51 protein-coding genes and 3 pseudogenes (2 of these 54 only partly in view) are annotated in these 56,618 nt (G+C 60.7%); 23 read left to right on the forward strand and 31 right to left on the reverse strand.

What is annotated here, in order from left to right; translation table 11 throughout:
• Positions 1-345, reverse strand: partial view of a trimethylamine methyltransferase family protein gene (locus K3555_RS15800; protein WP_260006186.1) — the start only. Its footprint begins 1,200 nt before the window's first position; only the first 345 of its 1,545 coding nucleotides appear in the window; its start codon is at positions 343-345; its stop codon lies off the left edge, out of view.
• A gap of 108 nt (positions 346-453) precedes the next feature.
• On the opposite strand from K3555_RS15800, the gene K3555_RS15805 reads away from it, so the two are divergent.
• On the forward strand, positions 454-1,347 hold the full coding sequence (locus K3555_RS15805) for a LysR substrate-binding domain-containing protein (RefSeq protein ID WP_260006187.1): 894 nt from the start codon (positions 454-456) through the stop codon (positions 1,345-1,347).
• Between the two features lie 9 nt (positions 1,348-1,356).
• On the opposite strand, the gene K3555_RS15810 is transcribed toward K3555_RS15805, so the two are convergent.
• Both K3555_RS15810 and K3555_RS15815 read right to left on the reverse strand, forming a co-directional pair.
• Positions 1,357-2,025 carry a GntR family transcriptional regulator gene (locus K3555_RS15810; protein WP_260006189.1) on the reverse strand — a complete coding sequence of 223 codons (669 nt, stop codon included), beginning with the start codon at positions 2,023-2,025 and terminating at the stop codon, positions 1,357-1,359.
• Positions 2,026-2,128: 103 nt separating this feature from the next.
• Positions 2,129-2,743, reverse strand: a complete 615-nt coding sequence (locus K3555_RS15815) for a helix-turn-helix domain-containing protein (RefSeq protein WP_129371891.1) — start codon at positions 2,741-2,743, stop codon at positions 2,129-2,131.
• A gap of 173 nt (positions 2,744-2,916) precedes the next feature.
• Between K3555_RS15815 and lpdA the strand changes: the two genes are divergently transcribed.
• The 8 genes from lpdA (at position 2,917) to K3555_RS15855 (ending at position 12,649) form a co-directional block, all read left to right on the forward strand.
• Entirely contained in the window at positions 2,917-4,299 is a 1,383-nt protein-coding gene (gene lpdA, locus K3555_RS15820) for a dihydrolipoyl dehydrogenase (protein WP_260006192.1), read from the forward strand.
• Between the two features lie 18 nt (positions 4,300-4,317).
• Entirely contained in the window at positions 4,318-5,262 is a 945-nt protein-coding gene (lipA, locus tag K3555_RS15825) for a lipoyl synthase (protein WP_260006194.1), read from the forward strand.
• A gap of 25 nt (positions 5,263-5,287) precedes the next feature.
• Complete coding sequence (locus tag K3555_RS15830) at positions 5,288-6,658, forward strand: sodium:alanine symporter family protein (protein WP_260006196.1); 1,371 nt, start codon at positions 5,288-5,290, stop codon at positions 6,656-6,658.
• A gap of 71 nt (positions 6,659-6,729) precedes the next feature.
• Positions 6,730-7,143, forward strand: coding sequence for a universal stress protein (locus tag K3555_RS15835; RefSeq protein WP_260006198.1), 414 nt, complete (start codon positions 6,730-6,732; stop codon positions 7,141-7,143).
• Positions 7,144-7,166: 23 nt separating this feature from the next.
• On the forward strand, positions 7,167-8,264 hold the full coding sequence (gene gcvT, locus K3555_RS15840; RefSeq protein WP_260006200.1) for a glycine cleavage system aminomethyltransferase GcvT: 1,098 nt from the start codon (positions 7,167-7,169) through the stop codon (positions 8,262-8,264).
• 21 nt (positions 8,265-8,285) lie between these two features.
• Complete coding sequence (gene gcvH, locus K3555_RS15845; protein WP_129371897.1) at positions 8,286-8,651, forward strand: glycine cleavage system protein GcvH; 366 nt, start codon at positions 8,286-8,288, stop codon at positions 8,649-8,651.
• Between the two features lie 60 nt (positions 8,652-8,711).
• Positions 8,712-11,570: an aminomethyl-transferring glycine dehydrogenase gene (gcvP, locus tag K3555_RS15850; protein WP_260006202.1), complete on the forward strand. Its 2,859-nt coding sequence runs from the start codon at positions 8,712-8,714 to the stop codon at positions 11,568-11,570.
• A gap of 74 nt (positions 11,571-11,644) precedes the next feature.
• Positions 11,645-12,649 carry a GlxA family transcriptional regulator gene (locus tag K3555_RS15855; protein WP_259997421.1) on the forward strand — a complete coding sequence of 335 codons (1,005 nt, stop codon included), beginning with the start codon at positions 11,645-11,647 and terminating at the stop codon, positions 12,647-12,649.
• A 66-nt stretch (positions 12,650-12,715) separates the two neighbouring features.
• Here the strand turns inward: K3555_RS15855 and K3555_RS15860 are convergent, their stop codons facing one another.
• From K3555_RS15860 to K3555_RS15875, 4 genes are all read right to left on the reverse strand, one after another.
• A complete protein-coding gene (locus K3555_RS15860) occupies positions 12,716-14,002 on the reverse strand; it encodes an ABC transporter permease (protein WP_260006204.1) in 1,287 nt (428 codons plus the stop codon).
• Entirely contained in the window at positions 13,999-14,919 is a 921-nt protein-coding gene (locus K3555_RS15865) for an ABC transporter permease (protein ID WP_259987056.1), read from the reverse strand. Before K3555_RS15865 ends, K3555_RS15860 begins: the two co-directional genes overlap by 4 nt.
• 13 nt (positions 14,920-14,932) lie before the next feature.
• A complete protein-coding gene (locus K3555_RS15870; protein WP_260006206.1) occupies positions 14,933-16,045 on the reverse strand; it encodes an ABC transporter ATP-binding protein in 1,113 nt (370 codons plus the stop codon).
• Between the two features lie 169 nt (positions 16,046-16,214).
• Positions 16,215-17,339 carry an extracellular solute-binding protein gene (locus K3555_RS15875; protein WP_259987060.1) on the reverse strand — a complete coding sequence of 375 codons (1,125 nt, stop codon included), beginning with the start codon at positions 17,337-17,339 and terminating at the stop codon, positions 16,215-16,217.
• 431 nt (positions 17,340-17,770) lie between these two features.
• Between K3555_RS15875 and K3555_RS15880 the strand changes: the two genes are divergently transcribed.
• Positions 17,771-18,745: a LysR family transcriptional regulator gene (locus tag K3555_RS15880; RefSeq protein WP_260006208.1), complete on the forward strand. Its 975-nt coding sequence runs from the start codon at positions 17,771-17,773 to the stop codon at positions 18,743-18,745.
• A gap of 12 nt (positions 18,746-18,757) precedes the next feature.
• On the opposite strand, the gene K3555_RS15885 is transcribed toward K3555_RS15880, so the two are convergent.
• Complete coding sequence (locus K3555_RS15885; protein WP_260006210.1) at positions 18,758-20,275, reverse strand: trimethylamine methyltransferase family protein; 1,518 nt, start codon at positions 20,273-20,275, stop codon at positions 18,758-18,760.
• Between the two features lie 187 nt (positions 20,276-20,462).
• Here K3555_RS15885 and K3555_RS15890 point away from each other — a divergent pair, with 187 nt between their 5' ends.
• Positions 20,463-22,898, forward strand: coding sequence for an FAD-dependent oxidoreductase (locus tag K3555_RS15890; protein ID WP_260006211.1), 2,436 nt, complete (start codon positions 20,463-20,465; stop codon positions 22,896-22,898).
• 85 nt (positions 22,899-22,983) lie between these two features.
• Here K3555_RS15890 and K3555_RS15895 read toward each other — a convergent pair whose 3' ends face one another.
• From K3555_RS15895 to K3555_RS15905, 3 genes are all read right to left on the reverse strand, one after another.
• The gene (locus K3555_RS15895; protein WP_260006212.1) at positions 22,984-24,249 is read right to left on the reverse strand and encodes an ABC transporter permease; all 1,266 of its coding nucleotides are present in this window, start codon (positions 24,247-24,249) and stop codon (positions 22,984-22,986) included.
• Complete coding sequence (locus K3555_RS15900; protein WP_134830455.1) at positions 24,246-25,052, reverse strand: taurine ABC transporter ATP-binding protein; 807 nt, start codon at positions 25,050-25,052, stop codon at positions 24,246-24,248. Before K3555_RS15900 ends, K3555_RS15895 begins: the two co-directional genes overlap by 4 nt.
• A gap of 78 nt (positions 25,053-25,130) precedes the next feature.
• Entirely contained in the window at positions 25,131-26,126 is a 996-nt protein-coding gene (locus K3555_RS15905) for an ABC transporter substrate-binding protein (protein WP_260006214.1), read from the reverse strand.
• 207 nt (positions 26,127-26,333) lie between these two features.
• Between K3555_RS15905 and K3555_RS15910 the strand changes: the two genes are divergently transcribed.
• Both K3555_RS15910 and hisD read left to right on the forward strand, forming a co-directional pair.
• Entirely contained in the window at positions 26,334-27,305 is a 972-nt protein-coding gene (locus tag K3555_RS15910; RefSeq protein WP_260006216.1) for a LysR family transcriptional regulator, read from the forward strand.
• 153 nt (positions 27,306-27,458) lie between these two features.
• Positions 27,459-28,736 (forward strand): histidinol dehydrogenase, encoded by a 1,278-nt coding sequence (gene hisD, locus K3555_RS15915; protein WP_260006219.1) that lies wholly within the window; start codon positions 27,459-27,461, stop codon positions 28,734-28,736.
• A 28-nt stretch (positions 28,737-28,764) separates the two neighbouring features.
• Here hisD and K3555_RS15920 read toward each other — a convergent pair whose 3' ends face one another.
• The 11 genes from K3555_RS15920 to K3555_RS15970 form a co-directional block, all read right to left on the reverse strand.
• Positions 28,765-29,283: a nitrous oxide reductase accessory protein NosL gene (locus K3555_RS15920; protein WP_260006220.1), complete on the reverse strand. Its 519-nt coding sequence runs from the start codon at positions 29,281-29,283 to the stop codon at positions 28,765-28,767.
• Complete coding sequence (locus K3555_RS15925) at positions 29,280-30,101, reverse strand: ABC transporter permease (RefSeq protein ID WP_259987095.1); 822 nt, start codon at positions 30,099-30,101, stop codon at positions 29,280-29,282. The genes K3555_RS15920 and K3555_RS15925 overlap by 4 nt, the downstream gene beginning before the upstream one ends.
• Positions 30,098-31,000: an ABC transporter ATP-binding protein gene (locus K3555_RS15930; protein WP_260006221.1), complete on the reverse strand. Its 903-nt coding sequence runs from the start codon at positions 30,998-31,000 to the stop codon at positions 30,098-30,100. The genes K3555_RS15925 and K3555_RS15930 overlap by 4 nt, the downstream gene beginning before the upstream one ends.
• Complete coding sequence (locus K3555_RS15935; RefSeq protein WP_260006223.1) at positions 30,993-32,261, reverse strand: nitrous oxide reductase family maturation protein NosD; 1,269 nt, start codon at positions 32,259-32,261, stop codon at positions 30,993-30,995. The genes K3555_RS15930 and K3555_RS15935 overlap by 8 nt, the downstream gene beginning before the upstream one ends.
• 3 nt (positions 32,262-32,264) lie before the next feature.
• A complete protein-coding gene (nosZ, locus tag K3555_RS15940) occupies positions 32,265-34,175 on the reverse strand; it encodes a TAT-dependent nitrous-oxide reductase (RefSeq protein WP_260006225.1) in 1,911 nt (636 codons plus the stop codon).
• 11 nt (positions 34,176-34,186) lie between these two features.
• Positions 34,187-36,379: a NosR/NirI family protein gene (locus tag K3555_RS15945; protein WP_260006227.1), complete on the reverse strand. Its 2,193-nt coding sequence runs from the start codon at positions 36,377-36,379 to the stop codon at positions 34,187-34,189.
• Positions 36,370-36,834 (reverse strand): hypothetical protein, encoded by a 465-nt coding sequence (locus K3555_RS15950; protein WP_260006229.1) that lies wholly within the window; start codon positions 36,832-36,834, stop codon positions 36,370-36,372. Before K3555_RS15950 ends, K3555_RS15945 begins: the two co-directional genes overlap by 10 nt.
• Before the next feature lie 138 nt (positions 36,835-36,972).
• Positions 36,973-37,734 (reverse strand): ABC transporter permease, encoded by a 762-nt coding sequence (locus K3555_RS15955; protein ID WP_259997403.1) that lies wholly within the window; start codon positions 37,732-37,734, stop codon positions 36,973-36,975.
• Positions 37,731-38,477 carry an ABC transporter permease gene (locus tag K3555_RS15960; protein ID WP_259997402.1) on the reverse strand — a complete coding sequence of 249 codons (747 nt, stop codon included), beginning with the start codon at positions 38,475-38,477 and terminating at the stop codon, positions 37,731-37,733. Before K3555_RS15960 ends, K3555_RS15955 begins: the two co-directional genes overlap by 4 nt.
• Before the next feature lie 9 nt (positions 38,478-38,486).
• Positions 38,487-39,251, reverse strand: coding sequence for a transporter substrate-binding domain-containing protein (locus K3555_RS15965; protein WP_259987122.1), 765 nt, complete (start codon positions 39,249-39,251; stop codon positions 38,487-38,489).
• 39 nt (positions 39,252-39,290) lie between these two features.
• Positions 39,291-40,088, reverse strand: a complete 798-nt coding sequence (locus tag K3555_RS15970; RefSeq protein ID WP_260006231.1) for an ABC transporter ATP-binding protein — start codon at positions 40,086-40,088, stop codon at positions 39,291-39,293.
• Positions 40,089-40,185: 97 nt separating this feature from the next.
• Here K3555_RS15970 and K3555_RS15975 point away from each other — a divergent pair, with 97 nt between their 5' ends.
• The 5 genes and pseudogenes from K3555_RS15975 to K3555_RS15995 all read left to right on the forward strand — a co-directional run.
• Complete coding sequence (locus K3555_RS15975; protein ID WP_260006234.1) at positions 40,186-40,833, forward strand: TetR/AcrR family transcriptional regulator; 648 nt, start codon at positions 40,186-40,188, stop codon at positions 40,831-40,833.
• Positions 40,830-42,014 (forward strand): pyridoxal phosphate-dependent aminotransferase, encoded by a 1,185-nt coding sequence (locus tag K3555_RS15980; RefSeq protein WP_260006236.1) that lies wholly within the window; start codon positions 40,830-40,832, stop codon positions 42,012-42,014. Before K3555_RS15975 ends, K3555_RS15980 begins: the two co-directional genes overlap by 4 nt.
• Complete coding sequence (locus tag K3555_RS15985) at positions 42,011-43,615, forward strand: 5-guanidino-2-oxopentanoate decarboxylase (RefSeq protein WP_260006237.1); 1,605 nt, start codon at positions 42,011-42,013, stop codon at positions 43,613-43,615. Before K3555_RS15980 ends, K3555_RS15985 begins: the two co-directional genes overlap by 4 nt.
• A 5-nt stretch (positions 43,616-43,620) precedes the next feature.
• Positions 43,621-44,403, forward strand: coding sequence for an arginine deiminase family protein (locus K3555_RS15990; protein WP_260006238.1), 783 nt, complete (start codon positions 43,621-43,623; stop codon positions 44,401-44,403).
• Positions 44,404-44,710: 307 nt separating this feature from the next.
• Positions 44,711-45,520: pseudogene (locus K3555_RS15995) on the forward strand (transposase); the annotation flags it as partial.
• A 14-nt stretch (positions 45,521-45,534) separates the two neighbouring features.
• Here K3555_RS15995 and K3555_RS16000 read toward each other — a convergent pair.
• The 4 genes from K3555_RS16000 to K3555_RS16015 form a co-directional block, all read right to left on the reverse strand.
• A complete protein-coding gene (locus K3555_RS16000; protein WP_259987154.1) occupies positions 45,535-45,831 on the reverse strand; it encodes a hypothetical protein in 297 nt (98 codons plus the stop codon).
• The gene (gene tnpC, locus K3555_RS16005; RefSeq protein ID WP_260008485.1) at positions 45,831-47,468 is read right to left on the reverse strand and encodes an IS66 family transposase; all 1,638 of its coding nucleotides are present in this window, start codon (positions 47,466-47,468) and stop codon (positions 45,831-45,833) included. The genes K3555_RS16000 and tnpC overlap by 1 nt, the downstream gene beginning before the upstream one ends.
• A gap of 62 nt (positions 47,469-47,530) precedes the next feature.
• Positions 47,531-47,878 (reverse strand): IS66 family insertion sequence element accessory protein TnpB, encoded by a 348-nt coding sequence (gene tnpB / locus K3555_RS16010; protein WP_260006239.1) that lies wholly within the window; start codon positions 47,876-47,878, stop codon positions 47,531-47,533.
• Positions 47,875-48,186, reverse strand: coding sequence for a transposase (locus K3555_RS16015; protein WP_260006240.1), 312 nt, complete (start codon positions 48,184-48,186; stop codon positions 47,875-47,877). The genes tnpB and K3555_RS16015 overlap by 4 nt, the downstream gene beginning before the upstream one ends.
• A gap of 170 nt (positions 48,187-48,356) precedes the next feature.
• Here K3555_RS16015 and K3555_RS16020 point away from each other — a divergent pair.
• A pseudogene (locus K3555_RS16020) lies at positions 48,357-48,727 on the forward strand (hypothetical protein); the annotation flags it as partial.
• On the opposite strand, the gene K3555_RS16025 reads toward K3555_RS16020, so the two are convergent.
• Positions 48,649-49,224, reverse strand: a complete 576-nt coding sequence (locus K3555_RS16025) for a tyrosine-type recombinase/integrase (RefSeq protein WP_409201660.1) — start codon at positions 49,222-49,224, stop codon at positions 48,649-48,651. The pseudogene K3555_RS16020 and the gene K3555_RS16025 sit on opposite strands and share 79 nt — an antisense overlap.
• 199 nt (positions 49,225-49,423) lie before the next feature.
• The gene (gene soxR / locus K3555_RS16030) at positions 49,424-49,885 is read right to left on the reverse strand and encodes a redox-sensitive transcriptional activator SoxR (protein WP_260006241.1); all 462 of its coding nucleotides are present in this window, start codon (positions 49,883-49,885) and stop codon (positions 49,424-49,426) included.
• 109 nt (positions 49,886-49,994) lie between these two features.
• On the opposite strand from soxR, the pseudogene K3555_RS16035 reads away from it, so the two are divergent.
• Positions 49,995-50,312 (forward strand): annotated as a pseudogene (locus tag K3555_RS16035) (mandelate racemase); the annotation flags it as partial.
• Between the two features lie 97 nt (positions 50,313-50,409).
• Here the strand turns inward: K3555_RS16035 and K3555_RS16040 are convergent.
• Entirely contained in the window at positions 50,410-50,898 is a 489-nt protein-coding gene (locus K3555_RS16040) for a transposase (protein ID WP_260008552.1), read from the reverse strand.
• 542 nt (positions 50,899-51,440) lie between these two features.
• A complete protein-coding gene (locus tag K3555_RS16045) occupies positions 51,441-51,788 on the reverse strand; it encodes a hypothetical protein (protein ID WP_260006242.1) in 348 nt (115 codons plus the stop codon).
• A 211-nt stretch (positions 51,789-51,999) separates the two neighbouring features.
• On the opposite strand from K3555_RS16045, the gene K3555_RS16050 reads away from it, so the two are divergent.
• A complete protein-coding gene (locus K3555_RS16050; RefSeq protein ID WP_260008553.1) occupies positions 52,000-52,170 on the forward strand; it encodes a helix-turn-helix domain-containing protein in 171 nt (56 codons plus the stop codon).
• A gap of 437 nt (positions 52,171-52,607) precedes the next feature.
• Here the strand turns inward: K3555_RS16050 and K3555_RS16055 are convergent.
• Positions 52,608-53,364 (reverse strand): IS5 family transposase gene (locus K3555_RS16055; RefSeq protein WP_260006243.1). Its coding sequence is split into 2 segments (ribosomal slippage): positions 52,608-53,034 and positions 53,033-53,364, totalling 759 coding nucleotides; the frame shifts between segments, so codons are not numbered across the junction.
• Positions 53,365-53,522: 158 nt separating this feature from the next.
• Between K3555_RS16055 and K3555_RS16060 the strand changes: the two genes are divergently transcribed.
• Together K3555_RS16060 and K3555_RS16065 are read left to right on the forward strand one after the other, a co-directional pair.
• Positions 53,523-54,740, forward strand: a complete 1,218-nt coding sequence (locus tag K3555_RS16060; RefSeq protein ID WP_260006244.1) for an ATP-binding protein — start codon at positions 53,523-53,525, stop codon at positions 54,738-54,740.
• Between the two features lie 15 nt (positions 54,741-54,755).
• On the forward strand, positions 54,756-56,618 hold the 5' portion of the coding sequence (locus tag K3555_RS16065) for a S8 family peptidase (RefSeq protein WP_260006245.1). The gene runs 681 nt beyond the window's last position; the window shows 1,863 of its 2,544 coding nt (coding positions 1-1,863); the start codon lies at positions 54,756-54,758; its stop codon lies beyond the right edge, outside the window.

Below are 56,618 nucleotides of genomic sequence, written 5' to 3' on the forward strand. Positions count from 1 at the left end.
CAGGTTCAGATCATGGCGCGGATCCTGGCCATAGAGCACCACATCGCGGCGGGCTTCCTTGATGGTTTTCAGAACCAGCGCCCGCGGGAACAGCAGCCGCTTGTCTTGCGTATAGCTGCCACCCGCAGCGCAGACTTTCTCGATCATCGAAGGTGTTGCCTGGCTCAGCCCCAGCGTTTCCAGCAGCGACAGCACCGCCTCGTTGATCTCAGCCTCATCTGCGTCGCTGAGAGGCCGGAACCGGCCGCCCTCAATGCCGCCCCAGACCGGCGGGTTGTCTTCTGCCGGTGCGCTTTCGGCTTCGATCCGGGCTTCTCTGCCGCGGCGGCGCGCTCTTGCAGCCATTGTCTTCCCCTGGCGGAATTCCTTTGCGCTTAGGCTACGCAGCCGCCGCCCGCGGCACAAAAACAAGTTTCTCTTGCTACTGATGAGAAAAACTCATTCAACTCAAGCATGGTCAATCTTCCCTCCCTCCCCGCCCTGCGCGCGTTTGAGGCCGCGGCCCGTCTCGGCAGCTTCCGCGCGGCGGCTGAGGCGATTGGCGTCTCGCCCACCGCTGTCAGCCATCACATTCGCGGGCTGGAGGCCTATTTGAACATCCGGCTTTTCACCCGTGATGGCCGCCAGGTGCATCTGACGGACGAAGGCGCGCGGCTGGCGGATGGCGCCTCGCAGGCGTTCAGGATCCTGGAGACCACAGTGAACTCAGCGGCCCGGTGGCCCGAGAAAACCACGATCCGCATTGCCTTGGGCCCCAGCTTTGCCACCCGCTGGCTGCTGCCCCGCTTTGCCGATTTCTGTGCAAGATTCCCGGATGTAGAACTGAAGCTGGTGCAGACCCCGCTGATGGTCTCGCCGCAGAATGTGGACGCCGATATCTTTATCACCTGGGGCGACGGGCGCTTTCCCGGCATGATTTCCGAACCATTGGTCAGCGTGCTATCGGCACCGGTTGCCAGCCCGGCCCTGCTGGACCGGCTGGGGCATCCGCAGTCACCCGCCGACCTGATGCGCTTTCCTCTGATCCACCAGCGTGACACCCTGGGCTGGAACGCCTGGTTCATGCAGGCCGGGGTCCGGCTGGACGGCCCGTTGCCCGGTCCGGTCATTGAAGACACAAATGTGGTACTGCAGGCCGCTGCGTCCGGGCAGGGTATCGTGATGGGGTGGATCCCGCTGATCGACACCGATCTGCAAAGCGGGGTGCTGGTGCAGTTGTTCGATACAACCGTCAGCGAGAACCGCGCCTATTACCTGGTCCGGCCGGAAGCAGGCCCGAATGAAAATGCCACCAGCGCTATCAGCGACTGGCTGCTTGCCCAGACATCACCAGCAACGGCACTCTGAGAACAGGTGTCAGGACCGGATCAGAACGGGGAAATGCGCCAGCAACGAGGTTTTGGCCGCTTGAACATGCGCTTTGGTCAGTTCTGCAGCACGAGTGGCATCGCCCTCTTCGCAGGCCGTCAGGATCGCAACATGCTCCCGCTCGGCGCGCTCCATACCGTCGCTCATGACCAGCTGCGCACGGATGTAGCGGTCGATCCGGTCCATCGCGCTGCGGGCTGCTTCGCGAAAATAGGTCAGCGCACCGGCACTGTAGAGCGCGTCGTGGAACTCCCGGTTCAGAACACCCCACTCCATCGGGTTCTTGCAGCCGGCAAAGGCCTCGCAATGCAACCGCGCACTGGCAAGCAGTTCCTGTGACATCCGCGGGACCGCATCACGGATGATCTCCGGCTCCAGCAGCGCGCGGAAATCAAAGATCTCTGCCGCCTCATCCGCCGACAGCCCGGCAACAACCGCGCCCTTGAAGCGCTGTGTCTTGACCAGCCCGTATTCCTCCAGCCGCGAGATTGCCTCCCGCACCGGGATCCGGCTGGTGTTGAAGCGGCGTGCGATTTCCTCCTGGCGCAGCGGTTCGCCCTCTTCCAGCCGGCCATCGATGATCGCACTGCGCAACGCCTCAAACACTGCAGCGGAAGCCGAAGCTGCTGTTGAGGTATCAATCGGGTCCAGTTTCATCGCAATGCCTCTCCTTTCGGACAGGTGTATGCGAACCTGCCCGTCCGGAAAAGCGGCTTAGCTGCCAGCAGAGGGGTTTGCACCACTTCCGTCGTCTTGGCCGTCACACTTCCAGCGACACCCACAGCACCCTGGCGTCTTCTTTGCTGACCGACACACAGCCGTGGCCCATACCGCTGTCATAATAGACTGAGTCCCCCGCCCCCATGCGAAGCGGCCGGTAGTGTTCCGTGTAAAGGATCAGCTCGCCGCTCAGCACAAACATAAACTCTTCACCCTGGTGGCGGACCCAATTGTCGAACTCCGTCACGTCGCGCGCCTTGATGGTGCTGATGTACGGCACCATGCGCTTGCTGGTCAGCTCGCTGCACAGCAGTTCGTGATCATAGGTCGAAGTTTCCTTGTGCTCACCCAGGCCCGTGCGGGTGAAATCCCGGCGCCCGGTGACGCCGCTTTGCCCGGACTGCACAAACAACTGCGGCGTTTCCAGTTCCAGCGTCTGCATCAGGCGGCGGATGATCTCGAAACTGGGGCGGGTCTGGTTGTTCTCGATCTTCGACAAAGTCGACCGACCAATGGCCGCAGCGCGCGCTGCTTCCTCCAGCGTCAGCCCCTTTTCCTTGCGGGCATCGCGAATCATTTTCCCCAGGACTTCACCGTCCGGAGCCTCCATCGCCTCCGGGCCCAGCCCTGTTTCTTCTGAGGGAATTGGTTCCATTCGTGTAAATTCTCCTGTTCCGCAAACAGCTTAGCTTTGATGTATTCAGGGGTCAAAATTTCCGTGATGGAACTTTTTGTTTGCAAGAGGGAAAAAGTTTCCTATAGGAGACGAAACGTCGTATACGGAAGCGTACGTGCCGGTCCTGAACCGCATTTCGGAGGAGAATCCACATGAGCGCATATGATCTGATTGTGATCGGGGCCGGGCCGGGCGGTTATGTCGCAGCAATCCGTGCTGCACAACTGGGTCTTAAGGTCGCCTGCGTCGAAGGCCGCGGGTCGCTGGGCGGCACCTGCCTTAATGTTGGCTGCATCCCCTCCAAAGCGCTGCTGACCTCCTCTGGCAAGTATGCCGAACTGTCCCATCTTGCTGCGCATGGCATTGCCGTCGAGGGCACCAACCTGGACCTGGGGGCGCTGATGGCACGCAAGGACAAGATTGTCGGCGACCTGACCAAGGGCATCGCCTTCCTGTTCAAAAAGAACGGTGTCGACCATATCGAAGGCTGGGCCAGCATCCCCGCCCCCGGCCAGGTGCAGGTTGGCGGCGACGCTTACACAGCAAAGAACATCCTGATTGCCACTGGTTCGGAACCCGCCGCCCTCCCCGGCGTGGACATCGACGAGGTGGACGTGCTGAGCAGCACCGGTGCTCTGGCGCTTGAAGCCGCGCCAGAGCACTTGGTGGTGATTGGCGCCGGCGTGATCGGGCTTGAACTCGGTCAGGTCTGGTCACGCCTCGGATCCAAAGTGACGGTTGTGGAGTATCTCGACCGTATCCTGCCCGGCATCGACGGCGAGATCGCCAAGCTGTCCCAGCGGGCGCTGTCCAAGCGCGGGCTGAAGTTCCAGCTGGGCCGCGCGCTGAAATCAATTGAGAAGGGCGAGACCGGCCTGACCCTGACCCTCGACCGTGTCGGCAAGGACAAGGAAGAACAGGTTGAGGCGGACAAAGTACTGATCGCCATCGGCCGCCGCCCGGTGACCCGCGGCATGGGTCTGGAAGACCTTGGTGTCTCGATCAACGCCCGCGGCTTTGTCGAGGTGGATGAAACGTTCCAGACCTCAGTGCCCGGCATCTTTGCCATCGGCGACTGCGTGCCCGGCCCGATGCTGGCCCACAAGGCTGAGGAAGACGGCATTGCCTGCGTCGAAATCATCGCGGGCGAGCATGGCCATGTGGATTACAACACCGTCCCCGGCGTTGTGTACACCGATCCCGAAGTTGCCTCGGTCGGTCTGACTGAAGAGGCCTTGAAAGAGGCCGGCACCAACTACATCACAGGCAAGTTTGCCTTCATGGCCAACTCCCGCGCGCGCTCCACCGGCGAGACCGACGGCGCAGTCAAAGTGCTGGCCACACCCGATGGCAAGATCCTGGGCGCACATATCTGCGGCGCGCATGGCGGTGATTTAATTGCCGAATTGGTGCTTGCGATGACAAAAGGTGCTACTATCGAGGAGGTTGCACGGACTTGCCATGCGCATCCTGCGATGGGTGAGGCGGTGAAAGAAGCCTGCCTTGATGCACTTGGCCGCGCCATCCACGCCTGATCCGGAGGGATATGCCAGATGACGATCCAGCTAAGACCCCGCCACCCGGAAAAGGCCCATAAGGCCGACAGCGCGATCCCGCGCAAACCGAAGTGGATCCGCAAGAAGAAGATCGAAAGCGCCGAGTACTATGAAACCCGCAAGCTGATGCGGGAGCACGATCTGGCAACCGTCTGCGAAGAGGCCGCCTGCCCCAATATCGGCGAGTGCTGGTCCAAGCGCCACGCCACCATGATGATCATGGGCGAGGTCTGCACCCGCGGCTGCTCTTTCTGCAATGTGACCACCGGCAGGCCGGACACGCTGGACGCGTTTGAACCGGGCCGGGTGGCGGCGGCCGTCAAAAAGCTGGGCCTGCGCCATGTGGTGATCACCTCAGTTGACCGGGATGATCTGGAGGACGGCGGCGCTGAACATATCGCCCAGACCATCCGCGCCACCCGCCACCAGAACCCGGGCACCACGATTGAGGTGCTGACCCCGGATTTCCTGGGCAAGGGTGAAGCGGCGGATGCGGTCTTTGAAGCAGCGCCTGATGTGTTCAACCACAACCTGGAAACCGTGCCGCGCCTCTACCCGCGCGTGCGTCCCGGTGCACGCTACTATACCTCGCTGCGGCTGCTGGACGACGCCAAACGCGCCAACCCGCAGCTGTTCACCAAGTCGGGCATCATGGTCGGCCTTGGCGAGACGCTGGACGACGTGCGTCAGGTGATGGATGATCTGCGTGCGGCACAGGTCGATTTCCTGACCGTGGGCCAGTACTTGCAGCCCACCCCCAAGCATCACCCGATCGACCGCTTCTGGTCGCCGGAAGAATTCGCGCAGCTGGAACAGATTGCCCGGTCCAAGGGCTTTCTTCACGTGTCGGCCACGCCGCTGACCCGTTCCTCGTTCCACGCGGATGAAGACTTTGCCGCCCTGAAAGAGGCCCGTCAGATGGCCTTGGCGAAGGGCATTTAACCAAGACGTTATCGGGAGGAGACCCATGGAAGCGTTAAGTAATGCAGTAGGCTGGATCAACGGGATTGTTTGGGGGCCGCTTATGCTGGTTCTCATTCTGGGCGTTGGCTTTTTCCTGCAGGTCGGCCTGAAATTCATGCCGATCCTCAAACTGGGCATGGGCTTCAGCCTGCTGTTCAAAGGCCGTGAAGCAAGCGGTGAAGGCCAGATCAGCCCGTTCAACGCGCTGATGACTTCGCTGTCGGCCACAATCGGCACCGGCAACATTGCCGGTGTTGCAACCGCCGTTTTCCTGGGCGGTCCCGGTGCTTTGTTCTGGATGTGGATGACCGCTCTGGTCGGCATGGCCACCAAATACGCCGAAGCTGTTCTGGCGGTGAAATACCGTGAGCAGGACGAGCTGGGCAACTACGTCGGCGGCCCGATGTACTACATCAAGAACGGCCTTGGCGCCAAATGGGCCTGGCTTGGCGGTGCATTTGCGCTGTTTGGCGCCATCGCAGCCTTCGGCATCGGTAACGGTGTGCAGGCCAACGGCGTGGCGCAGGTTCTGGACTCGAACTTTGGCGTGAACACCTCGGTGACCGGCGTCATCCTGATGGTTCTGACCGCAGCCGTGATCCTGGGCGGCATCACCCGCATCGGTGCTGTGGCTGGTAAACTGGTGCCCTTCATGGCCGTCAGCTACATCATCGCCGGCCTGCTGGTTCTGCTGATCAACGCAGGCGCTATCGGCGACGCGCTGAGCCTGGTCTTCACCCATGCCTTCACCCCCTCTGCTGCCGAAGGCGGTTTTGCAGGCGCGGCGGTCTGGGCGGCGATCCGCTTTGGTGTGGCCCGCGGCGTGTTCTCGAACGAAGCCGGTCTGGGCTCTGCTCCGATTGCGCATGCTGCAGCCTCGACTGCCGGCCCAGTGAACCAGGGTCTGGTTGCCATGCTCGGCACCTTCATCGACACCATCATCGTTTGCTCGATCACCGGTCTGGCGATCATCGCATCCGGTGCCTGGACGTCCGGTGAATCCGGTGCGGCGCTGACCTCGCTGGCCTTTGAGACCTCCCTGCCCGGTCTGGGCGGAGCATTGATCGCAGTTGCCCTGTCGATCTTTGCCTTCACCACCATCCTCGGTTGGTCTTTCTACGGCGAGAAATGCGTGGGCTTCTTCTTCGGTGCCAAAGCGCTGATGCCCTACCGCGTGCTGTGGATTGTTGCGATCTACTTTGGCGCAACTGCGAACCTCGGTTTTGTCTGGCTGCTGGCGGATACGCTGAACGCCATGATGGCCATTCCGAACCTGATCGCCCTGGCCCTGCTGAGCCCGATCGTCTTCAAACTGACGAAAGCGTTCTTTGCCTCGGGCGGCGCGTCCGAAGGTACTGGCACAGCTGCCAAGTAACCGACCTCCTTGGGGGGCTGTAACGGCCCCCCAGCCCCTTGCACTCATTTTACCACCTGAGGTGATGACAGATGGCCACGAAAATCCTGCTGACACTTGATCACAACGATGACCGGTCCTGGAAAAAGGCGCTTCCGCTTGCTCTGGAGCAGGCCAATTTCTACGGCGCGGAGCTGCACGCTGTTTCGGTCATCCCCGAGATCATTCAACTGCCCAACCTGCCCGCCAACTATGGCGCCGGCGCTAAGGACCATGTGCGCAAGGCCGTGCAGGCGATCCTGGACAACGCCAGCGCTTCCAATGTGCCGGTGCATATCGAAGAAGGCAGCGTTTACCGTGAAATTCTCAAGCTTGCCCACAAAGAAGGCTTTGACATGATCGTCATGGCCTCGGCCAAGGGCGACTTCCCGAACTATGAAATCGGCCCGAACCTGGCTCGTGTGGTGCGCAACGCGCATTGCACCGTTATGGTTGTCCGCGACTGATCCCGCTTGAAAGGCTCAAGACTATGACCGATGCACCCAAACGCACCCCGCTTTATGACCTGCACGTCGAGCTTGGCGGCAAGATCGTCGATTTCGCCGGCTGGGAAATGCCGGTTCAGTACCCCATGGGCATCATGGGTGAGCACAAGCAGTGCCGCGAAAAGGCCGCGCTGTTTGACGTCTCCCACATGGGCCAGGTGATCCTGCGCGGCGAAGGCGTGGGCGAAAAGCTGGAAACGCTCTGCCCGCAGGCTTTTGCCACATTGAAAGAGGGCAAGGCGCGCTACGGCTTCTTCACCAATGATGATGGCGGCATCATGGACGACCTGATCGTCTCCAATGCCGGTGACCACTACTTTGTCGTGGTGAACGCCGCCCTGCGCCACCAGGACATCCCGCATATGCAGGCCAACCTGGACGGCATTGAAGTAACCGAGATCTTCGACCGCGCGCTGGTTGCCGTCCAAGGCCCCAAGGCCGAGGACGTGGTGGGCGAACTGTGCCCCGCTGCCCGCGCGCTGAAGTTCATGGAAACCGCCATCGCCGACATCGGCGGTGTTGAATGCCGCATCTCGCGCCTCGGCTACACCGGTGAAGACGGCTACGAGATTTCGATCCCCGAAGCAGACGCCATCCGTGTGTCCAAACTGTTCCTGGCCCATGACGACTGCGAACCTGCAGGCCTGGGCGCCCGCGACAGCTTGCGCCTGGAAGCCGGCCTTTGCCTCTATGGCAACGACATCGACCAGTCCACCTCCCCGATCGAGGCCTCGCTGAACTGGGCCATCCAAAAGCGCCGCCGCGAAGAAGGCGGCTTTCCCGGTGCGGCCCGCATCCAGAAAGAACTGGCCGAAGGCACGGCCAAAAAGCTGGTCGGCATCAAGCCCGAAGGCCGGGCACCGGCCCGCCAGGGCGTGGAAGTCCAGAGCGAAGGCGGTGATACTCTTGGCGCCATCACCTCGGGCAGCTTCGGCCCCACCGTCGGCGGCCCGGTTGCCATGGGCTATGTTGCGGCAGATCATAGCGCAGCAGGCACCAAGGTGAACCTCATCATCCGCGGCAAGGCACAGCCGGCTGAAATCGTCGCCCTGCCCTTCGTCACACAGAACTACAAACGCTAAGACATCATCAGGAGAGTCAAAATGGCCACCTATTATTCCGAAGACCATGAATGGATCACCGTTGAAGGCGATGTGGCGACCCTGGGTATCACCCAGCACGCCGCCGATCAGCTGGGCGAAGTCGTCTTTGTCGAGCAGCGCGAAACCGGCGACGAGTTCGAAAAAGGCGGCGAAATCGGTGTGATCGAGTCGGTGAAAGCAGCCTCCGAAATCTACGCGCCGCTGGACGGTGAAGTGGTCGAGGTGAACGAAACCCTGGCCGACAACCCCGGCGCTCTGAACGAAAGCCCGGAAGGCGACGCCTGGATTTACAAGATCAAACTGTCGGACGCGTCCCAGCTGGACGACCTGATGGATCTGGACGGCTACAAAGCCCTGATCGGTTAAGCACCCCCTCCCCGCCGGCACCCCCGGCGGGGTCCATTGCCCCAGACAAGGACCTATGAAATGGCCTTCAAACTTACCGATTACGAAGCCTATGACTTCGCCAACCGGCGCCACATCGGCCCGTCTCCGCAAGAGATGGCCGACATGCTGCAGGTGATCGGCTTCAAAACCCTGGACGAGCTGATCGACGCCACTGTGCCGCCCGCCATCCGCCAGAAAGAGGCGCTGGACTGGGGCCCGGCAATGACCGAGCGCGACGCCCTCTTCCACATGAAAGAGATCGCCTCCAAAAACAAGGTTCTGACCACGCTGATCGGCCAAGGCTATTATGGCACCACCACTCCGGCGCCGATCCTGCGCAACATCCTGGAAAACCCGGCCTGGTACACCGCCTATACTCCCTATCAGCCGGAAATCTCCCAGGGCCGTCTCGAAGCGCTCTTGAACTTCCAGACCATGGTCAGCGACCTGACCGGCCTGGACATCGCCAACGCCTCGCTGCTGGACGAAGCCACCGCCGCCGCTGAAGCCATGTCGATGGCACACCGCGGCTCGCGCTCCAAGGCCAACAACGCCGCCTTCTTCGTCGACAAGAACTGCCACCCGCAGACCGTCGCCGTGATCCAGACCCGCGCCGAGCCTCTGGGCATCGACGTGGTGGTTGCCGATCCCGATGATCTGGATCCCGGCGCAGTCTTTGGCGCCATCTTCCAGTATCCCGGCACCTACGGCCATGTGCGCGATTTCACATCGGAAATCGAAGCCATCCACGAGCACAAGGGCATCGCCGTTGTCGCCGCCGACATTCTGTCTCTGGCGCTGCTGAAGTCGCCCGGTGAAATGGGTGCGGATATCGCCATCGGCTCGACCCAGCGTTTTGGCGTTCCGATGGGTTACGGCGGCCCGCACGCGGCCTATATGGCGACCACCGACAAGCTGAAGCGTGCCATGCCCGGCCGCATCATCGGTGTCTCCGTCGACGCCCGCGGCAACAAGGCTTACCGCCTGGCGCTGCAGACCCGTGAACAGCACATCCGCCGCGAAAAAGCCAACTCCAACGTCTGTACTGCACAGGCTTTGCTGGCAGTCATCGCGTCAATGTACGCGGTCTACCATGGTCCCGACGGCATCAAGGCGATTGCACAGTCAGTACACCGCAAGACCTCGCGCCTGGCGGCTGGTCTGGAAGAAAACGGTTTCAAGGTAGAGCCTGAAGTCTTCTTCGACACCATTACTGTCGACGTCGGCCCGCTGCAGAAAACCGTCATGGAAGCAGCTGTTGCCCGTGGTGTGAATCTGCGCAAAGTGGGTGAAGACCGGATCGGCGTCTCGCTGGATGAACAGACCCGCGCCGAGACAATCGAAGCCGTCTGGGCAGCCTTCGGCATCGACAAGAAAGACGATAGCGTCGCAAACCGCGCCTACCGCCTGCCCGATTATGCGCTGCGCGAAAGCGAGTATCTGACCCACCCGATCTTCCACAAGAACCGGGCCGAAGCAGAAATCACCCGCTACATGCGCCGTCTGGCCGACCGCGACCTGGCGCTGGACCGTGCGATGATCCCGCTGGGTTCTTGCACCATGAAGCTCAATGCGACCATCGAGATGATCCCGGTCACCTGGCCGGAATTCGGCAACCTGCACCCCTTCTGCCCGGAAGATCAGGCGCAGGGCTACCACCAGATGATCGACGATCTGAACGACAAACTGTGCCAGATCACCGGCTATGACGCGATCTCCCAGCAGCCGAACTCCGGGGCGCAGGGCGAATATGCGGGCCTTTTGACCATCCGCAGCTACCACGCGTCGCGCGGCGAAGCGCACCGCAACATCTGCCTGATCCCGACCTCCGCACACGGCACCAACCCGGCGTCGGCGCAGATGGTGGGCTACAAGGTGATCCCGGTCAAAGCGGACGACAGCGGCAACATCGATGTCGCCGACTTCCGTGCCAAGGCCGAGCAGCACAGCGACAATCTCGCGGCTTGCATGATCACCTACCCGTCGACCCACGGTGTGTTCGAGGAAACCGTGCAGGAGGTCTGCCAGATCACCCATGATCACGGCGGCCAGGTCTATATCGACGGCGCCAACATGAATGCCATGGTGGGCCTTGCCCAGCCGGGCAAGATCGGCGGCGACGTTTCGCACCTGAACCTGCACAAGACCTTCTGCATTCCGCACGGTGGCGGCGGCCCCGGCATGGGTCCGATCGGCGTCAAGGCGCACCTGACCGAGCACCTGCCAGGCCACCCGGAATATGGCACTGCCGTGGGGCCGGTTTCGGCAGCACCGTTCGGTTCGCCCTCGATCCTGCCGGTCAGCTGGGCCTACTGCCTGCTGATGGGCGGTTCGGGCCTGACCCAGGCGACCAAGGTTGCGATCCTGAACGCCAACTACATCGCAGCGCGCCTCAAGGATGCCTACAAGATCCTCTACACCTCGGAAACGGGCCGTGTGGCGCATGAATGCATCCTGGACACCCGCCCGCTGGATGAGGAAGGCCACGTCACCGTGGACGATATCGCCAAGCGTCTGGTCGACTCGGGCTTCCACGCCCCGACTATGTCCTGGCCGGTGGCCGGCACGCTGATGGTAGAGCCGACTGAATCCGAGCCCAAGGATGAGCTGGACCGCTTCTGCGAGGCCATGCTGTCGATCCGCTCGGAGGCGCAGGACATCATCGACGGCAAGATCGATCCTGAAAACAACCCGCTTAAGCACGCGCCGCACACGGTGCGCGACCTGGTGGGTGAATGGGACCGTCCCTACAGCCGCGAACAGGCCTGTTTCCCTCCGGGCAACCTTGGTGTCGACAAATACTGGCCGGCTGTGAACCGGGTGGACAACGCCTATGGCGACCGCCACCTGATCTGCACCTGCCCGCCGATGTCGGACTACGAAGAAAACGAAGCCTGATCTTTTCAGGCTCCGTGCCCTGCCGGCCCCGCCCGGCAGGGCACCCCCGCATGACCCGCTCAGAGGAGAGAATGATGTCCCGTCTCGAACCGCTGACCGTGCCAGCTTTCCAGCGCTCTGCTGACAGCGCGGCACACGCCCGCTTCCACGACGTCGAAATCATCCTGCCGCAGTCAGAACCCCCTGCCGCGGCGCAAATGATTTGCGAAGTTTTCCGCGCCGCCAATGATCTGTTTCCCGACAGCGGATACCGAACAGCCGTGCGCAATCTCAGCTCGCAAATGCGCGCCGTGCCCGCGGGGTGGAAACCGCAGACGGTCATCTTCCTCGGCGGCATCTCCAGCCGCTGGCCGCTGAACTCAGGTGAAAAGGCCAGCCTGCAGCGGATCTGCCGCCAAGCCCAGCGCTGCCTGTTTGCCGGCAGTGCCATCTTTCTGCTGGCCGAGTCCGGTTTGCAGGCGGCCTTCGAGACTGCCGTGCATTCGAATTTCGCTGCCGCCGCAGAGGAAGAGCAGCTGACCTGCGCCCCGGCAGGCACGCTGACAACTGCGGCCGGCCGCATCAACACCGCCGTCAGCAGCTTTGCCGCCCTGCGCCTGCTGGCCGGTTTCCTGCGCGCCGACCGCGGACCGTTCATCGCCGATGCGGTCTGTGATTACCTCGGCCTGGCCTTTGGCCCGGCATCGGAACAGTCAAAAATATCGCTGCAACTGCGCCAGACCGCCGGGGGCGACGCGCTGATTGTCAAGATTCTTGACCTGATGCAACAGAACCTGGAAGAGCCGCTGCTGATCCGCGACATTGCCCAGCAGGCCGGCGTCTCTCCGCGCAAACTGGAGCGCCGCTTTCAGCAAAAGACCCGCACCAGTCCGCTGGCTGCCTATCGTAAACTGCGGATTGAGAAGGCCCGTCAGCTGCTGCTGCACACCACCCTGCCACTGGCCGAGATTGTCGCCGCCACCGGGTTTGGCTCGCGCAGCAACCTCACCGAATGGTTCAAGCGGGAATACAAGACCAGCCCGCAGGCCTTCCGCAAACAATACTACGCGGACAGCCACCCGGCAGGTTCCGCCGCCTGAAGACAAACTGGGTCATTCATGAAAAAAGGCGGCCCTAAAGCCGCCTTTTGTTTGTTTGGAGCCGGTTCAGTTATCTGATCCGCTGTCCTCGCCGTCGTTGGAGAGGGCACCGGGGTCAAAAACATTGCCGAAACCGGAGCTGTTGCCCTGCGGCTCCTGCTCTGCCTCCGCGCCATCTTCTTCATCCCCCGACAGGCTGCCCGGCGCAAAGACGCCGCCAAAGCCGGAGTTGTTGCCACCTGAAGGCGCAGTTTGTGCAGGGGCTTCGCCCTGCTGCTCTTGCTGCTGCTGACGGCGCAGATCCCGCTGGCGGCGCAGCTCCTGGATGCGTTCCTGGGCTTCCAGCTGCTTCTGCTCCTGAACGTTCGCGATACATTGCGCCGGACTGTAGACCGTCGCGGTGCCGACCACCGCCACCGTTGCACAGGCCACAACCACCAGCGCAACCGCTGCAGCGTTAGAGCTGAGGAAACCCGGCAGCCGCAGCTTGCCGCTTTCCAGTTCCTCCACCGTGGCCTGTTTGCGCGCAGCCGCCACCAGTTCGCGGCGGCGGATGCCGGCCTCGTTGAACAGCGCCGCAATCACCGTCAGCACCACGATGATAAAGGCCAGCGCCGAGATCGCCGGGGTGATGCCATAGCGCACCTTTTGCGCCAGCTCGATGGTCAGCGTCGGGTATTCGCCGAAGGTGAAGGTGGTGGTGTTGTAGTTCTCGAAACTGGCCAGGAACGCCAGCACCGCGGCCGAAGCGATGGCAGGCCGCATGAACGGCAGCAGCACCTTGCGGAAGGCCTGGGCATGGGTGGCGCCCAAATCTAGCGCTGCCTCGGTCAGCGCGATATCATAACGCTGCAGGCGCGCCACCAAGACCAGCATGCAGTAGCTGGCGATAAAGGTGGACTGGCCGATGATGGTCAGGAACAGACCGTTCGACAGCCAGCTGTCCGCGCCCAGTCCCAGCATCCGGTTGATCCGGTCCCAGAACACCAGGGTCGAGATGCCAATGACCACGCCGGGGATCAGGATCGGCGCGATGATGATGGTGTAATAGGTCGCGCGCAGTTTCGGCCAGATCTGGGTCAGCATCAGCGCCCCTGCCAGCCCCATCGACACCGACAGCACAATCGTGCCCGCCCCGACCAGGACCGAGTTCCAGATCCCGTTCAGGATCCGCTCGTCCTGGAACAGAGCCGAGAACCACTCGAACGTCAGGCATTCCCAAGGGGTCATCCGCGGGAACGATGGCGAGTTGAATGCGGTCGCCGACATGATCACCAGCGGTCCCAGCAGGTAGGCAAAGAAGATCGCCAGATAGACCCAAAGGCTTACGCGCATAAAGGAGAAGTTCTTCATTTGCCGATATCCCCCATGTTCACCTTGAACAGGCGCATGATCGCCAAAACAAGCAGGATACAGGTGACCAGAAGAACCACCGCATAAGCGGCGCCCTGCGGCCAGTCGGAGTTGTCATTGAACTGCTGATAGATTAGCTGGGTGAACCACAGGGAAGACGGTCCGCCAAGGATCTGCGGCGCCGCCAGCGCGCCAGCCGACAGCATGAACACCATTGTGCAGCCCGAGGAAATGCCCGGCTTGGCATAAGGAATGACCACCCGCTGATGAATCTTGGCCCAGCTGGCGCCCATGTCCCGCGCCGCCTCGATCTGGTTGCGGTCGAGGCTTTCGATCACGTTGTAGATCGGGAAGATCATCAAGAGGATGTAGGCATAGCCCAGACCCGCATAAAGCGCGATGTCATTGCGGATAAAGTCAAACGGAGTGTCGAAAACCCCAAGTCCCACCAAAAAGTTGTTGAGGACCCCGGTCTCGCCGAAGATGATGCGCAGCGCAAAGGCCCGCAGGATCTCGTTGATCCAGTAGGGGATGATCAGCATCAGCGCGAAGATGCGGATGTGATTGCCTTTGGTCTGGGCCAGATAATAGGCGATCGGGTAGCACAGGATCAGGTTGAAGATGGTGACGCAGACCGCTGCCACCAGGGTACGGAAAAACACATTGAGGTCGACGGCGTTGTAGCTTTGGCTGCCGCCCTCCGGTCCGAACACCAGATATTTGTAGTTTTCGACCGTATAGACGTCCTTGGGGCCGCCGATCTCTGGCGGCGGCAGGTTGGGACGGAAGGAAAAGTCGAGCATCGACAGCTGCGGCAGGATGATCAGGCCGATGGTCCAGAACAGGACCAGGCCCAGCATCAGGCTGCCCATGCCGACACCGTTGCGTTTAAAGAACTCCCTCAGGAAGCTTGGCATAGCGTGGGCCTCCTCATTCTGCGGCCAGGTCACCAGCCGGAACACAGACGGCGTTTTTCGTCTCGTATTCCAGGGTGATGTTCTGACCGGTGTGGTCATCAAAAGACTGGCCCAGATTGGGGATCGAGACCTTCAGCTCCTTACCGCCGTCGCCTTCCATGAAGATGTTGAAGCTATTGCCCTCGAACTCCTCGTGGTTGACGCGTGCGGTCACGAAATGGTCGCCCGCCGCGCCCTCGGGCGCCAGCGCAAAGGCCTCGGGACGGATGAACATCATCGCCTCGTCGCCTTCTTTCATGCGGCCCTGATTTGCGGTGGAAACCCGCGCCACCAGATCGCCTGACCGGTTGGTGGCGATCAGGGCCTCGTCGCCCATCACCCGCTTCACCTTGCCGCGAAAGACATTGTTTTCGCCCACGAAAGACGCCGCAAAGGCAGTAGCCGGATCGTTATAGATGGTTTTGCCATCACCGATCTGGTCAATCACCCCGGCCTTCATAACCGCGATATTGTCGGACATGGTCAGCGCCTCGCCCTGGTCGTGGGTGATGTAGATAAAGGTGATGCCGACCCGTTGCTGGATTTCGCGCAGCTCGGTGCGCATGTGCTGGCGCAGCTTGAGGTCGAGCGCCGACAGCGGTTCATCAAGCAGCAGCACATCCGGTTCGGCGCACAAGGCACGCGCAATGGCCACCCGCTGACGCTGGCCGCCTGACAGTTCCGACGGCAGCTTGTCGCCCTGCCCCGGCAGCGCGATCATGTCCAACAGCTCATCCGCGCGCTTGCGCCGTTCCCTGGCCGAGGCGCCCTTGATCTCCATGGAAAACGTTATGTTTTCCCAGACCTTCATCAGCGGGAACAGCGCCAGGTTCTGAAAGATCAGCGCAGTCGGGCGCTTGTTCGGACCAATCCCTTTCATGTTGTTGCCGCCAATCAGCACCCGGCCATCGCTTGGCTCAAGAAAGCCTGAGACCGCCCGCAGGATGGTGGTTTTGCCGCAGCCCGAGGGCCCCAGGAAGGAGAAGAAATCCCCTCCATTGATGTTCACATTGGCATCGCGCACGGCAACAAAGTCACCGAACCGGATCCAAAGATTCTCGAGATCAACGCCGACCCCAGCACTCATTTGGCTTCTCCCCAGGGTGCAGATCCCCATTCCGGTGGCGCTCCACCGGCCCCGCAAGACCTGCTTCCCTTGTATTATTGTTGATTGCGCCGTTCCGGCTGGCTGCCAGCGGCACGAAACCGGCCCCCGGGATAGATCTCCCGGAGGCCCGCATGATCAGGCGCTTCGCTTAGGCGCTTTTGAACTTGTTGACGAACTCGGTCCGCACATCCGCATACCACGGCGCCTCGGCCGGCCATGGGTTCAGATTGGCCAGCGAGTTGCCCGGATAGGCTTCGGCAAAGTTCTTCTTGTAGACATCGCCCGAGTGGCTGTCGGCGCCCAGAACCGGCGAGTTGTAGCCATGGCTGTCGATTGCCTTGCCTGCCGGCTCTTGCTCGTAAGCGTAAGAGACAAAGGCATAAACCTGCTCTTCGTTCTTGGCGCCAACCGGCATCGAGATGCCGTCGACCCAAGCCATCGAGCCTTCGACCGGTGCCTGATAGTGCACAGGTTCGCCAGCAGACTTAAGCGCCAGCGGCGGGCCGTCCCAAGTCTGGCCAACCACAACACCCTCGTTCAACAGGCCGTTTTTCTGGGTGTCCGCATCGTTCCAGATCAGCTTGATCCGATTCTTGCGCGCCACGCACCAGTCGGTGACCTGGCCCCAGACCTTGCGCATGGTTTCCTCGTCGTCATAGGCCGCCCAGATCGAGCCTGGCTCCATCTCGCCCGAGGCTTCCATGTAAAGACCCGCGCCCAGCATCATCGAATGCGCCCGGCCCATGGTCTTGCCGGCATTTTCTTCCGACCAGACGTCGCCATAAGACGGCGCGTCACCCGCCGGCAGCCATTTGTCAGTGCGGTATGCAATGCCCTCGGTGCCCCAGATATGCGGCAGCCAATGCACGCCCGAACCGCCAAAGTTCCAGGCGTCGGTGCCGATCTTGGCCATCGCCGGGTTCACCGCGTCAATGTTGACTTTGTTCATGTCGAACGGCTTCAGCAGTTCCAGCGGCCCCCACTGCAGCGAGCGGTTGTTGGTCGGTGAAACGATGTCAAAGCCTTGGCCTTTGGTGGCCTTCATCTTGTTGATGATTTCTTCGTTGGAACCGATACCGGTGTAATTCACCTTGATGCCGGTCTTGGCCTCGAAACCCGAAATGAACTCCGGCGGCAGATAGTCCGACCACATCAGAATGTTCACTTCGCCAGAAGACGCCAGCGCGCTTTTTGAATAAAGCGGCGCTGCCAGTGCCGCAGCGCCTGCGCTTTTGAGCACCGTGCGGCGGCTGATTGAAGTCTTTGCTGTCATATCCAGTTATCTCCCTTTGGACTGTTGTTTGTTGTTCTTATTGTTTCAACCGTGAAACCTTGCGGAGTCATGCGCCCCGCCTACAGTGACAGTTTCCAAAACTGATAAGGCCAGAACTTTCGCAATCCGGCTTTGCATAACGCCAGTTTCGGTGCAGTTAAATATCCTCCACGACAATGCATCGGCTGAAAAACCATCGCTGTGGCTGCAGTGTGCGCCCGTCGGCGCGAGGCGTCAATGTTCATAAACCCTTTACAAGGCAGCGGCATTTCCCGCGCGGGCGCACGAAGCAGCTGCGCAAGGAGCGGATTGCCCGTGTAACAACCCAACCGTATCCGGCCCGGCCATGGTGTCCAGCTTATTGGCAAGAATTGACGGAAATCTGAAAAACGCCTCATGACGCAGCCGCGGAATTGTGGGAGACATATTCGATGCCCAGCCACTCCACCCGCAAAGATCTGAGCCTGAAAGGGCTGGAACTGTTCCAGATCACCGCCCGCAAAGGGTCTTTGCAGGAAGTCTCCGAGGAGACCGGCCTGTCGGTCAGCACCATCTCGCACCATCTGCGCAATCTTGAGGATCATCTGGGTGTGGAGCTGTTCAACCACAGCCGCCGCCCCATGGTTCTGACACCCAAAGGCCAGGTTTTCCTGCGCAGCATCGGCGATGCGCTGCACACGATCCGCAAGGCCAAGGCCGAGGCTTCGGCCGGAAACATTTCCGAGGCCAGCTATCTTCGGCTTGGCACGATCGAGGATTTTGACAGCGACATCATCCCTGAGCTGGCCGTATTCCTGTCCACCAGCATGCCGCGCTGCGATTTCATGTATCAGACCGATTCCAGCCATGCGATCCTGGCCATGCTGCGCGACCGGCAGCTGGATCTGGGCATCACTACCACCCCGTCTGAGCGATTGCGCGATCTTCAAGACAGGCCGCTGCTGCGCGATCCCTTTGTTGCGGTGCTGCCCAAATCAGACGAACCCATGCTGCAGGAGGTTATCGAAGGCCGCAGCACGCTGCCCTTCCTGCGCTTTGCCAGCAACCAGATCATTTCCCGCCAGATCGAAACCCAGTTGCGGCGGATGGGCCTGTCGCTGCCGCACCGGTTCGAATGCGCCAGCAATCAGACATTGATGGCCATGGTGGCAGCGGGTGCCGGCTGGACGATCACCACGCCGTTGCTGTTTTCCCGCGCCAAGCTGTTCCAGCCCAAGCTGAGCATGGTCGCTTTTCCGGGCAAAAGCTTCTCGCGCACTTTGGCCATCGTTTCGACGCCGGATTGCTCGCGCTCGATCCTTGATCTGGTCGACAACCGGATGCGCACACTGATTGCCGACCACGCGATAAAACCGTTCCAGCAAAGCGCGCCCTGGCTTGCGGACAGTTTCACCCTGATCTCTTGACCGCCCGGCCTCTTAATAGATCTTGAACCGCGCCCGGATCTCCCGGTCCTGCTCTGCAGTCAGATACACGGGCTGATGGGTCCGCAGAATTTCCTGCGCCCGCAACCGTGCCTGTGCCCAGGCATCCAACCCGCCCTTTTCCGCCCAGGTGCGCGGCTCGTCCCGGTCCGCTATCACCGGGTAGAAATAATCCCGCTCCATCGCCGCCAAAGTATGCTGACCGCCCAGGAAATGCCCCTCGCCCAGCACCGCCGCGCAGATCGCCTCGAACCCGAGGTTTTCCTCGCTCACCTCAATCCCGCGCAGGGCACGGTAGGTGTGGGAATGCATCTCGTCATCCAGCACGAAACCTTCAAAACTTACCCCCAGAAGCGACGCCGTCATGCCCGAGCTTTCATAGATCAGATTGCCCCCGGCCAGCGCTGCCGCCAGCGATGTCAGCCCCTTTTCAGCCCCGTATTGCGCGTCAATCGCTTTGGCGTCGGTCATTGAGCATGCCACGCCCGAGGGCAGACCCAGCCAGTTCGACAGCTGCGCCGAGGCCGCATTCAGCACCGCTGTCTCGCCGCTGCCGCCAGAGAACGCGCCTGTGCGCAGGTCAATCACCAAAGGCCAGTTGGAGAACACCATCGGGAAACCCGGCTGGATCGCGTGGACCATCACCAGGCTGGCCAGGGTCTCGGCCAGCGATTGCGCGAGAAATCCCGCCAATGTAGCAGGCGCCGTTGCCCCCGCCTGGGCCGCAGTTATGCAGGACATTGGAATGTTGTGCCTGATGCATTCATAGACAACGTCCACCGCATCCTCGCCATACCGCATAGGAGAGATGACCGGGCTGATATGCGCCTTGACGAAGGGGCGTTTGGAGAACTCCCCCGGACCGCCTGCAGCTATATCCAGCATCTCCACAATCGGTGCCACATGCTCAGCCAGCGTAAACGACGTCGCCACCGGTTTGGTGGTGTTCTTCAGCAGCGCATAGATGGTGTTCACGTCCAGATCGTAATTATCCGGCACATCTGTCGCCACGCAGCAGCGGGTGAACCAGCTGACATTGACCAGGGTATCCTGCAGCCGGGTAAAGTCATGCAGGTCAGTCAGCGTCGAAGGCCGATACACCCCGCTTTCCATATCCAGCGTCTGCACAGCCGCACCGCCGGTGCCGAAATGCACCGCATTGCCGCCCACTGTGATTGAGCGGCTGTCATCGCGCCCGTGCAGAACAAAGGTTTTGGCAGCCTGGTCAATCGCCTGTTCCACCAGTTGCGGCGGGAACAATACCCGCCCGGAACCGTTGTCCTGCGCCCCTGCCGCCAGCAGATCGGCGTGCAGCCGGGGCGGAACTTCCCCCATGCCAAGCTTGGCCAGCAATTCCAGTGCTGTGGAGTAAACCCGTTGCAGTTCCTCAGGCGTCAGCGGCTTATAGGCTCCGCCGATCTGGCCCGGCGGACAGGGATCCACGGCAGGCTTTGCCGCCCTCAGCGCCAAACGCTCCCGGCGCCCGCCCCGTTTGGCTCGCTGCTCTGCCATTATTGTGACCTCCTGAGGTAAATCTTGCTCCAATGATCCCGCCACAGCCGCAGGCTGGCAATCAGCGGATCAATATTCCCCGTTTATTCAACAAAGTTTTCTAATTTTTGATAATTAAACGCCCCTGCATTGCAGCCTGCGCTGACTGGGCGCTTAGTCATGCAAAATCCATCGGGAGGTCCCTTTCATGAAATCGCGCACCAAGGTTGTGGTGATCGGCGGCGGCATCGCAGGCTGCTCCACCCTCTACCACCTCACTCAGGAAGGCTGGAGCGACGTCGTTCTTGTCGAACGCAACGAACTAACCAGCGGCACCACTTGGCATTCAGCGGCCCAGGTCACGAATTTCGGCATGAACCAGACCATGGTCGGCCTCAAGAACCACTCGATCAACCTGTACAAGGAACTGGCTGAAGACCCGGATTACCCGATCAACTACCACCACGGCGACGGCGGTATCCGTCTGGCTAATACCGAAGCACAGATGCAGGGCTACCGCCACTTTACCTCCATGGCGCGCGGTATGGATGTGGCGTTCGAGGTGATCGACGCCGAGGAATGCGCCCGCCGCCATCCGCTGATCTCCACCGATAACCTGATCGGCGGCTTGTGGGACCCGCTGGACGGCGATATTGACCCGGCCCAGCTGTGCCAGGCGCTGGCGCGGCGCGCCCGCAAGGCCGGCGCCGAGGTCTACCGCAACACGCCGGTGACCGCCCTCACCCAGCACCAGGACGACACCTGGACGGTGCATACAGAACACGGCGATATCGATTGCGACATCGTGGTGAACGCCTGCGGCTACCGGGTGAACGAGGTCGGCGCAATGATGGGCGTGCACCACCCCGTCGCCTCGATGGAGCACCAGTATTTCCTGACCGAGGAGATCCCCGCGATCAAGGACGCAGGCCACCGGATGCCGCTGTTGCGCTGCCCGATCAGCGATTACTATTGCCGCCAGGAAAAGAACGGCCTGCTGGTAGGTTTCTACGAACAGGACTGCAAAACCTGGGGTATGGACGGAATCGATCCGAATTTCGTGAACGCACTCTGCCCCGATGATCTGGACCGGGTCACGGATGTGCTGGAAGGCGCATTTGCCCGGATGCCTGCGCTGATGGACACCGGCATTCACACCGTGGTCAACGGTCCGATCACCTATACCATCGACGGGGCACCCTTGGTCGGACAGATTCCAGGCAAGCGCAACGCGTTCTGCATCATCGGGTTGCGGGCGGGCCTGGGCGAAGGTGGCGGCCACGGCTGGCTTTTGGCACAGCAGATCGTGCATGGCGAGGCGCAGTACGACACCTGGTGCATTGATCCCCGCCGCTTCACCGGCCACACCAATGTCGAGCTGACCGCGCTGAAGGCGATCGAAGACTACCAGAACGAATTCCGCTTCCACTTCCCGCATGAGCACCGCCCGGCGGGCCGCCCAGCCAAAACCACACCGCTGACCCCGGTGATGGCGGCCGAAGGCGCCGAGTTCACCGTGGTGAACGGCTGGGAGCGGGTCGACTACATCAAGCCAGCACCAGACTTCCATCCTTCGCTGTCCTTCAACTTCGACGAAGCCTTCGAGGTGATCGCGGCGGAAGTAAGGAACGTTCAGGACAACGCCGGCCTGGCCGAGGTCAACGGCTTCAACCGGTTTGAGATCACCGGCGCCGACCGGCACAGCTACCTTGACCGGATGTTCTGCGGCACAGTGACGAAACGCGCGGGCCGAGTCGGGCTTGGCTACCTGCTGAACCACCACGGCATGATCAAGGGCGAAGCCACAGTGGCCAACCTCCCCGCCTCGGACCGCGGGCCGGAGCGGGTCTGGTACGGCTCGGCGGCGGCCAGCGAATACCATGACATGGACTGGCTGCAGGCGCACATCCGCAGCGATGAAGACGTGCAGATCCGTTCTCTCACCAACGACCAGACCATCCTGGTCCTGGCCGGCCCCCGGGCGCGGGACGTGCTCTCAGCCTGCGCCCGGGGCGACTGGTCGCGTGACGCCTTCCCTTGGCTGTCGGTGCGCGAATGTTTCATCGGCTTTGCCCCTGCCACGGTGATGGGCGTCAGCTTCTCCGGCGAGCTGGCCTATGAAATCCACGTCCCCAACGCCTCGCTCTATGCCGCCTACCTGGCGCTGCGGAAGGCGGGCGAGGCACACGGCCTGAAGCTGTTTGGCGCCCGCGCAGTCGAGTCGATGCGAATGGAGAAGGGATTCCTGCACTGGAAAGCCGACCTGATCACCGAATTCGACCCGTTTGAAACCGGGTTGGACCGTTTCGTGAAGATGGAAAAAGGCGGTTTCATCGGCAAGGAGGCGTTGCTGAGGCGTCAAGCCGAAGGGCTGCGCAAGAAGCTGGTAACGCTGCAGATCGACGCCACCCACGCCCCGGCCCATGGCGGCGCCTCGCTGATGCAAGGTGGCAAGGTCGTGGGCACCGTGACGTCCGGCGATTGGGGCCACCGGGTGGGCATGAACCTGGCCTATGCCTTTGTGGACCCGGAACTGGCAACGGAAGACAGCGCGATGCAGATCGACATGTACGGCGATCTGGTGGGTGCAAGGGTCATCGCCCCCTCCCCCTATGACCCGGACTTTGCCCGCATCCGCGGATAACGCATCACCCGCTGCCACACCCGAACAAAAAAAGACGCCCGGGGGAAATCCCCGGGCGTCTCTTTTTGCGCGGCACGGCACAGGTTCAGCTGCGGCCCTTCCACGGCACCAGCCAGTTCTCGGCCATACGCATCAGGATGTCGATGCCATAGCCGATGATGCCGATCAGCACGATCCCCATGATTACGATATCCGTCAGCTGGAACTTTGAGGCGGCAATGATCATCATGCCTGCGCCCTTCTGCGCAGCAACCAGTTCGGCGGCCACAACGGTGCCCCAGCAAACGCCCATCGCCACCCGCGCGCCGGTAAAGATCTCCGGCAGCGAGTTCGGCACGATCACATGACGCATGATCTGCCACTTGGAGGCACCCAGCGAATAGGCAGCGTGGATTTTCGAGATGTTCACCCCGGAAACCCCCGCCCGCGCCGCAATCGTCATGATCCAGAGTGCAGCCAGGAACAGCAGCACGATCTTGCCGGTTTCCCAGATGCCGAACCAGATGATCACCAGCGGGATCAGCGCCAAGGGCGGCACCGGGCGCATGAACTCGACAATCGGGTCGAACCAGCCGCGGAACCAGCCTGACAGACCCATGGCATAGCCCAGCGGAATGCCGACAATCGCCCCGGTCACAAAACCCACGATCACCCGTGTCAGCGACCAGCCCAAATGCTGCCACAACGAAAAGTTCTGATAACCTTCCGAGGCAATCTCAAAGAACCGCGCCACCACCGTTTCCGGTGCAGGCAGCCAGATCGGGTTCATCTGCAACCCGCTATGCGGGGCAAAACTGATCGCCCCTTTGCCGGTCAGCGTCACCGTCCCGTCGCCTGCGTCCACTTGTGTTCCGGGGCCGATGGGTTCGCCGTTGATTGCGACGATCTTTGCGCCTTCCTTGCGCTTGACCTCGTCATTGCGGTCAAAAATCAAAGTGGTGGAGCGCCCGGCCTGTGCCGCCAGGGCATCGTTCTTGGCAAAACCGTCGCCCGGCTCCACCTCAAACTTGGGGCTTTCCTCGCCGAACCCGGCCACCCTGACTGTGATGTCTGCGTCATCAGTAGCCCCGTCGGCATTCTCCAAAGTGTAGGTGAATGCGGTTTCGCCGGTGAAGGGCCCCGGCACGTGAATGGGAAGCAGCTTGGAGCCGGTAAAGGCCGCCCATATCACAAAGATCACAAGGACCGAGATGATCGAGGCCGCCCGGTCCGGCGTCACGGCACTTTCATCGCCAAACGTTACGGTTTTCAAACTGGTGAAATCCTGCTGCGACTGCATCCCCTTGCGGATTAGCTGAACCAGAAAGAAAGCACCGGCAAACAGCGCGATATAGAACAGAAGGACCGTCATGCCACTTGCTCCGTCCGGCCCATGATCTCCTCTTCCATCTCCCAGATCATCGAGAGGATCTCATCGCGGGTCTCGGCAAAGCCTTCGGATTTCTTGACATCGCGCAGATCGGCATTCACCCCGCGTTCCGCAAAAGGCAGCTGGTATTCGCGGTGAATGCGGCCGGGGCGCGGCGCCATCACGATCAGACGCTCGCCCAGCAGCAGTGCCTCCTCCACCGAGTGGGTGATCAGAATGATGGTCTTGCCGGTCTCTTTCCACAGCTTCAGCACCAGGCCTTGCATCTTCTCCCGCGTCAGCGCATCCAGCGCTCCCAGCGGTTCGTCCATCAGGATCACATCCGGCTCATTGGCCAGGCAGCGGGCTAGCGCCACACGCTGCTGCATGCCGCCCGACAGCTCATAGACCGCCTTTTCCTTGAAATCCTGCAGGCCGACGATATCCAGCAGCCGGTCAGAGATCTTTTCCCGTTCCGCCCGCGCCATGCCTTTCATGCGCGGCCCGAATTCCACGTTGTCGCGCACGTTCATCCATTCAAACAGCGCGCCTTTCTGGAACACCATCCCGCGTTCGGCATCCGGCCCGGTGACACCATGGCCGTTCAGTTCAATCGCCCCTTCCGTCGGGGCCAGAAACCCGGCCAGAATGTTCAAGAGCGTGGTCTTGCCGCAGCCCGAAGGCCCCAGCACCGACATCAGCTCACCCGCCTTCAAATTCAATGAAACGTCTTTCAGCGCCTGTACCGAACTGCCATTGGGCAGATCAAAACGCATAGAGACACCTTTGATGTCCAATCCTGACATCTCTCCCCCTTCCTGCTTCAGCCGCGGATGCAAACGGCCCGGTAACCGGGCCGTTCACCTCATTTATTCAGTTGCGGCTCAGTTCAGAGCGGCGTCCAGCGGCGCACTGTCGACGGCGCCGTCATAGGACTCCAGCGCCGCTTCGATGCTGTCCGCATTCACAAACACATCCGCCACGCCCTTCATGAAGTTTTGAGCGCCGCCGCCCAGCCATTTTTCGGACAGCTGATCCTCGGCCGAGGGGAAGTTGAAGGTGGCTATTGTGGCCTCGGCATCGCCCAGGTCCATACCGGCATCCTTGGCAATCACCGGCAGCATCTCGTCCTTGTGATCCCCTGAGTTCCACATTGCGTTGGCATCTGCGGTCACTTTCAGGAATTTGCTCAGCAGTTCGCTGTCCTCAGCGATGAACCCTGCCGGTGCGCTGGTTACATCAAACACCAGAATTCCCAGTTCTTCTTTCTCGGCGCCGGTCAGCAGCACATTGCCATGCTCCACCATCCGCCGCAACGCGCCGCCCCAGCCGCAGACCATGTCCAGGTTGCCCTGGGCAAAAGCTGCGGCACCGTCCGCGGGCGCCATGTCGACGACTTCCATCGAGCCGATATCAACACCGAAATGCGACATCTGCGACAGGAAGTTATAATGCGCAGCGGTGCCGATCGGCACGCCCACTTTCTTGCCGGCCAGCTCACCAGCGCTGGTCTTGTCGATCTCCAGTGCCTCGGCGACAACACAATTGTCGTTGTCGGAATAGCTGACGGCCACATCCACAATCTGAATGTCCTGCCCGGCGGACGTTGCTACAACAAATGGCGGCACGCCCTGGCTCACGGCAATCTGCACATCGCCGGACGCCATCGCCGCCGACATTGCGGTGCCGGTGTCGAACGACACCCAATTGATCTTGACGCCCAGTTCCTCCTCATAGGTGCCATTGGCCTTGGCAAACTGGAAAGGCATTGGCCATTCCAGGAAATAGGCCACGGTGATCTCATCCAAATGAGAGGCATTCACAGCAGAGATGGAGGCAGCGGCGGCGCAGATTGTTGAAAGCAGATACTTTTTGATCATATTGATAAGGTCTCCCAGTTAATTCGCCGGGCCCGTTCGTTGCGGGCCTCATGGCTTTGATTTTTACACGGCAAACCATATCCGGGAAGCCGCTTCGCTATAGCAGAAAATTACTCTTACGAATAAAGCAAAACTTGGTTTTTATTTTTACGGATATATTGGCGCAAACCAGTGGATAGCATATGCAATGCGCAAGGGAGGACGCATATGCAAAAGACGCTGAGTCTACGCTGGCTGGAAGTGTTCCAGCTAATCTCCAAATCGGGATCAATACAGAAGGCCGCCGCGGAAACCGGCCTGTCGATCAGCACCGTGTCCAATCACCTGCGCAGCCTGGAAAGCGCGCTTGGTGTTGATCTGGTGGACCACACCCGCCGTCCAATGGGGTTGACGCCTGCAGGCGTGGTCTATGCCCGCTACGTATTTGACGGGCTGATGACGCTTAAACGCGGCGAGGCGGAAATCCGCTCCGGCAGCTGGCAGCATGCCACCGACCTGCGGATGGCCTTGCTTGATGATTTCGATAACGAGGTCGGCCCGGAACTGTTTCAGTTCCTGTCTACCGCGCTGCCGCGCTGCAGCTTCCGCCACTACACCCGGCCCAGCCACGAGATCATTGAAAAGCTGCAAGAGCAGAAACTGGACGCCGGCGTCGCCACCCGCCCGGCCGGGCTGCTGCCGGATCTGATCGAATACCCGCTGATGCGCGATCCCTTCATTCTGGTGGTGCCCACCGGGTATTCCGGCAGCGTCGAAGACCTGACCAAAGCCGATGCGTCTCTGCCCTTCCTGCGTTATTCCCGCGATCACACCATTGGCAAACAGATCGAAACCCAGCTGACCCGGCTCAAGATCTCTCTTCCCAACCGGTTTGAGCTGGAGTGCAACCAGTCAATTATCGGCCTGGTCTCCGAGGGCAGCGGCTGGACCGTCACCACCGCTGCCAGTTACCACCGTGCCCAGCGCTTTCACGGCAAGGTCAAGGTTGTGCGTTTCCCCGGTAAGAGCTTTGCCCGCACGGTGTCGCTGTTCACCACCAGCGTCTATCCTGCGGCCACTTCGCAACTGATCCACCAGGCCTTGCAGAAATCCCTGCGCCACCATTTTACAGATCCTATCAGCGAACGCTTCCCCTGGCTGGCCGAGGAATTCCGCACCCTCCCTGCAAAAGGGAATTAGGCTGTCCGGCAATTAGAAACAAACATTCGTGTTTTTCGAAACCTGCAAGCCGCAGCTTGACCGAGCGGCCGGCACGGCGCTGTTTTAGGCGCAACCCGCGCCGTGCTGCCCCGGCACATCCGGCGGCCCTCCAATGGAAATGAGCTGACCCCAATGGCAATCACCTACCTCAAGCAGGCCCAGCCCCGCCCCGCTGCCGAAAACAGCGGTATCCGCGATACAGTCGCCGGGATGCTGGCCAATATCGAACGTGAAGGCGAAGACGCGGTGCGCCGCTACGCGGAAAAGCTGGACGGCTGGACCGGCCCCATTGTGGTAACCGGCGCCCAGCGCCGCGCCGCCTGCAACCGGGTTTCGCAGCAGATGAAAGAAGACATCCAGTTCGCCCATGCCAACGTCCGCCGCTTTGCCGAAGCGCAGAAGGCCACGATGGGCGAATGCGAGGTTGAGATTATTCCAGGTCTGATCGCGGGCCAGAAGCAGATCCCGGTTTCCAGTGCCGGCTGCTATGTTCCGGGCGGCCGCTACAGCCATATCGCCAGCGCCCTGATGACCATCACCACCGCCAAGGTGGCCGGCGTCCCCCACATCACGGCGGTTTCGCCAACCCGCCCCGGCACCGGCATTCCCGATGCCATCCTTTACGCAATGGACCTTAGTGGCGCTGATCTGATCCTGAACCTGGGCGGCGTGCAGGGTATCGCAGCAATGGCTCAGGGTCTGTTTGGCGCCCAGCCCGCCGACATTCTAGTCGGCCCCGGCAATTCTTATGTGGCCGAGGCCAAGCGGATGTTGTTCGGCGAGGTCGGCATCGACATGTTTGCAGGCCCTACCGATTCATTGGTGATTGCGGACCACACAGCCGATGTGGAAACCGTCGCCTGGGATCTGGTCAGCCAGGCCGAACATGGCGCCGACAGCCCGGTCTGGCTGGTCACCACCGATGAGGCCCTGGCCAAGGGTGTCATGGCCCGGGTGCAAGCGCTGATCGACAAACTGCCTGAACCCAATCTCTCCGCCGCTCACCGCGCCTGGCACGAACGCGCCGAGGTGGTCCTCTGCGATAGCCGCGAAGAGGCCGCGCAGGTGGCCGACCGCTACGCCCCCGAGCATCTGCAAGTGCAGGCGGAAGATCTTGGCTGGTGGCTGGACCGCCTGTCGGCCTATGGCTCATTGTTCCTGGGCAAGGAGACCACGGTGTCCTTTGGCGACAAGACCTCAGGCCCCAACCATGTGCTGCCGACCAGCGGTGCCGCGCGTTATACTGGCGGGCTGTCGGTGCACAAGTTCACCAAGACGGTGACCTGGCAGCGCTGCAACGCCGCCGCCTCGCATGAACTGGCCCAGCGCACCGCCCGCATCAGCCGGATGGAAGGCATGGAGGGCCATGCCATCGCCGCCGAACTGCGGCTGCTGCCGGAAACGGTCTGAAGTTATCCTGCATAGGGGCACATTGCGTTCAGGAAGGTGTCTCCAGTTGCCGGTCCAGATCGACCGGCCCCATCACTGCGTCGTCGGGAATGGTCTCAAACCCGGCGACAGTACCGCCATAACGCTCAGAAAACCGCGCGGCGTCCTCAGGCGCGGCAAAAGGCACAACCTCCGGTGCCCCCATGCCGCCAGCCACATTCGACCCTACGACGAAATGCGCGCCCTTGGCATCTATCCAGTTCATGGTGCCGGGATGCGCCCAGCTGGGCGCAGCACCCATGTCGCTGACATAGATGGCGGTGATCTCCGCATCCCGTTCCGGGCTTTTCACATAGGCCGCCAGATCGCGCACCTGGGCAAAAAACAGCGGAGCCGGAAAGCCGTCCAAGTGGATCTGCCCTTTGGGTCCGCCATGTTCGGACACATTCATCTGGCAGAAATAGCTCAGCGCCACCTCCGTCAGCTCCACCGGCGCGGGCGGCACCTTGGCCTCATCTTCCTGGCAGGCAGACAAGATCAGCACGGCAGCCAGGATCAGTTGTCTCATGGCTCTACCCTCCGGAACGCAGCACAGGCCAGACCGAAGCCCAGCGCCGGCCACAGCAGCAATGACAGCGGCGCGGCCCAACCGGGCAAGGCACTGGCAGCGCCTGCCATGCCGCTGGACAGCGCGACGCTTTCCGAGGCTGCGACATTCCACAGCCGGAACGCATCCGCCGGGTTGGCGACCATCACCCAAGGAAAGATTTTCTGGGTGAACACTCCGCCGCTGTCCATTACCACGGCACCCAGAAGCCCGAGGTCATAAAGCACCACAAACACCAGCCACACGCCCGCCGACAGGCCAGCCGCGGCAGTGGCGCCGCTGGAAAGCGCCGACAGCGCATAGCCCAGCACCAGGAACACGGCTCCCAGCAGGATCGAGGTCAGCACCAGCCGCCCCAGCGCCAGCAGGCTTTCAGGCCCCGCGCCGCCGAACCAGGCGGCAACAGCCCCCGCCGCGCCAAAACCGATGATCATCGCAATCGCCAGCGCCGCCAGATGCGCCATCAGCTTTCCCAACAGGATCTCTGCGCGCCCCGCCGGATAGGCCAGGAGCAGCGCAAGGCTGCCCCTGTCGCGATCCCCGGCCACCGCATCAAACCCCATCATCAGCGCCAGCAGCGGTGCCAGATAGACCGACAGCGTGGTCATCGAGGCGACGGACACTGTCAGCATATCCACTCCCAGCGTCCCCGTCGGCGCCGAGCCGGCAAAGGACAGCGCCAGCGCAAAGGCCAGCATGATCAGCGTGGCCATGAACAGCCAGCGGTTGCGGCGCAGGATCAGCATCTCGGCGCGGGCAATGGCAAAGGCGCGTCTCATTTGCGATCCTCCCCTGAGTAATGGCGATAAAGGTCTTCCAGCCGCGGCGGCACCATGTCGATGTCCGCCACTGCATCGCCCATGGCCGCAATCTTGCGCAGCTCGGCCATCTTGTCCTGCGGGCTGCACAGGATCTCGACCGAGGCGCCATTGATACGGCGCCCGCCGGTTTCAATTGCAATCCGGTCAGCGTGCGTGCTGCTCGCCTGCACCCGCAGCTTGACCGGCAGCCCGGCCTGCGCCGACAGGCCTGCCAGCGTGTCATCCGCCACTTTCACCCCCTTGCGCAGAATGGCGATACGGTCGGTGCGTGCCTCTACCTCGGTCAGCGCGTGGCTGGCGATCAGCACTGCGGCGCCCTGCTCTGCCAATTCATTAATGATGGCGTACAGGTCCTGGCGCGAGATCGGATCCAGCCCGCTGGTCGGTTCATCCAGCAACGCCAGCTTCGGGCGGCCCAGCAGCACCTGTGCCAAACCCAGCCGCTGCCGCATCCCCTTGGAATAGGCACCGATGCGGCGGTGCATGGCCTCACCCAATCCAACGCGCTCCAGTAACCCGTCAATATCCGGGCGCTCCCCGGTCAGGCGGGCAAACAGCGACAGCTGCTCATGCCCGGTCAGTGCCGGGTGAAAGCTGACCGCCTCGGGCAGAAAGGCGGTGGCGGAACGCGCTGCCGCACTGCCGGGTGCTGCACCGCAGATGCGTATGCTGCCGCCCTCATGCCGGATCAGGCCCAGCACCGCCTTGATCAGCGTCGACTTGCCGGCGCCGTTGTGGCCCAGCAAAGCCAGCCGCTCGCCCGGTGCGATATCCAGGTCGATGCCATTCAGCACCTGTGTCTTGCCGCGGAACTTGTCCAGCGCGCGGATCTGCAGCGGGCTGTTTGCGTTATCCATCCTGTTCAACCTTTCTGGCGGCCTCTGGCCGTTCCGGCCGCATCAGCGGGTGGCTGTCGATCACCCCGCCCGGCAGCAGCGCCGGGAAGGCCGATTGCGACCACCGCACCAGCTGCACTGCGGGCGAGCCCATCAGCAGCTTCGCCGCCGGCTGGGTCCACAGCACATGATCCATGCTGTCATTCGGACGGTACGGCGCGTCAGCGATGCCGTCCCCGTCCACATCAAAACCTGCGAAATCGGACCAGTAATTTCCTTGCCCGTCTTCGCTCCACTCCACCCATTTGCTGGAGACGAATTTCACCTGATGCCGGTTGCCGGCAAAGGCGTTGCCGACCATCCGGTTGCCGGCACTGCCCGCGGTGAAATGAATGCCGATCCCGCAGCCCTCAAACCAATTGCCGGAGAAATCATTCTTGTGCGCATTGTAAAGGAAAGTGCATTTGCCCTTGGCGCCCTTAACATAATTGCCGCGGAACTCGCCCTGATTGGCGTAGTTCAGCATCATCCCGTGATCACGGTCGTTGAGCGAGACGTTTCCCGTCACCTTGACCCGGGTGGAAAACATCACCGCATAGCCAAGGTGGTTGCCGACCGAGACATTGCCCGAAACCTCGGAATTGTCGGCATACATGTAATGCACCGCAAAACGCAGATCGCGGAACAGGTTATCGCGAAAGGTGTTTTTCTTGGAGTTGTTCACAAAAATGCCGTCGCGCCCGTATTGGATGTCATTGCCATCCACCACCGCGCCCGGCGCATTCCAGACATAGACGCCATTGCCGCGGGAATTCATGTGATGGTCCAAGCGGCCTTCGATCCGGTTGCCCTGCACCAGGCTGTCTTTGGCGCCGTGAATATCCACGCCATACAGGTTTCCCAGCAGCACGTTGTTCAGGATCTGCGGCGCCTTCGCCGTCTTGGTGAGCTTGATGCCGCTGTCGATCTCCTGATGCGAGGAGCCGGAGCCAATGACAGTCAGGTTTTGCACAGTAACACCAGGGCCGGTCACCGTGATGACCGACCCCAGCCCCCGGCCGTCCAGTGTGGCATGGCCCTGCCCGTCAAGGATGACGGGACGGCCCAGAACCAGCGTTTCGGCATATTCGCCGGGGGCGAGGCGGAGGGTGTCGCCATCCGCCGCCTGCGCCAGGGTTTCAGCGATGGCCCCTGCCCGGTTGGGCACCTCCCAATCCGCCGCCCACGCGGGCGCCAGGCCGGTCAGGGCCGCAACCAGAGATATGGGCAGGAGCCGTTTCATCGGTTACGCGCTCCGCGGCTCAACCAGCATCCGGCCGCGCATCTCCATGTGCAGCGCGTGGCAGAACCACTGGCAATAGTACCAATGCACGCCCGGACGCTCCGCCTTGAAGGTGACCGATGCAGTCGCCTGCGGGCCGACCTCCATTGCGACACCGAAGTTCGACAGGCAGAAGCCGTGGGTCAGGTCGTCGATATCATCGAGGTTGGTGACAAATACCGTTACCTCATCGCCCTGTTTCACGGTGAACTTCTCCAGGCTGAAGTTCGGCGCCTGGCTGGACATGTAGACGCGCACCTTGTCGCCGTCGCGCACGATGGTGTCCTGCCAGTCGTCCAGATCCACCCCGTCCGCTTCGGCCTGCTTGCGCGCCTCGGCCCACATCGGGTCGTTGCGGTCCCAGATGTTGACCGGGTTCACCTTGGAGCGGTGCACGATGATCGAGTCATGCGGCTCGGCAAAGGTGGGGCCGTCGTGAACCACCTTCATCTTGTCGCCGGAAATGTCGATCAGCTGCTCGTTCTCGGGCTTCAGCGGGCCGACGTTCAGGAACCGGTCCTTGGAGAACTTGTTCATCGAGATCAGCCACTTGCCGTCCGCCTCGGAAGTTTCGCCCATGGAGGTGGAGTTGTGGCCCGGCTGATACTGCACGTCCAGCTTGTCGAGGATCGGATCCACATCCGACCCGGCATAGGCTTCGATCGCCTTGGCGATGTCCCATTTCACCACCTGGCTGTCGAGGAACAGGGTGGTGTAGGCATAGCCGCGGTTGTCGAAGGCGGTGTGGAGCGGGCCAAGGCCCAGCTGCGGTTCCGCCACGATGGCCGAGCGCGGATCGGCGTCGGCATCGAACAGCGCGTCCAGCTTCTCGACGTCGATCACCGAGACGGTCGGCGACAGCTTGCCGTTGACGCAGACGTGCTTCTTGTCGGGCGCGGTGTTGATGCCGTGCGGCGAGTTCGGGATCGGGATGTAGCGGGTCAGCTTGCCCGGCGCATCCTTGCGCCCGTCCACCACCTTGGCACCGTTCAGCTCCTGGTACTCGCCAGCCGCAACCGCCGCTTCGATGGCTTCGATGTTGAACACCACCACGTGGTCCATCTCGTTCTCGGTCATCTCGGCCAGGGTCATGCCCATTTCCGAGTTGTAGGAGGTCGAGTAGGCGTATTTGCCCTGATAATCGCAATCCGTGTTGTCCAGGTTGCCCGAGACAATCACCTGCCAGGCGACCTCCATCGTGTCGCCGTCGATGGCCGAGAAGATGTTCACATATTGCGACGGATCATCCAGGATCTGGCCGTCGTTGACCAGCGGTGCCTCGTGCTCGCCATTGGCAAAGACATAGCCGGTGCGGGGGAATTTCTGCGGCCGCAGCCCGTGGATGTCCTTGGCGTTGGGGATCTCGATGATCTTGTCGCATTTCATCACGTCGCAGCGCACGCGGGCCACGCGGGTGTTGGCCTTGTCGTTCATGAACAGGTAACGGCCGTCATAGGTGCCGTCGGTGAACGACATATGCGGGTGGTGCAGGTCGCCGTTGTCATAGGTAACCTTGCCGTTGGCGGCGAGGAAATCCTTGGTCTCCGGCAGCAGGCCTTCGGTCAGGATCTTCAGCGATTCATTGGTCTGGCCCCAGCCGGTGGCCGAGCAGCGGTTGAACACCGGGATGCGCATGAACTCCCGCATCGAGGGCACGCCGAGGATGCGCAGCTCGCCGGTCTGGCCCGAGGACCAGAAGCCGTAGTATTCATCCAGCTCGCCCGGCGCCAGATTGACGCCTTCCGCTGCTTGCGCAGGCCTGGCACCCAGCAGCGCGGAACCGGCACCAGTAGCTGCCAGCACCGCGCCCGAGGCCGTGGCCCCCAACAGGCCGCGGCGCGTGACGGGCATTTTGTTTTTCAGATCTTCAGACATGGTGTCCTCCTTCAGGAAACTGTTGTCCTGTTCGCGTTCGGGTGATTGGCGGGCGGGCGGCCCAGGGCGATATCGGGCATCGGGCTGCCGGTCCTGGCCCGGCGTTTCAGCTGCTTGATCACCACCGGGCATTTGGCCTCGGATTGGTACAGAACCTGGCAATGCAGGCAGTTCACGCATTCGTTCGGATTGATCTCGCCGGTGGGGTGGATCGCCTGCACCGGGCATTCATTGGCGCAGGTCTGGCAGGGGCTGCCGCATTCCTTGTAGCGGCGCAGCCAGTCAAACATGCGCACGCGGGCCGGGATCGCCAGGGCCGCACCCAGCGGGCACATGTAGCGGCAGTAGAAGCGCTCGACGAACAGCCCCAGCCCCAGAAGCACCAGCGCAAAGACCACAAACGGCCAGTCGCGCACGAACTTCAGGATGATCGCGGTCTTGAACGGCTCCACCTCGGCATAGGTTTCCGCCAGCGGAACCGACACCATCGAGACGCCGAACAGGCCAAGGAAGATCATGTATTTTGCAGGCCACAGGCGCTCATGCAGGCCCCAGGGCAAGGTGATCTGCGGCACGCGGGCTGCACGGGCGATTTTGTTGGTCAGCTCCTGCAGCGCGCCGAACGGGCACAGCCAGCCGCAATAGGCACCCCGCCCCCAGAACAGCAGCGCGGCGGCCACGGCAAACCACTGGATGAACACCAGCGGATCCAGCAGGAAAGCATCCCAGGAAAACCCGCTCCGCAAGGAGCCTGCCAGCGCCATCAGGTTCACCACGCTCAGCTGCGCATTGGCGTACCAGCCCAGAAACACCAGGGTGACGGTCAGGTATCCGATGCGGAACCAGTAAAAGACACGCGCATTCGCGGTGGCCTGGAACTGGAAGAAGAACACCCCTGTCAGCACCAGCAGCATCACACTCAGACCCCCGATCTCCAGTGTGCGTTCTTTCCAGATCCGCTGCCACAGGGCTGCCTTTGCCGCAGCCTCGCCGGTGTCATCCGCCACCATCTTGGGGGCAGGCGCGGCAGGCAGCAGATATTGCTCCGGCAGCTTGTAGCCCAGATCAAAGGTCAGGAACGCCCGCTCCAGCGCCCCCACCGACCGCTGCACCAAAAGCTGCAGGCGGAACGGTTCGGCCGGATCAAATTCCGCATCCGCCGGGATTTTGAACAGGTCCAGTTCACCAAAGCTGGGGCTGTCACCAGTGGCCAATCCCCCCAGCCGCTTGTGCTGCTTGTCAAAAAACCGCACCGAGGCATCGCCCTGGATCAGCTGGATCCGGTCGAAAATGCCACCGCGCACATAGCCAGACCCCTTGAAGCTGTAGCTGCCGCGCCCCATCACCAGAAGGGCGTGCTCACCCTCCTTCAGCCAGGCCTTCAGGTTCCGGTACTCAGCCTCGCCCAGCAGCGACTTGCCGATCGACGGCACCGAAACCAGAGCCATTTGCATATCGATGAAAGTATCGTCCGGCGCTCCGGCCTCAGGCCGTTTGATCGCGCGCTGGTCGCCGGTGGCCTCAAAGGCCGCGTTGATCTGGCCTACGTCCAGCGTCATCCGCCGGACCGAGCCGTCGCCTGCCAGCGCGGTCCAATCCGCGACTTCCGCGCGGGCCATATCGACCTCGCGCTTCGGCCCGGCCGCCTGCACCGGCGACAGCCCGCCCAGCCCCAGCGCCCGCGCCACCTTGATCCCGGCGCGCACCAGGCTGTCGTCGATCACCATAATGGTCACCGTCGCACCCGAGATAATGTCGAGATCATGGGCATCGCCGCCCGCCGCCGCCTCGGCCTTCAGGTCCAGCCCGGCGTAGCTTTCGGTCAGCTTGACCATTTTGGCGTTCGGGATGCCGATCAGCACGATCGGTTCCGAGTGTTTGACCAGCTTAACGCCGGTCAGCAGCGCATCGGTGTCAATCGCGGCCACCACATGGATCGGCTTGCCGCTGTATCCGGTGGTGCCGACAAAATCCGAGGTCAGAAATGCATAGGCGATTGTTTCGCCCGCCTTCAGCACCGGCGCCACCGGCACATCGCTGCGCACCGGGCCAAAGGCCTCGGCGCCGGGCACCAGGTCGGCAGGTGTCAATTCTGTCAGGAAAGAGTCGAGGCTGTCTGCCTCAGCACCCACCGCGGAAAAAACGGCGGCTAATGTCATTACAAGGGCTGATATCCAGCCCCGGAAGGCGCGTGTCAGGACCATGGCGCCTCTCCTTTCGTTAGAGTGGCTGCCACGGACGCGCGCAGGGCGCGTTCGGAATCTACTTCTGTAACCAACGGAGGCCCGCGGCCCTCATGCCAGTATTGCGCCGGGTTCGGCTGCACCGCGGTTCCCGCAGGCAGCAGCACGCCGCAGTCGGCAGCCCGGCTGATGCCAGAGCGCAGGACGCTTGCAGGCCCCGCCCCGTTTTCAGCAGCGCACAGCGGACAGGTGCTGCATTTGGGACAATCCTGAGACTCACTGCTGTCCTCGGAAGCGATCTGAATTTCCACCACGCCGAATTCGCCGCAGATCTCAATCCAATCACCGCCCGCCGCAGCCTGCCCAGCGCCCGGAAAGGCGACTTGCAGAACAAGCATGAAGATGGCGCACAGCCCGGTCAGCCGCCGGAGAAACCCGGCGCGGCAGACGAACGATATGAAAAAGGGGCGCGGCATCTGTTACAAGATTCTCTTGCTGCATTCGCCGCTGACACTAGAGGTAACTTCCGTGCCGTTATTTGATGTATGTCAGATAAATCAGAGATTCCGGACCGATTGGCCACGGTCCGGAAGACAGGCTAACCACCCGGCAGATCAGCCTTTCTCGAACCGCCGGAAGGCCATGGTTATCACACCCGCAATCGCCATATAGACCACGGCAAGAAGCAACAACGGCTCATAGACAATGAATGTATCGGACCGCACGCGGGAGGATACCGAGTAGATCTCGACCACCGTGATTGTCGCCACCAGCGGTGTCGCCTTCAGCTGCAGGATGGTTTCACCGCCCAGCGTAGGCAGCACATTGCGGATCGCCTGCGGCAGCCAGATCCGGCGGAACATGGTGAAGCGCGGCATGCCAAAGGATTTCGCCGCCTCCAGCTGCCCCTTGGCAACACTGGAAAACGCGCCTCGCATGACCTCACCCTCATAGCCCGCATAAGACAGCGACAGCGCAAGCACCGCATAGGGCCAGGCCTGGCGCAGATACGGCCACAGCTCAGACGAGCGGATCCAAGGGAACTGCGGAAACAACGAGCCCAGCCCGTAATACAGCAGCCAGATCTGCAACAGCAAAGGCGTGCCGCGAATGATGGTGCAGAAGGTGCGCGCAGGAATAGACAGATACCAGGGGCCAACGGCCTGTGCCAACCCCAGCGGCACCGCCAGCAGGAACCCGATGACAAGGGATGCCGCCAGAATCCAGATTGTGGTCCATAGCCCTTCCAGCGCCAGCGGCGCATATTTCGGCAACCAATCCCAGCGCAGCGAAACCGCGCACCAGATCACCAGCGCCGCAAAGATCAGCATCATCACAATACGGTGCGGCTGCATCAGGTCCCTGAGGCCGGTCATGACGTGCCCCCCCTCAGCGAGGGCTGGCCGCGCCGCGCCCATTTTTCAATCCGCGCAAAGACCGCGCCGGAACACAGCGTCACCATCAGATAAAGGAACCCGGCCGCCAGGAAGAAGGTGAAATAAGCCCGCGTGCTGCTGGCCGCCTGGCGGGTCTCCAGTGTCAGCTCGTTAAAGCCGACAACCGCCAGCAGCGCGGTGTCTTTGGTGGCGATCAGCCACAGGTTTGCCAGCCCCGGCACAGCAAAGCTCATCATCGCCGGGATCGTCACCCGCCGCATGATCATGAAAGCAGGCATGCCATAGGATTTCGCCGCCTCGATCTGCCCCACCGGCACCGCCTGGATGGCGCCGCGCAGCACTTCGGTGGCATAGGCCCCCTGCACCACGCCCAAAACCCAGATGCCGGCGGCAACACCGTTGATCTCAACCCGGCCGCCGCCCAAACCTTCGGAGATTTTGTTGATGATATCGCTGCCCACGTAATACAGGATCAGGATCAGCACCAGTTCCGGCACTGCCCGGATCACCGTGGTGTAAATGGCGAGAAGATCGCGCGTGACCTTCCCGCCATAAAGTTTGCCATAGGCTCCGAACAGCCCGATCACCAGCCCCAGCCCATAGGCGCCAATGGCGATTTGCAAGGAATTGGCAAGCCCGCGCAGCAGGTTGCCTCCCCAGCCCGACAGCGACAGCAGCTCTGCGCTGGCGCCGAGGCCCAGTAATTCGAACAGTCCGGTCATCTCAGCAGCTTAGTAGATGCTGGTGGTGAAGTACTTGGCAGTGATCTTCTCATGGGTGCCATCGGCCAGAACCGCGGCGATACCCTTGTTCAGCGCCTCGCGCAGCGCATCGTCGCCCTGCCGCACACCAGCGCCGACACCGCGGCCCAGGATCGCCGGATCATCAGCAACCGCTCCCTTGATCTCGCAGCAGCCGCCAGTATCCGAACCCACGAAGTCCGCCATTGCAATGCTGTCCGCCTGGGTTGCGTCGATACGGCCAGCAAACAGATCCTGATTGGCCTCATCCTGGGTCTGATAGACCTTCAGCTCGGCGTCCTTGAAGTATTCCTGCGCATAGGCCTGATGAATGGTTGAGGCCTGAATGCCAACGATCTTGCCCGCCAGCGAGTCCGGGGTCGCCTCGATATCCATCGACTTATCCGCCACGATCACCGCCGGAGTATTGTAGTAAGGATCGCTGAAATCAATGGTCTTCAGCCGCTCCTCGGTGATCGACATCGAGGCCATAATGGCGTCGATCTGCTGGCCGGTCAGCGACGGAATGATGCCGTCCCAGGCCACAGGTGTAATCACGCAGTCCAGCTCAGCCGCGGCGCAAACCGCACCGATCATCTCGACCTCCCAGCCGACCCAGTTGCCGGAGCTGTCGAGCGACGCAAACGGCGGATAAGGCTCGGCGGCGATGCCGATCTTTACCTGTTCCGCAGCAGCGGCGCCAGCAGTCAGGGCGGCGGCTGCGGTGGCCGCGGCAAGCAATGCTTTCAGTTTCATTTTTCTCTCCCAGTTGATTATTATTGTAGTGGTAGTGGATCAGGCGACCGAGCTTAAAAATTGCTTCAGCCGCTCTGATTGCGGATTGCCAAAGACCTCGGCAGGCGGTCCCTGCTCTTCGATGCGGCCCTGGTACAGATAGACAACGTGGTTTGCGACTTCGCGCGCGAATTTCATCTCGTGGGTGACCAGCAGCATGGTGCGCCCCTCGGCGGCCAGATCGCGGATCACCGTCAGCACCTCCCCCACCAGTTCGGGGTCCAGGGCTGAGGTCGGCTCGTCAAACAGCATTGCCGACGGGTCCACTGCCAGCGCCCGCGCAATCGCCGCCCGCTGCTGCTGGCCGCCGGACAGATAGGCGGGATAAGTGTCTTCCTTACCGCCCAAACCAACCCGGTTCAGCAATTCATGCGCGCGGGCGATGGCTTCGGCTTTGGGCACTTTCAGAACATGCACCGGAACCTCGATCACATTTTCCAGCAGCGTCCGGTGAGTCCACAGGTTGAACTGCTGGAACACCATCGCCAGCTTGGTGCGGATGCGTTCGATCTGCTTCTGATTGGCCGGGGTGCCGTCGCCCCGCATCGCCACGTCCTCGCCGCCGATCACGATCTTGCCCGAACTCGGCGTCTCCAGAAAGTTGATGCAGCGCAGCATGGTCGACTTGCCCGACCCGGACCCGCCGATGATCGCCACCACATCGCCCTGATGGGCGGTCAGCGACACGCCTTTCAGCACCTCCAGAGTGCCGAACGACTTGTGCAGATCCTCAACCCGGATCGCCTCCCGGTGCGCGACAGTTTCCAAAGCTGATGAGGCGGCAGCGGCTGTGTCCATAGTTGCGTCTTCCCGAATTTTCCGATTGCAGTAAGCCGCGACTCGCGTAATTATGCAAGCGTATAATTTCTATGCCAGGCAAATAACAGGAGCTGAGGTGACCGACGAGCGCCGCAAATTCAAACGTGAATCCGCCGAATCCCGGAAGGAAGCGCTGATTCTGGCCACGCTGGAACTGGTGGCGGAAAACGGCGTGCGCGGGGCTACGGTGCGGGGCATTGCCGAGCGCGCCGACGTGACCCAGGGGCTGATCCGGCATTATTTCAGTTCCAAGGAAGAGCTGATCACCGCCGCCTACGAACACCACATGACGGCCATGACCGACCAAACCTTTGCCCCGGCTGCCGGCACCGAAGGCACGGCACTGGCCCGACTCACCGCCTTTGTGAATGCCTCGCTGACACCGCCGGTGGTGGATCCGCGCGCCATCGCGCTTTGGGCCAGCTTCCTCAACAAGGTGCAGCAGGATCCGCAGATGAAGGCGACGCACGAACGCACCTATGCCTATTTCCGCGACCAGCTGGAGGCGCTGATCACCGCAGCGCTGGCCGAAGCCGGCCGCCCGGCCCCGCCCGCACGGCTGCGCCAGCTGGCAATTGCCTGCAACGCGCTGATTGACGGGCTGTGGCTGGAGGGCGGTGCCCTGCCCGATGCTTTTGCACCGGGGGAACTGGCAGAAATCGGGCGGCAATCAATTGCCGCAATGACAGGACTTGATTTGGAACAAGGGGCGGGAACGTCATGAAGCTGACAGCAATCACCGAGCGGCTCGCCGGATTGGGCGGTGGCAAATGGGAAGTGCACCTGAAGGCGCGCCAACTGGCCGAAGCCGGTGCCGATCTGGTTGAGATGACCATCGGCGAGCCTGACGTGCCCACTCCGCCGGACCTGATCCAGACCGCCGCGCAGGCAATGCAGGCCGGCCGCACCGGCTATTCCGACGGGCGCGGCGAAGCCCGCCTGCGCGCCGCGCTGGCCGGTGCCTATACTGCCAGCCGCGGGCGTCATTTCGGGCCGGAGAACATCCTCTGCTTCCCCGGCACCCAGACAGCGCTTTATGCCGTTCTGCAGGGTGTTGCGGAACCCGGCACCGAGGTGCTGGTCGGCGACCCGATGTATGCGACATACGAAGGCGTGATCCGCGCTTCCGGTGCCGATATGGTTCCGGTGCCGCTGCGCCCTGAGGCCGGGTTCCGGATGCAGGCCAGCGACATCGCCGCGCGCATCACACCCCGCAGCCGCGCGATCCTGCTGACCACCCCGCACAACCCCACCGGCGCCATCCTGACCGCCGATGACCTGCGCGAAATCGGCGCGCTGGCGATCAAGCATGACCTTTGGATCATCTCTGACGAGGTCTACGAGCATCTGATTTTCGAGGGCGCAGAGTTCATCTCGCCGCTCTCTGATCCTGCCTTGGCGGACCGGGTGATCGCGGTCTCTTCGATCTCCAAATCCCACGCCGCACCGGGCTTTCGCAGCGGCTGGTGCGCCGGGCCTGCGGCCTTCTGCACCGCGCTGCTGCCGGTGTCGGAAACCATGCTGTTCGGCAATCAGCCCTTTATCGCTGACATGACCGAAAAAGCCGTGCGCGATGGCTCCCCCGTGGCCCCTGGCATGGCCGCCCGTTTTGCAGCCCGCGCCGATCTGCTAGTCCAGCGCTTGCACGGCGAGACCGAATTGCGCGTCCACCGCCCCGAAGCCGGCATGTTTGCCCTTATCGACGTCTCGGCCACCGGCCTGGACGGTGATGCCTACGCTTGGGATCTTTTGGACAGCGGCGTCGCCGTGATGCCCGGTTCCGCCTTTGGCGGCAGCCTCAAAAACTGGGTGCGCGTCGCGCTTACAATCGACGACAGCAGCTTTGCTACCGCGCTGGACCGGATCGCTGCCCACGCAAACCGCAAGGCAAGGAGCGTCGCATGACCGCAAAAACAGTTGGTGAAGCCCTGGTCACAGGGCTGCAGAAACGCGATGTGACCTGCGTGTTCGGCATCCCCGGCGTTCACACGGTCGAGCTTTACCGCGGCCTCGCAGATTCCGGCATCCGCCACATCACCCCCCGCCACGAGCAAGGCGCAGGTTTCATGGCTGACGGTTATGCCCGCGTCTGCGGCCAGCCGGGCGTCGCCTTTGTAATCACCGGCCCCGGCCTTACGAACACGCTGACCCCGATGGCCCAGGCGCGGGCGGATTCGGTTCCGATGCTGGTGGTCTCAGGCGTCAACGCCAGCGGCACCCTCGGCATGGGTCTCGGCCACCTGCACGAGCTGCCAGATCAGCACGCCCTGGCAAAAACCGTGGCTTTGGCGTCAGAACACGTGGCGCACCCTGCCGGATTGGAGGCAGCGCTGGACCACGCTTTTGCCCCCTTCTCCGCCGGCCGCCCCGGCCCCACGCACATACAGGTCCCGCTGGACGTCGCAGGCGCCTCCTCCGAAGATGGCCCGGCACCAGCGGCCCCGCCCCCGCCGCAGCTGGACCCGGCCCTGATCACCAAAGCCGCAAACCGGCTCTCCGCGGCAGCAAATGTCGTGATCCTGGCCGGCGGCGGCGCGAAAACAGAGGGTGCAAACCTCCAGGCCCTGGCCGAACAACTGAACGCTCCCGTCGTGCAAACCGTTAACGCCCGCGGCATGATGCACGGCCATCCGCTGACAGTCCCAGCCAGTCCCAGCCTGCAGGCCACCCGCGCCCTGATCGAGGACGCAGATTGCGTGCTTGCCTTGGGAACCGAGCTGGGACCAACCGACTATGACATGTACGCCACCGGCAGCATGCCCCGGATGGCCGGGCTGATCCGGGTTGATATCTGCCCCGCACAGCTGGCCCGGCATGAAACCGCGCTGGCCATCACGGGCCGCGCAGAAGACGCCGCCGCGGCACTTCTCTCCGCCCTGCCCGGACCGGCGAAACAAGGCCAGGGCGCTGAACGTGCACAACACGCCCGCGCCGCTGCCTATAAGGAAATCGGACCGGACTACCGCCGCCAGGTCGAGGTGCTGAACGCCATGCGCGCCGCGGTTCCGGGTTCCTTGATGGTCGGCGATTCCACCCAGCCGATCTATGCCGGCAACCTCTACTACGACCACGACCGTCCCGGCGGCTGGTTCAATGCCGCCACGGGTTATGGCGCGCTTGGCTTTGGCATCCCCGCTGCGATCGGCGCCGCCATCGCCGCGCCGGACACACCAGTGATCTGCATTGCCGGCGACGGCGGCGCGCAATTCTCCCTGCCCGAGATCATGGCTGCCGTGGACGAGGACCTGCCCATCACCTTTGTCCTCTGGAACAATCGCGGTTACGGCGAAATCGCTACCTCAATGGAAGCCGTGGACGTTCCGGTGGTTGGCTGCGACCCGACTCCACCGGATTTTGAGGCCGCCGCCAAGTCTTTTGGCATCCCCTTCACCCGCGTCCCCATGGATCCGCAAACTGTTGCCGCCGCACTCCGCGAGGCTAGCAGCCGCGGCGCCCCGAGCCTTCTTGAAATCGACATTACCGGACCCGTTCCGGAACAGGAGTAACCCCCATGCAAAACCCCACATTTGAGTTCACCCGCGCCATCACCCGCCGCCCCGCCGCCTCCATTGCAAAAGGACTGCGCGCCGAGGACATCGGCAACCCGGATCTGGACAGCATGCTGGCTGCCCATTCGGCTTATGTCACGGCCCTGGGCAGCACCGGCGCCGAGGTGATCGAACTGGATCCGCTGGACGCCTTCCCCGACGCGCAGTTTGTCGAGGACACCGCCCTGTGCCTGCCGCAGGGCGCCATCCTGATGCGCCCCGGCGCACCCTCGCGGCTGGGCGAAGTGGCTGAAATGGCCCCCACCCTGCGCGGCTGCTACGGCGACATCCGCGAAATCAAAGGCCCCGGCCATATCGAAGGCGGAGACATCCTGGTGACCGGCAAGGAAATCCTGGTTGGCCGCTCCGACCGCACCGACGCCGCAGGTGTAGCCGAACTTGCTGAAATCGCTGCCGGTTGGGGCCATACACTGCGCGAAGTCTTCACCCCGGAAGGCGTCTTGCACTTCAAGACCGATTGTTCGCTGATGGATGCCGAGACAATACTGTCGACCAAGCGCCTTGACGCCTCCGGCTGCTTCGAAGGCTACCGTGTGCTGCATGTGGCCGAGAGTGAGGAAGCGGCGGCAAATGCCATCAGGTTCAACAATCTGGTGCTGATGGCAGCAGGTTTCCCGCGCACTGCAGACATGCTCGACAAGGCGGGTTACCAGATTGTTGAAATCGACAACACCGACTGCGCCAAACTGGACGGCGGCATGTCCTGCCTGTCCCTGCGGTTCTGACCCCGGCAGCAAAGGCCCTGGAGCCCTTCCGCGCAGCGGTGTCAACCAAAGCTGCGCGGAACCTCGGAGTGGACGGTTTTCTGCAACCCTTGCGTCCAGAAATGGCCCCGCTTTTTTGACCTGTTTGCAGCCTGTTTAAGGTGGACCAGGGTTTCACATAAGGCAGCCATTATCATGGGGTCAACTTTGCTTTCACAGGCCTCATCCGGGATCAAGATGCCATGGGCCTGTTCTGTTGAAAAACCCGGGTTGTTTTGGGTGTTGAGTGCTGATTCACTTTCCGCGAGGCAAGCGGAGGTGCGTGGCAATGATGGGACCACGGCAGGAAGCGCAGGGCGCGCTGTTCTATGAGTTCCCGATCGAGGATCATGTCCCGCAGGATCACATGCTTCGGGCGATAGATCGGTTCGTCGACCTGTCTGGCATCCGGCGGCACCTGGCTCCTTTCTACAGTCCGGCCGGCAGGCCGCCGGTTGATCCGGAACTGATGATCCGGATGCTCCTGGCCGGTTACACGATGGGCACCCGCTCGGAGCGGCGGCTCTGCGAGGAGGTGCATCTCAACCTCGCCTATCGCTGGTTCTGCCGCCTCGATCTGACCGGCCCAGTGCCCGGCCATTCGACCTTCTCAAAGAACCGGCACGGCCGGTTCCGCGATAGCGATCTCTTGCGGCATCTGTTCGAGACGGTGGCCGCGCGCTGCATCGAGGAAGGATTGGCGAGTGGTCAGCGCTTTGCGGCGGATGCCAGCCTGATCCAGGCCGATGCCAACCGGCAGAACTCGCCGCCGCAAGCGGACTGGGCCCCCGAGAAGATCAACCCCGAGAACGCGCCGCGCGCTGTCAGGGAGGATCTGGCGACGCTCGGCGATGCGGCCTTCGGCGCGGCCAGCCCGGTAAAGCCGAAGTTCACCTCGCATTCCGATCCGGCCTCGCAATGGACCGGCGCACGGGGTGGACCCGCTTATTTTGCCTATTCCACGAACGACCTGATCGACACCGGCAATGGCGTGATCCTTGATGTCGAGGCGACCCGCTCAATCCGGCAAGCCGGGGCCGGTGCCGTGCGGACAATGGTGGATCGGGTGAGCGATGCCTTCGACCTGAAACCTGAACGGTAAGCGCCCGATTTCTACCGCAGCGGCTGGTTCTTGACCCGAGCGATAATGTCCGGTTCCCCGACGAAGTCATCGAGGAAGCTGTGCCATGTCTCAACGGACACACGTGCTGACGCCAGCATGTCGCGCAATTCGTGGATGCCCTCGTCGGTCAGTGCCGTAATGTAGTCGTCGCGTCCGATGTGGACGCTAACTATGTTGCCGTAGGAGAGGTTGTCGTCGTTGCTAACAATAACCTCGAGAAGTCCGGGATCTTCTCTCAGCAGGTCGGCGGCATGGGCGATGGAGCAGACGTAGGTCGTGGCTGCCATTACGCAGCCTCGTTGCGTGTTTGATCTGCCGGCTTCCAATTCCAAGGAAGCAATTCGGCCAGCCGGTTGACCATGTGATCGTGGATGCGGTCCAAGACATCTGCAAGGTAGGCCTGAGGATCGAGGCCGTTCATCTTTGCCGTCTCGATGACGGTCATCGCGCGGGCGAGCGTGTTACCGCCGGTATCCGAACCCGCGAATAGCCAGTTTCGCCTGCCGGCGCCAATGGGTCTCAGCGCGCGCTCGGCGGGATTGTTGTCGATAGCCACGCGCCCGTCCTCCAGGAACAGCGTGAACGAGGGCCAGCGGCTCAGCCCGTAGCGGAACGCCTTGGCCAGATCACTCTTGCCGGGAATGCGCGTGAGCTGCTTTTCGGCCCAGTCCCGGAACGCATCGGCCTTGGGCTTGCTTTCCTTTTGGCGCACGGCCAGCCGCAACTCGGCAGGCTTGCCGCTGATTTCCCGTTCGATGTCGTACAGCGCTCCGATACGGTCGAGCGCCTCACGCGCGATTTCGGATTTCGTTGCTGTCCAGACATCGTGGAAGTCGCGCCGAAGATGCGCCCAGCACGCGGTCTCCCGGAACTGGCTCTTGCCGTCCAGGTCCGCGGCATAGAGCTTAGCATACCCCTTGTAGCCATCAGCCTGGAGAATGCCGCTGGTCTCGCCAAGATGGGCAAGCACATGCTCTTCCTTCCAGTCCGGGGCAAAGTGATAGACCGCTCCGGGCGGAGCCGTGCCCGCCCATGGGCGCTGATCGCGGACATAGGCCCAGATCCGGCCTTTTTTGACGCCCTTTCCAAGCCCCTTGTCGCGCCGACCTCGGTCGAGAACCCGGATGGGCGTGTCATCTGCGTGCAGAAGATCGCTGGCCATGATCTCGGCCTCGATCTTCTCAATCTTCTCGATCAGCGGCGCCAGCGTCCTCATCGCGCCGCCGCACCAGTCGACCAGGGTCGTGTCCGGGATGTCCGCGCCCATGCGGGCGAAGATCTCATTCTGGCGATACAACGGCACGTGGTCGTCGAATTTCGAGGTCAGCACATAAGCCAGAAGGTTCGGGCCCGCCATGCTGCGGGGAATGGGACGGCTGGGCGCGGGGTTCTGAACGATCTTTTCGCAGCGCCGACAGGATTTTTTGATGCGCGCGATCTCGATGACCTTCAGCTGGGCTGCGATCATGTCGACCAACTCGCTGACATCCTCCCCGATCACCCGCAGATCGCCTCCGCAATCCGGGCAACTGTCGCCGGGATCAAGCTCGCGGCGCTCGCGCGGCGTGTCCTTCGACACCTTCGGACGGCGGCGCTTCGGGTCCCGCGGCGCGGCTGGTTCCGGGGTCTGGCTGTCCGTCTCCGGCTCCTCACCGCCATCCGACAGCAGTTCATCCGCCTCGGCGAGTGCAACCCGCAAGTCTTCCAGCGCCAGTTCCAGTTGTTCGATCTCGCGTTCGATCTTTTCCGAACTGGAGCCGAATTTCTGCTTCTGCAATCTGACGATCCGGACACGCAACGCCTGAACCAGCAGATCATGGGCCCGCAAACTGGCAGATATCTTCTGGTTTTCCGCCTGCAACGCGGCGATCATTGCCTTCAGAACGGCGGGGTCGTTGGGGAGAGGCATGGCTTCTGCGGACATGGCCGTGGATACCATACCTCCAGTCCAGACACCATAAAAACAAGAGATTCCAGAGGGATAAATCAGCCTGTCCGGGCTGGTGGCGCGCCCCAATCCGGCCTGCGCCAGTCGATCCCCTCCCAGAGCATGGCCAACTGATCGGCGGTCAGGCGCACGCTGCCATCCGTCGCCGCGGGCAATGGGAAACGCCCTTTCTCGAGGACTTTGTAATAAAGGCAAAAGCCCTGGCCATCCCAATACAAAAGTTTCACCCTGTCGCCGAGGCGCCCCCGGAATGCGAACACGGCACCGTTTGACGGCCTCTGCCGCAAGACATCCTGCGCGATGGCGGACAGGCCCGCGATACCCATGCGCATATCAGTGTGACCGCAAGCCAGGTAAACGCGAACGCCGGTGCCTGGGCCGATCATGCCGCCTCCACCGCTTGGATCAAACGGGTCAGCACCGCCGGGTCCAAATGGGCATCGACCCGCAAGCTGCGGCCATTGCGTAAAACCACCTCGATCAGCGCCGAGTTCGCTTCAGAGGTGCAAGGTTCCAGCGGACCGGGCGGCAGCGCCGGAATATCAACCGGCAAAAACAGCGCGGTGTCGTCAGGCCCCAGAAGCCCCTTCCTCCTCAGCTCGTATCGCCAGGCATAAATCTGCTGCCGTCTGATCTCGTGGCGCTGTGCGACCTGCGACACGGTCGCGCCGTTCACCCCCAACCGAAAGCACAATCGCCAACTTCTCGTCGTCACTCCATCGGCGCCGACGTTCCAAGCCCAGAATTTCGCCCCGCACAGCTGTCTCCATCCCTGTAGGAGACGTCATTAAAGACGTCTTTATGGACGTCTCTTAGCAATCTCCGGGACACACGAGCAGGCGGTTCAAATCGGGCGGTTACCTTGAACGCCTGATCGCCGATACCGCTTACGGCACCGGCGAAATGCTCGGTTGACTGGACCGGCAGCGCGGGATCGCCCCGCATATCCCGGTGATCCACTGCCCGGCAGGGCATTGCGCAGCAATGTCCCGAGAGGGGACAAGTCCGGGCGCAAGGACGGCACCTTTGAACGGGCCGGCTTCACCTAGGATGCCGGGAACGACGCCTGCATCTGCCCTGGCGGCAAGGAGCTCAAGCAATACCGGCGCGCGTTCACGACACCCAGATCGGGCGCCAATAAGGACGGCACCCTGCGCTACCGGGCCCGCAAACCAGACTGTGAGGCCTGTGCCCTGAAGCCGCGGTGCTGCCCCAGCATCACGTCGCGATCCTTGCCGCCCTTGCCGCGCTCAACATGGATCAGCATCCGATCACTGTCGATGTCCCGAACCTTCAGGTTGGTTACTTCAGATGCTCGTAGCCCGGCGCCATAGCCGATGCCGATCGCCGCCCGATACTTGAGACCGGGGCCAGGTGCCGAGGCCAGAACCGCAGAGACCTCCTCGAAGCTCAGCACAATCGGCAGCTTCCGCGTTTCGGTCCGGAACTGTATGTACTTCTTCATATCCTCCCGGTCGCAGGTCATGCCGAAGAAGAATCGCAGCGCAGCGACCCGGGCGTTGTAGACCGAAGGTGTGACCTCGGTGTCCGTCATGTGAAGCTGATAGGCGCGCAAGTTGTCCGGCGTCGCCGTGTCCGGCGAGCGCCCCAGAAACGCGGTGAATTGCTTGAGCGCCCGGATGCGGGCTTTCTGCGTCGTCTCCGCCAACCCGCGAATACGCATATCTTCAATCATCCGCGCACGCATCGGGCTCATCTTCTCCTGTGCCATGGGATCCTCCTGTCAGATTGAGAAACCTCAATCGTCAGACAGGTCCATCACATCGCAAAATCCGATCCATTCAGCTGAGCTCGATACATCAGAAACAAGCGCCCATGCCGCGAGAGCGGCTTAGCCCACGAGCCCTTACTTACCGATGCTGCAATCGCTATGAATGGCTGCTTTATCTGTCATCGGGCAAAGCCAAATATCATTCTGAATCCGACGGTTCACTCAGAAGAAATCTTGGGCCGGGACCATCGGCAGCGATATGATCTTGTCGGTTATGTAACGTACAACTTCTGAGTGACAGGCAACCACACCCGATAAAGCGGGTTAGTTTGCCTCTCAATCGTTGCATCTGCGCGATGCGCTCATCCAGCTCCCGTTGCCATTTCTTTGAAAGCTTTTCCCAGTCGCGTTTCGTAGGCGTACGCTGGTCAGGAAGTTCGTTCATCGCCTCTGAGATTTCTTTAAGTGTCAAGCCCAGAGTTTGCGCCACGCGAATGATAGAAATTCGTCGCAACATCTCTCGGTGATACAAGCGTTGATTTCCAGCAGTTCGCGTACTTCTTACCAATCCTCGGCGCTCATAAAACCTGAGGGCTAACGCGGTTACGCCACTGCGTCGAGCCACGTCACCAATGGTCAAATATGCGGTGCTTTTTGCCATATCTTACCTCGCTTCGTGCAACCAAAACTACGCCTTGACTTAAACTTAAGTTCAACTTGTAGGCTCACGTGAATGCTCAAAGCACGAGCCGTACGCAAGGGAGAAAATTATGAAGATCACTAAAGTAAGCGCTTACCGGAAAGACTTACCGTACCTTGGGGGCGGGCTTGCCGTTGGTGACCTTACCGAGGAGCACACGAGGACTTTTGATACCTTCAACAGTACAGTTGTGGTTATTGACACAGATGCCGGTATCAGTGGATGTGGCGAGTCATGTCCCTGGGGTGCTAGCAATCTTGGCGCGCTCCCAGCCTTGCCCGGTCTTGCTGATGCTTTGATAGGCAAGGACCCGAGCGAGCTTCACAAAATCGAACGGATTATGGATGCAGCTATTGAAGGTCACTCCTTTGCCAAGAGTACCGTCGATATGGCCTGCTGGGACATTCTTGGCAAAAGCGCCGGATTGCCTGTTTACATGCTTTGGGGAGGTAAGTTGTGTGATGGAGCGCCGCTCTATCGTTGTGTCATGGAACAGGAGCACGACAAGATACGCGCAGAGATGGAGCAGTATCGGGCGGCATGCCGCGCCGCATGTCGGTCACTCCGCCCGCGATCCAAACGCGTACTCCCGCCGGGAGGGCGATCATCGCCCCTCCAGCTCCTGAAGAAGCCGGGCCAGCTTCTCGGGATCCTCTGTGGAGGGGACAAGGAGACGGCGCCCGTTCCTCCGCACGATCTCGAGTTGGAAATCGTCGGCTCCAGGCTGTGCGACTGGTGTTGGCGCGGGCGTCCCAGGCGAAAGCGTCAACGGGAACTTGCCGGTATTGCTGCCGCCATATCGTCAAAAGAGAGCGAGATACACCATGCCGCCGCGCTGTCGCCCCCACCTGGCGATGCCCCACGAATCTTTCCTCCACAATCCGGATTTTGTTGGCATCGCTCCAGTGCCGCCGACGCGGCGTATCCGCAGCAGTAAGGACTTCAATCTCAGGTCTGAACTTTTGGTCGGCCATAAGTTCGGACTTATAACCAGCGCCGAAATCTCGTCAGACAGCCTCCGCCAGAGGCATACCAATCTCGCGCCCTGATGGATGGTAGTTTTGAGTTCCTTCACTTCCTGGAAAATTCAAAAATCCAGTTCAGTGAGTTGGTACAGACATCAGCGGAGATATAGGGCGCTGACATTGCCGAGAAGGAAGACGATACAGAATCGTGGGGGCTTGATCTGCTTCAGCTTCAGGATCTCCTTCGCATCGAATACCCAGCCTCCGAAGGACATAATACGAACAGCAAATGTGTTTTACATCTGATCGGTATGATGATCGAGCATCGCCTATATGGAACCGATGGCCCACTGGCAATTGGAGACATATAGATAGCCTTGAGGCCAGCACATGTATCGCAGTTGACCTACTCTGCGGACTTTTGTCAGAGAGCCATTTTTCACCTGGCCTAACCCTTCGAAGGAGGCGTGATAGGGTTCGCCGTGTTGGTCGCGGCGTGTGCAGAGCGCACCACCTTGACGTCGGTAGCAAGACACAACTTCAAAGACTTCTCATACCTTAGGCGCGAGCTCTGTGGCGTGCAATTCAACTTTAAGTCCACCCTCACGTTCCTCAAAGTTTCGGCGGAGCAAGTTCAAGAGTTTTCCATTCTGAATTTCTAGCGCCTTCGCAAGCGACTTAAACCACAGTTCGTCTTCTTGCAGCACTTTCATATGCAGTTGGCCTGTGCACACAGACTTTGGCCTGCCGCGCTGAGACCTAGCCTCTGGGGAAGATAGCACCTTCACCTCCGCGGATCTCTCATACCTTGGTTGTTCAGCAACCAACACAAGGACCGCTTTGGTAACCTCTTGAACAAGAGCCGAGAATTGATCGCCTGAGAGACGGTATTCAGCCATATGGAATCTTCCGAATTGTGTACCTAGGTGAAACGCTTGCTCAAAGCACCTCCGCAAAAGGCAAATCTCCGTTCCTTCCTAGTGTTCACATTATACCTCATGGCCACAAGGCTTATGTTGCCTGCCTTGTCTCAGAATGACACACGAAAGATTCGCCCCATTGCAGAGAGCACTGGCTGTTGTCGTTCGACGACGCAGACTTGCTAACAATATGTCTCAAGAGGAGTTGGCTCACAGAGCCGGACGGAGCATGCGCTACATCTCTTTACTAGAGAACTGTCGTATTCAGCCAACGCTTGATACGCTCATTCGAATTAGCACGGCACTTGGAGTTCCATTGAGCCAAGTTATTTTGGAAGCAGAGAAAGAGGTTGGCAACTAGAAACACTCACTTTGGAGACTCGTGCGCAGCCTATCGACGAGTCGCTAAACTGATTGCCAGCTACCATTCACTCAATGTACCCGGCATGATCCCAGATGCCGCGCAATGATGCGTTCTGCTAGCAGAAAACTGAAGCAACTATCCTTGGTAAGGTGTAGAACTAGGATAGCTAAATGCAAGAACTCACGCCATCTTGACCACAATTGAACCGAAACCTGTCCAATTACAGACATCCACTGATTCCAGATCAGAAATAGTTGATGCTTTACATAAAGTTATGGCGGAGACGAAGGGAGCCCTGTAACACACTTAAGCTATTGATAATATTGTGTAATAAAAATAAACAGCGAGATTAAACCACGATTTATACCACGGAACTCAAGAAAACTCGATTCACGCGCGCACCTTATAACCTAGGCTCAGGACTCGTTCTTGTTTCATAACCAGAAGATGACGGTTGCAGCGAGAGCGATGGCAGACAAGAACACCTTTGGACATCGGTCGTATCGGGTTGCAACCCGACGCCAGTCCTTGAGCCTGCCGAACATGATCTCGATGCGGTTGCGCCGTTTGTATCGGCGCTTGTCGTATCTGATGGATGTCTTTCGTTGCTTTCGGCCAGGGATGCAGGCGCGTATCCCTTTGTCTTTCAACGCGCCTCTGAACCAATCAGTGTCGTATCCGCGGTCCCCCAGCAACCAGTCGACGTCCGGCAGGCTGCTCACCAATGCCCGAGCGCCGATGTAATCGCTGACCTGACCGGCAGTGACAAAGAAGCTGATCGGTCGCCCTCGGCTGTCGCAGATTGCGTGCAGCTTGGTGTTCATCCCGCCCTTGGTTCGGCCTATCAGGCGTCCGCGCCCCCTTTTTGACGCCCATACTGGTCGCTGTCCGGTGGGCCTTGAGGTAAGTCGCATCGATCATCGCGGTCTTCTCTTCGCCGTGTTCCGCCGCCAAGCCTGCCATGATCCGCGCAAAGACACCTTTTTCGCTCCACCGCTTCCAGCGATTGTACAGCGTCTTGTGCGGACCGTACTCCTTGGGCACGTCCCGCCACCGCAAGCCATTGCGATTGATAAAGATAATCCCGCTCAGGACACGCCGGTCATCAACGCGCGGCCTGCCGTGGGACTTTGGAAAAAAGGGGTCCAGACGGGCCATCTGCAGGTCATCCAGCCAGTAGAGGTCGCTCATGTCACCGCTCGATTTTCGACCTGTGAATCATGTCGAAAGGCTGAAATCAATGGGTCCTGACCTTAGTGCGAAAAAAACGCACGCCCTGCCGCGCAAAAGGCAACAATACAAAAAACTAGGCAACAATTGAAGTTGACGTGCAACTTATCAGATGTATTATGCAACAAACACTGATGAACGGGGAACGTGTGGAACACTTCAAGATCATTCAGGCCCTCTGCCGCTCCGCCCTCGGGCAGGAAAACCCAGCAATTCGCAAGCAAGTTGAGAGATTGAGGGACGCATTACGCGAAGAAGGGATGTCCAAAGAGGCATCGCAGCTTAGCCGCATACTTACTAATGCCGAACGTACGGTTGAGATGAAGCCCAGCCGAATAACCAAGTCGAAAAGCGCGGCACCAGGAGAGACTCTTACACCGGCCACAAAGCCACCGGTTGACCGCGAGACCGGCGCGGTGCTCGCTTCAATCACCTTTCCGACCGATACGACAGATGCACCACCCATCCTTCCTGAGGCTATACAAGGAGCGATCAACTCGCTGCTGGAGGAGTGGCGCCACATTGATGCACTGAGCGATATCGGTATTGCCCCCCCTAAGACGTGCTTGATCTATGGCGCACCTGGAACAGGAAAGACGCGCCTGGCACATTGGCTTGCCAATCAATTGGGCTTGCCAGTTTTACTTGCGCGCATTGATGGCTTAGTTTCTTCGTTTCTCGGCACCACGGCTCGAAACATTGGAAATCTATTTGCGTTTGCAAATCGCTATCAGTGCGTTCTCTTGTTGGATGAGTTTGATGCAATTGCGAAACTTCGTGATGACCCTCAGGAGGTTGGAGAAATCAAACGGGTGGTGAACTCTCTGCTCCAAAATTTGGACGAACGAAATGATGTTGGCATTACAATGGGAATCACAAACCACCCGCGACTACTTGATCCGGCTGTCTGGCGGAGATTCGAAGTTCAATTAGAAATGCCATCCCCTGACTTTGAAGTACGCATTGAAATTGCAAGAAGCTTCATGGCACCAGTTGATGCCCCTGAGAGCCACGTGAAGTTACTGGCATGGTTTACGGAAGGAGCGACGGGAGCAGAAATTGAGACACTCGTGCGCACCTACAAGAAATCTTTCGCAATTAACAAAGACAACGACCGGCGCCTTCTTGAAACGCTGCAGCATTTCGCGACCCTTAACAGCGCACGTATCAACTCAGAACGTAGGGAACTACTCTTCCAAAGAGGCAACCTATTTAAGGCGCTGCATAGCGATGAACAATTGAACATGTCGTTTGAAGACATTGGGCAAGTCGCTGGTGTAAACAAATCCACAATTAGTCGAAGCATTCATAGAAGCAACATCTCCAACAAAGGTTAAATAAGGAAGTTTATATTGGCCAGCCCGATCCAAATCGTTTTGAACCAAGAGAATTTCGAGGAAGTGCGAGACAAGTCCCCTGGGGGCTCGAAAACTGATTTTTTTGCTTATCGGGATCAAGAGTTCTCGTCTCACAAGCAAAACATCCTCTCGCAACTTGCTTCAATTTCTAGCGTTCTATCCAAGCAGGAAACTGGGGATACTGGCTTTATTAAGGTCGTTCTGAGAAAAGCCGCCTGGGCTAAGTCTCATAGGCCCTTTGCGGCACTGCTTAAACCTGAACGTATACCTTTGGTAGGCGGTGGCGATTTAGGTGAGCTTTTGCTTGAGGCGACACCTCAGAGATTGTCTCAGGTCGCCCAAGCAGTTTCGAAAGCTGAAACTAACACGCTTGAAAAGTACGATCCGAATAAGCGAAAGGAAGTGCCAAACCCGTCAAGCTTCAAAAGCGAGGTCGGCGCGATTTCCAAGATCGAACTGTTTTCGCATTCTGACAAGCGGGACTTTACAGTGTCAGAAGCCATTGCTTGGCTCTCCAACCCAATGACTGGCTCCAGCTACCACATTGATCTCTTTGAAATTCCAGCACCAAGGGCGGAGTGGGACTTACTACATCCATCAAAAAGGCGTCTCTTTACTTCATTCTTCGAAGGGCTTTCAGCTGTCGGGCCAGGACTAGATGTTCGCAGGTTGCGTATGACCGGAGAGGAGCCTCCACTGCTCTCATTCAGGCTTGGGCAATCTGAGCAAATGTCACCTTTTCGAATTTCGTCTTCAGTTCCGTCGGGAGATCGACAGCGGTCCAAAGAGTTGGCGCCGTTCGACGATGATGCAAGCAAGCATGCCGCTTTACTGGAGTTTCTGGACAATCACCCTCTCGTCCGGCGTGTAGAGTTACCCCCTATCATTTCTCGAACTGTCTCACCATTGCGGCGCAATACTCCTTCTGGAGTCGATGTAGAGAGTGGCTCGAAATTTGACTTGCCTCCTATAGAAGCCGACAGGAGCTATCCGGTAGTCGGCATTATCGATGGTGGCATCGGAGACCACCTTGCCCCCTGGACACTTGACAAGTGGGATGTGCTCGCTGAAGTGGATTCAGACCTTGACCATGGGACTTTCATTGGCGGGCTGACCGTGGCAGGCAATGCACTCAATGGACCTGATGTCTGCCCAGAACGCGATGGCGTGGCATTGGTCGATATCGCAGTACTTCCTAACGAAGCGGTTGTTGGCTCATTTGAGAATTACTACCCAAACGGTCTGACGGATTTCTTCGACGAAATTGAGCAGGCTGTCGGAGATACCAGCGCACAGCACGGCGCTCGCGTGTTCAACATGAGCTTAAATATCCAAAGGCCTGCTACACCAAGCCGATATGAACGCTTCGCTTCAATTCTGGATGGAATTGCCGAAGAACACAACGCGCTTTTCGTGCTATCTGCAGGAAATACCGACCCTCATTCAACAAGAGCGGAATGGTCAACAGACAGCACCCAAGCCGCTGTTGACTTGAGCTCTGCTAGGAACGACGGACTACTTATGCCTGCGGAGAGTATTCGCAATGTTGCGGTTGCAGCACTCAACCCTCCCGGCTTGGACAACATTGTACCATATGCGCCAGCGAATTACTCTTGCAGGGGGCCAGGCGTGCGTGCGGGTGTAAAGCCGGATCTAGCTCAAATCGGAGGCTCCGGGACTCCGCACCACACATTTGGGCACGGGTTATCGTCCATTAAGCCTGACGGGGTAATAGTTGATGGTTGCGGCACGAGTTATGCTGCCCCACTCGTAGCGAAAACTGCGGCCATTTTGGACCACAACATTGAAGGAGATGTTTCTCGAGAAACGCTTGTTGCGCTCCTATTACATCATGCA

The organism is Leisingera sp. M527 (genome assembly GCF_025141525.1).
GTDB lineage: Bacteria > Pseudomonadota > Alphaproteobacteria > Rhodobacterales > Rhodobacteraceae > Leisingera.

Excerpts from the sequence above, each read along its gene's own strand:
- K3555_RS15860 (WP_260006204.1), bottom strand. The coding sequence starts at position 14,002 with ATGAAGAACTTCTCCTTTATGCGCGTAAGCCTTTGGGTCTATCTGGCG.
- K3555_RS15955 (WP_259997403.1), bottom strand. The coding sequence starts at position 37,734 with ATGACCGGCCTCAGGGACCTGATGCAGCCGCACCGTATTGTGATGATG.
- K3555_RS15815 (WP_129371891.1), bottom strand. The coding sequence starts at position 2,743 with ATGGAACCAATTCCCTCAGAAGAAACAGGGCTGGGCCCGGAGGCGATG.
- tnpB (WP_260006239.1), bottom strand. The coding sequence starts at position 47,878 with ATGATCGGCCCAGGCACCGGCGTTCGCGTTTACCTGGCTTGCGGTCAC.
- K3555_RS15830 (WP_260006196.1), top strand. The coding sequence starts at position 5,288 with ATGGAAGCGTTAAGTAATGCAGTAGGCTGGATCAACGGGATTGTTTGG.
- K3555_RS15935 (WP_260006223.1), bottom strand. The coding sequence starts at position 32,261 with ATGAAACGGCTCCTGCCCATATCTCTGGTTGCGGCCCTGACCGGCCTG.
- K3555_RS15865 (WP_259987056.1), bottom strand. The coding sequence starts at position 14,919 with ATGCCAAGCTTCCTGAGGGAGTTCTTTAAACGCAACGGTGTCGGCATG.
- tnpC (WP_260008485.1), bottom strand. The coding sequence starts at position 47,468 with ATGTCCGCAGAAGCCATGCCTCTCCCCAACGACCCCGCCGTTCTGAAG.
- K3555_RS15870 (WP_260006206.1), bottom strand. The coding sequence starts at position 16,045 with ATGAGTGCTGGGGTCGGCGTTGATCTCGAGAATCTTTGGATCCGGTTC.
- K3555_RS15855 (WP_259997421.1), top strand. The coding sequence starts at position 11,645 with ATGTCCCGTCTCGAACCGCTGACCGTGCCAGCTTTCCAGCGCTCTGCT.
- gcvP (WP_260006202.1), top strand. The coding sequence starts at position 8,712 with ATGGCCTTCAAACTTACCGATTACGAAGCCTATGACTTCGCCAACCGG.
- K3555_RS15965 (WP_259987122.1), bottom strand. The coding sequence starts at position 39,251 with ATGAAACTGAAAGCATTGCTTGCCGCGGCCACCGCAGCCGCCGCCCTG.
- lpdA (WP_260006192.1), top strand. The coding sequence starts at position 2,917 with ATGAGCGCATATGATCTGATTGTGATCGGGGCCGGGCCGGGCGGTTAT.
- soxR (WP_260006241.1), bottom strand. The coding sequence starts at position 49,885 with ATGGCAAAAAGCACCGCATATTTGACCATTGGTGACGTGGCTCGACGC.
- K3555_RS15980 (WP_260006236.1), top strand. The coding sequence starts at position 40,830 with ATGAAGCTGACAGCAATCACCGAGCGGCTCGCCGGATTGGGCGGTGGC.
- K3555_RS16025 (WP_409201660.1), bottom strand. The coding sequence starts at position 49,224 with ATGGCACAGGAGAAGATGAGCCCGATGCGTGCGCGGATGATTGAAGAT.
- K3555_RS15905 (WP_260006214.1), bottom strand. The coding sequence starts at position 26,126 with ATGATCAAAAAGTATCTGCTTTCAACAATCTGCGCCGCCGCTGCCTCC.
- lipA (WP_260006194.1), top strand. The coding sequence starts at position 4,318 with ATGACGATCCAGCTAAGACCCCGCCACCCGGAAAAGGCCCATAAGGCC.
- K3555_RS15990 (WP_260006238.1), top strand. The coding sequence starts at position 43,621 with ATGCAAAACCCCACATTTGAGTTCACCCGCGCCATCACCCGCCGCCCC.
- K3555_RS15875 (WP_259987060.1), bottom strand. The coding sequence starts at position 17,339 with ATGACAGCAAAGACTTCAATCAGCCGCCGCACGGTGCTCAAAAGCGCA.
- K3555_RS16060 (WP_260006244.1), top strand. The coding sequence starts at position 53,523 with ATGCAACAAACACTGATGAACGGGGAACGTGTGGAACACTTCAAGATC.
- K3555_RS15885 (WP_260006210.1), bottom strand. The coding sequence starts at position 20,275 with ATGGCAGAGCAGCGAGCCAAACGGGGCGGGCGCCGGGAGCGTTTGGCG.
- K3555_RS16000 (WP_259987154.1), bottom strand. The coding sequence starts at position 45,831 with ATGGCAGCCACGACCTACGTCTGCTCCATCGCCCATGCCGCCGACCTG.
- K3555_RS15880 (WP_260006208.1), top strand. The coding sequence starts at position 17,771 with ATGCCCAGCCACTCCACCCGCAAAGATCTGAGCCTGAAAGGGCTGGAA.
- K3555_RS15900 (WP_134830455.1), bottom strand. The coding sequence starts at position 25,052 with ATGTCAGGATTGGACATCAAAGGTGTCTCTATGCGTTTTGATCTGCCC.
- K3555_RS15970 (WP_260006231.1), bottom strand. The coding sequence starts at position 40,088 with ATGGACACAGCCGCTGCCGCCTCATCAGCTTTGGAAACTGTCGCGCAC.
- K3555_RS15810 (WP_260006189.1), bottom strand. The coding sequence starts at position 2,025 with ATGAAACTGGACCCGATTGATACCTCAACAGCAGCTTCGGCTTCCGCT.
- K3555_RS15925 (WP_259987095.1), bottom strand. The coding sequence starts at position 30,101 with ATGAGACGCGCCTTTGCCATTGCCCGCGCCGAGATGCTGATCCTGCGC.
- K3555_RS15960 (WP_259997402.1), bottom strand. The coding sequence starts at position 38,477 with ATGACCGGACTGTTCGAATTACTGGGCCTCGGCGCCAGCGCAGAGCTG.
- K3555_RS15890 (WP_260006211.1), top strand. The coding sequence starts at position 20,463 with ATGAAATCGCGCACCAAGGTTGTGGTGATCGGCGGCGGCATCGCAGGC.
- K3555_RS15950 (WP_260006229.1), bottom strand. The coding sequence starts at position 36,834 with ATGCCGCGCCCCTTTTTCATATCGTTCGTCTGCCGCGCCGGGTTTCTC.
- K3555_RS15945 (WP_260006227.1), bottom strand. The coding sequence starts at position 36,379 with ATGGTCCTGACACGCGCCTTCCGGGGCTGGATATCAGCCCTTGTAATG.
- K3555_RS15920 (WP_260006220.1), bottom strand. The coding sequence starts at position 29,283 with ATGAGACAACTGATCCTGGCTGCCGTGCTGATCTTGTCTGCCTGCCAG.
- K3555_RS15835 (WP_260006198.1), top strand. The coding sequence starts at position 6,730 with ATGGCCACGAAAATCCTGCTGACACTTGATCACAACGATGACCGGTCC.
- nosZ (WP_260006225.1), bottom strand. The coding sequence starts at position 34,175 with ATGTCTGAAGATCTGAAAAACAAAATGCCCGTCACGCGCCGCGGCCTG.
- K3555_RS16050 (WP_260008553.1), top strand. The coding sequence starts at position 52,000 with ATGTCTCAAGAGGAGTTGGCTCACAGAGCCGGACGGAGCATGCGCTAC.
- K3555_RS16045 (WP_260006242.1), bottom strand. The coding sequence starts at position 51,788 with ATGGCTGAATACCGTCTCTCAGGCGATCAATTCTCGGCTCTTGTTCAA.
- K3555_RS15805 (WP_260006187.1), top strand. The coding sequence starts at position 454 with ATGGTCAATCTTCCCTCCCTCCCCGCCCTGCGCGCGTTTGAGGCCGCG.
- K3555_RS15930 (WP_260006221.1), bottom strand. The coding sequence starts at position 31,000 with ATGGATAACGCAAACAGCCCGCTGCAGATCCGCGCGCTGGACAAGTTC.
- gcvH (WP_129371897.1), top strand. The coding sequence starts at position 8,286 with ATGGCCACCTATTATTCCGAAGACCATGAATGGATCACCGTTGAAGGC.
- K3555_RS16040 (WP_260008552.1), bottom strand. The coding sequence starts at position 50,898 with ATGGCCGACCAAAAGTTCAGACCTGAGATTGAAGTCCTTACTGCTGCG.
- hisD (WP_260006219.1), top strand. The coding sequence starts at position 27,459 with ATGGCAATCACCTACCTCAAGCAGGCCCAGCCCCGCCCCGCTGCCGAA.
- K3555_RS15910 (WP_260006216.1), top strand. The coding sequence starts at position 26,334 with ATGCAAAAGACGCTGAGTCTACGCTGGCTGGAAGTGTTCCAGCTAATC.
- K3555_RS15895 (WP_260006212.1), bottom strand. The coding sequence starts at position 24,249 with ATGACGGTCCTTCTGTTCTATATCGCGCTGTTTGCCGGTGCTTTCTTT.
- K3555_RS15985 (WP_260006237.1), top strand. The coding sequence starts at position 42,011 with ATGACCGCAAAAACAGTTGGTGAAGCCCTGGTCACAGGGCTGCAGAAA.
- gcvT (WP_260006200.1), top strand. The coding sequence starts at position 7,167 with ATGACCGATGCACCCAAACGCACCCCGCTTTATGACCTGCACGTCGAG.